The sequence below is a fragment of the Nocardia anocheti genome, assembly GCF_029675105.1.
Classification (GTDB): domain Bacteria; phylum Actinomycetota; class Actinomycetes; order Mycobacteriales; family Mycobacteriaceae; genus Nocardia.
In genome coordinates this window covers 57,672-112,398 of record NZ_JAQQFV010000004.1, presented here as the reverse complement: position 1 = coordinate 112,398, position 54,727 = coordinate 57,672, and the positions used below count along the sequence as shown (strand labels likewise).

Sequence of the window (54,727 nt, the reverse complement as noted above, 5' to 3'; positions counted from 1 at the left end):
GTTTCTCGGCGACGCGATGGCGCACGGCATGCTGCCCGGCGTCGCGGTCGCCGCGCTGCTCGGCGGGAACCTGATCCTCGGCGCCGCGGTCAGTTGCGCGGCCATGGCCTTCGGTGTCTCCGCGCTCGGCCGCAGTCCCCGCTTCGGCGCCGATACCGCGATCGGGCTGCTCTTCGTCGGCATGCTCGCGGCCGGGGTGATCATCGTGTCGCGCTCGCAATCCTTCGCGGTGGACCTCACCGGGTTCCTGTTCGGCGATGTGCTCGCGGTGCGGACACAGGACCTCGGATTCCTGGCGGCGGCCGTGGTGATCGCGCTGCTCGTGGCGGTGCTGGGCCACCGGTCCTTCGTCGCGCTGACCTTCGATCCGCGCAAGGCCCACACGCTGGGCCTGCGCCCGAAGCTCGCCAATGCCGCGCTGATCGGCCTGGTGACGCTGGCGATCGTCGCCTCGTTCCACGTCGTCGGGACGCTGCTGGTCTTCGGCCTGCTCATCGCGCCGCCCGCCGCCGCGCTGTACTGGTCGGACCGCATCCCGGTGGTGATGCTGCTCGCCGCCTGTATCGGCGGCCTGTCCACCGTGGTGGGCCTGCTCATCTCCTGGCACGCGCAGACGGCGGCCGGGGCGACCATCGCCGCGGTGGCGGTCGCGACGTTCTTCCTCTCGGCCATCGCCGCGTCGCTGCGCGCCCGGTTCGGCCGGGCGGGCGCGGCCTCGGTCGCGGCGCTGGCCGCGCTGCCGCTGGTCGGATGTGGCACCGCCGAACCGCCGGTGGCGCCGGAGGAGACCCCGCACGGTTTCGTCGCGGGCGCCGAGGAGATGAGCGAAGTGCAGACCCGCCTGATCCTGGCCGACACCTCCGGCGCGACCCGGGTGCTCGATCTCCTGACCGAGCAGGTCACCGAGGTGAAAAGCGCCACCGCGCAAGCCCTTCCCGCCGCCACCTCGATCGCCACGGACGGCCGCTTCGCCTACCTCGCCTCCCTCGATCGAACCTCCGTCGTCGACAGCGGCGCCTGGACCGTCGACCACGGCGATCACCGGCACTACTACAGCGCGCCGGTCCGCACGGTCGGCACCGTGGGGGAGACGCGAGTCGAGGGTGACGTGGTGGTCGGCGCCTATGCGGACGCGGCGGTCGTGACCCTCGTGTCGGCGAGCGGACGGTCGACAGTGCTCGACCGTGCGGCGCTCGACGCGGGGACGATTCCCGAGGCGCGGGCGGTGGCGGGTATCGCGGTGCCCTATGGCGAGCGGATCGTCGTGGTGGACGGTGACGGGCGCGTCGAGGTGCGTGGGCGCGACGAGTCCACCGGGCAGGCGCGGGACGAGCGATGCGCCCAGCCGCAGGGGCAGGCGGTGACGCGACGCGGTGTCGTGTTCGGTTGTGCGGACGGGGCACTCGTGGTCGCCCAGCGTGACGGTGAGTTCGTCGCGGAGAAGATCCCATACCCGGCGCAGCCCGCCGACCGGGCCACGGCCTTCACCCACCGGCCCGGCAGCACCACCCTGACCGCGCTCGCCGGACGCGACGGCGTGTGGACCCTCGACATCCGCGCGAAGACCTGGACCCGGACCCCGATCGCCGACGCCGTGGCGGTGAACACCGCGGGCGAGGGCGCGCCGCTACTGGTCCTCACCGGCGACGGCGTCCTGCACGGCATCGACCCCGAAACCGGAACGCGCACAGCGCGGGTTCCGCTGATGGACGGCCCGGTGACGGGCACCCCGGTCATCCGCGTCGACCCGGAACGCGCCTACGTCAACGACATTCGCGGCCGCGAGGTCCACGAGATCGCCTACAACGACAACCTGCGCGTGGCCCGCGCCTTCCCGCTCGATATCGAGCCCGCGCTGATGGTGGAGACCGGACTGTGAGCACGAAACCCCGCGTCGTCGCGGCACTGCTGGCGCTGGCGCTGGTCGCGCTGCTGGGCGCCTGCGGCACCGAGCCCGAGCGCACCGGCATCGTGGTGACCACCAATATCCTCGGTGACCTCACCCGCACCATCGTCGGCGATGCCGCCCCGGTCACCGTCCTCATGCAGACCGGGGCCGACCCGCACTCCTTCGCCATCTCGGCCCGGCAGGCCGCCGATATCGAGCGCTCCGCGCTGGTCGTGCACAACGGGCTCGGTCTCGAGGAGGGCATCGCCAAGCACGTCGACGCCGCCGCGGCCGCGGGCGTGCCGACGCTGGCCGTCGCCGAACACGTCGACCCGATCGACTACACCGCCGACGAGTCCGCGGGCACCCCCGACCCGCACTTCTGGACCGACCCGCGCCGCGTCCGCACGGCCGTGGAGACCATCAGCGCCGAAGTGCTCGCCCGCGTCGAGGGCATCGACGGCGCGGCCGTGCGCGCCAATACCGAGCGCTACCTCGCCGAACTCGACCAGCTCGACCAGTGGATGACCGAGCGCTTCGCCACCCTCGCCCCCGAACGCAAACAGTTGGTCACCGACCATCACGTCTTCGGTTATCTGGCCCAGCGCTTCGGTTTCCGGGTGATCGGCGCGGTGATCCCCAGCGGCACCACCCTGGCCTCGCCCAGCGCCGCCGACCTCGACGGCCTCGCCACCGCGATCAGAACCGCGGGGGTGTCGGCGATCTTCGCCGATTCCGCCCAGCCCGACCGCCTCGCGCGGGTGCTCGCCGAACACACCGGCCTGCACGTCCAGGTGATCGCGCTGCACACCGAATCGCTGTCCGCCCCCGGCGGTGGCGCCGCGACCTATCTCGAGATGGCGCGCACCAACACCGAGGCGATCGTGCGCGGGCTGACGACCTAGTTTCACGCAGGAGAAATGGAGCAAGACATGCACACTCGGACCCGGACCACCACGCTGGTGGCCATGTCGGGGGTCCTCGCCTCGGTGGTGGCGCTGGCCGGTTGCGGCAGCGACGACACCGAGCCCGGCCACGCGCACACCCCGGGCGCCGAACCGATCGCGCTCACCTACGATGGCGGCATCTACGTCCTCGACGGCGCCACCCTCGCCCAGCGCGGCCAGGTGGACCTGCCCGGCTTCAACCGGCTCAACCCGGCGGGCGACGACGAGCACCTGATGGTCTCGACCAAGGACGGCTTCCGCGTCTTCGACGCCTACGACGCCGCCTTCACCGGCGCGGAGTTCCCCGCGAACAAGCCCGGCCACGTCGTGCGGCACGCGGGCAAGACCGTGCTGTTCGCCGACGGCTCCGGCGAGGTCACCGTCATCGACTCCGACCAGCTCGGCGACGACAAGCCCGCCACCGAGGTCTACCGGGCCGCCACCCCGCACCACGGCGTCGCCATCGAGCTGAGCAACGGCGAGCTCGTGCTCACCCTCGGCACCGAGGACAAGCGGGTCGGCCTGGTCGCCCTCGACGGCGACCGCAAGGAGATCACCCGCAACGAGGACTGCCCCGGCGTGCACGGCGAGGCCACCGCACAGGGCGAGGCAGTGGTGGTCGGCTGCCAGACCGGCGCGGTCGTCTACCGCGACGGCAAGATCACCAAGGTCGCCAGCCCGACTCCGTACGGCCGGATCGGCAATATGGCGGGCAGCGACGTCTCGCCGATCGTGCTCGGTGACTACAAGCAGGACAAGGACGCCGAACTCGAACGCCCGCAGCGGGTTTCGCTGGTGAACACCACCGACGGCACCCTGCGCCTGGTGGACATCGGCACCAGCTACACCTTCCGCTCGCTGGGCCGCGGCCCGCAGGGTGAGGCGCTGGTGCTCGGCACCGACGGCAAGATCCACGTCATCGACCCGGTCGCCGGGACCGTCACGCGGACCATCCCCGTGCTCGGCACCTGGACCGAACCGCTGGACTGGCAGGCCGCGCGGCCCGCGCTGTTCGTGCGCGGCGGCATCGTCTACGTGAGTGATCCGTCGTCCAAGCAGGTGCACCGCGTCGACCTGGCCGAGGGCAAGGTCACCGCGACCGCCACGCTGCCCCAGGCGCCCAACGAGATCAGCGGCGTCAGCGGACACTGATCGCCCAGGCGGCACCGTGTGCCGGTGGCCGCGCTCACCGGCCCGAACGACCGCTCGTCGGACGCCCGCGTACCCCGAATCACCAGGGGGACGCGGGCATTCGTCGTCCTAGCGGGTGGCGCACCGGATGACGGCCTCGCGCAGATTACGGCTGCGCACGTCGTCGAGGATCGCCATGCCGAGCCGGTTCATGCTGTATCCGAAGCCCAATCCCGTTGCCGGATCGGCGAAGCCGAAGGACCCGCCCAATCCGGTGGTGCCGTAGGCGCGCTTGTCGGAGCCGAACCGGAAACTGCCGCGCGACTTGCGGAAACCGAGGTGGTAGCGGCTCTTGGTGTGCAGCACCAGGTCGTCGTCGGGGATCTCGGCGGTCTCGGCCGCGGCGAGCAGGTCGAGGACCTCGTCGCCGAGGGGCAACGCGCCGGTGCGTCCGGCCGCCGCGCCGTACACCCGGGCCAACGCCCTGGCATTGCCGACCCCGTTCATCCCCGGCCACTCGATCTCGAGGAACTCGCGCCGGGTGGCCCTGGCCGGGGCGCCGGGGCGCGGATTGGTCAGCGCGGCATAGGAATACCCGCGCTTGGCGTAGACCTCGGCGCCGATGCGCAGCGGCACGTCCGCGAGTTCGTAGCGCAGGATGTCGAGTCCTTTGGTGGCCGAGAGCACCGCGATGCGCTCCATCGGCTCGCTCGCGGGCAGCCCGATGAACAGGTCCGCCTCGACCGGACGCGCGATCTCCTCGGCGAAGAACCGGCCCAGACTGCGGCCGTCCGGATCGACCCGGCGCAGCAGCTCGGCCTGATACAGCCCCAGGGTGAGGGCGTGGTAGCCGTGCCGGGTGCCCGGCGTCCACGCAGGCTTCTGGGCGGCCAGGATCCGCGCGAGTGCGTCGCGGTCGGCCAGCTCGCGCAGCTTCACCACGCGGTCCAGCCCGGACAGCCCGGCCTGGTGGTCGATGAGCTGGCGCACGGTGATCCGGTCCTTGCCGTGCGCGCCGAACTCCGGCCAGTACGTCGACACCGGCGCCTCGTAGTCGAGCAGACCACGCGAGACCGCCACGGCCAGCGTGAACGCCGACATCCCCTTGGACGAGGAGAACACCGGCACGATGGTGTCGCGCTCCCAGGCCACCGTGCGCGCGCGGTCGCGGTGTCCGGCCCACAGGTCGACCAGCGGCTGGTCACCGGCGTAGACGGCGACGGCGGCGCCGATCTCGCCGTGGGCGGTGAAGTTGCGGCGGAAGGCGTCGGCGACAGGGCCGAAACCGGCCGCCACGTCACCGTGGATCGAGGGTGCGGGACTCATGATGACCCGATCGTAACCGCGTCTCGTACGCTGCCGGTATGCGTTCCTTCGAGCAGCTAGCGCACTGGCCCGTGCGCCACGCCGCCGCCGCGGTGCTCACCGCGGACGGCCTCTCCACCACCGGTGACATCGACCGGGTCTACCGGCTCGCCTCGGTGACCAAACCGCTGGTCGCCTACGCCGCGCTCGTCGCCGTCGAGGAGGGCGCGATCGAACTCGACCAGCCCGCGGGCCCGCCCGGGTCCACCGTGCGGCATCTGCTCGCGCACACCTCCGGCGTCGCCTTCGCCACCCCCGACGTGATCGCCGCCCCCGGTGCCCGGCGCATCTACTCCAGCGCGGGTTTCGAATTGCTCGCCGATTTCCTCACCGAACAGACCGGTATCGCCTTTCCGGAGTATCTGCGCGACGCGGTGTTCACTCCGTTGGAAATGACCACCGCGGAGCTCGACGGGTCGGCCGGACACGGTGCCCGCGCATCGGTTCGTGACCTGACACGGTTCGCCCAGGAGTTGCTGACACCCGAATTGATATCTCGGCAAACATTCGACGACGCGACCTCCGTGCAATTCCCCGGCCGCGACGGGGTGCTCCCCGGATTCGGCTCCCAGCGCCCCAACGACTGGGGACTCGGCGTCGAAATCCGCGACGGAAAAGCCCCGCATTGGACCGGATCCCGCAATTCCGCGCGGACCTACGGACACTTCGGACAGTCCGGCACGTTCCTGTGGGTCGACCCCGAGATAGGGGTGGCGACGATCGCGTTGAGCGACGAGAATTTCGGCGACTGGGCGCGAACGGCGTGGCCGAAATTCAGCGATTCCGTTATCGCAGAGACATCCAACACGCAGTGAAGTAACACCCGCAACACCGAACACTTCAGTACACTCGGGCCACGCCAGTCCGCGACGGGTCGTTGGGGAAGACGCTCCTTGTCGAGGCTGGAGGTGTTGGTAGTGCGCGCATCGAGTCAGTTCGCTGACGCGACGGCGGGTGTGGTCTACATCCACTCGTCGCCCGCCGCGTTGTGCCCGCACGTGGAATGGGCACTGTCGACGGCGCTCTCGTCACCGGCGAAATTGCGCTGGAACGCGCAACCCGCCGACGGGCAACTGCGCGCGAGCAGCGATTGGATCGGTCCGGTGGGCACCGCCGCCCGGATTGCCCAATCATTGCGCGCCTGGCCGGTGCTGCGCTTCGAGGTCACCGAGGACCCCAGCGACGGTGTCGACGGCGAGCGCTACAGCTTCGTGCCCGCGCTGGGCCTGTGGCACGGTTCCACCGGCGCCAACGGGGACGTGATGCTGGGCGAGATGCGATTACGCGCCTTACTGCAGGCCGCGAGCGAACTCGGCACCCACGGCGCCTACGACCTGTCCGCGGAGATCGACCGCGCCCTGGGCACCGCCTGGGACGACGACCTCGAGGCCTACCGCCAGGGCACCGACTGTGTCGGCGCCGAGGTCACCTGGCTGCGTCGCGACGTGGGCTGACACCACATCCCTCGCCGGTGTCGGTGCGCGCTGCTAGCGTGAGCGACATGAACTGTGGGGGTGGGAATGTCGTCGCCGTACGCTGAGCATCCGGGGGTGCGCGAGGCGACCCGGCGCGCGGGCGGGGCGGGTCTCGCGCTCGCCGCCGTCTTGCTGATCTGTTCGCTGGGACTGGTCGTGTCCGGGCTGAACACCTCGTACCTGATCGTCGTCTGCGTGGTGGCGTTGCTGCCGGGCATCCTCGGGCTGGGTCTGCTGTCCGGTTCCCGGCGCATCCTGCGCGGCGAGATCCAGGGCGCGGTCTATGTGACCGGACTGCTGGCGACCATGGCCGGGCTGGCCGCGCTCGGCACGGTCGGTGCCCTGATCGAAGGACCGTGGGGCGCCAAGATCGTCATGGTCACCCTGCTGGCGGCGACGATCGGGACCGCGGTCCTGGTCAACCGGGCCGAGCGGGCGCTCAAGGGTCAGTGACGTCGCCGTCGCCACTGGGCACTCGTCACCGCGACGGTGAACAGGACAACGGTGACGACGACGAAATAGATCAGTGCGCCGTCGCGGCCGAAGCGGGGCAGGAACGCCAGCTCCTGCCCGGTGGCGGCGACCGCGTTGAGGAACGGCGCGTAGGACTGCAGGGTGTAGCCGTCGGGGAACAGGCTGATCGAGTCCTCCGCCACGTACACCCAGAACAGCAGGACCGCGATCGCGGCCGGTGGGGTCCGGATGACCGAACCGATGGCGATGCCGATCCCGCACGCGGTGAACGCGTAGATCGGCACCGTCCACAGGAAGCGCCGCCCGGCGGAGTCACCGAGGGCGACCTCGCCGTAGACCAGCGGGAACAGCGCGGGCAGCGCGGTGAGTACGACGACGAGCAGCGCCAGCGACGCGACCGCCGCGAGGGTGCCGTAGAAGATCCAGCGGGCCAGCGACGCGACCCAGATCCGGGGGAACAGGAAGGCGTCGAGGTCGCCCAGGCTTCCGCGCGACCGGGTGGCGTGCGCGTAGGCGGCGGTCACCGTCATGATGCCGGTGGCGAAGGTGATCACCCAGTACACGGCATTGGTGGTACCGACCGAGGTCACCTGGAGCTGACCGGGAATGGCGGCGAATCGTTCGGCGACGCCCGCGATCCCGAAGGTGACGAGCAGCGGCAGACCGATCGTGAGCGGCACCGCGATCGACCACAGGAACCCGCGCCCGCCGGTGCGGGTCCACTCGGCGGCGATGCCCCGGCCGAGAGCGGTGACCGGACTGCTCATGCCGCCGCTCCGGTGATGCGCAGGTAGGCGTCTTCGAGTCGGTCGCCGTCGCGCACGAGCTCGGGCAGCGGAGCATCGGCCAGGACCCGGCCCGCGCCGAGCACGACCACCCGGTCGGCATTGCGTTCGGCCTCGTCGAGCAGATGCGAGGTGACCAGCACGCAGGTGCCCGCGTCGGCCAACTCGCGCAGTAGCGCGCGGATCCAGTGGATGCCCGCGATGTCGAGACCGTTGAGCGGCTCGTCGAGCAGCAGTGTGCGCGGGCGCGTCAGCAGGGCCGCGGCGATGCCGACGCGCTGGAGCATGCCCAGCGAGCACTGGGCCAGACGGCGATCGGCGATCTCGTCGAGACCGGTCCGCGCCAGCACCTCCGCGACGCGCGCCACGGACAGCCCCCGGGATCGGGCGATCCAGCGCAGATGACGACGGGCGGTGTGGCGGGGATCGAATGCCCGGTAGTCCAGGTGCATCCCGAGCCCGGCCGGGGTGATGTGCCCGGCCCTGACTCGGACGCCATCGACCTCGACGATGCCGGTGTCCGGGGCGATGATGCCGCACACGCAGCGCAGCAGCGTGGACTTGCCGGTGCCGTTGAGGCCGAGCAGGTAGGTCACCGCGGCGTCGGGGACGGTCAGCGCGGGGATGTCGAGCACCGTGGTCTTCGCGTAGCGCACGGTGAGCTCGCGCAGGTCGATCACGGGTCAGAAGTCGCAGGGGATCGGCAGACCGACGGTCTTCACTCCGGCGCACAGTGATTCGTTGGCCAGCTTCCAGCTGCCGTCGATGCGCTTCCAGGTGACACGCATGGTGATGCTCGGGCGCCCGGCCGAGCCGCTGTGCAGGATCGCGGTGTGCCGGTCGCCCTCGTGGGTCTCGGGACCGGTCACCTCGTTCCAGCCGCGCGGTGCGCGGAACAGGCCGAGGTTGTAGACGGTGCGCGGCACGATCACCGCGTTCGCCCCGCCCTCCAGATTCGCGGCCTTGGCCTCGTCGGAGGCTCCGGTCTCGACCAGGAAGCGCACCTGCTCGTTGAGCTCGGCCAGGGTGGGGACCTCGCTGGTGATGCGGAAGGTGCCCGGCTCGGCGATCGCGCCCGGGCTGCTCATCAGCACCGCCGCCGCGGGCACGGCCAGGGCGAGAACGGACCGGAGAACTCGGCTGCTCATCATTTTTTCAACCCTTCGGGTGAGCGGAGTTACACTCCGGATTCCTGGTAAAACACCAGATGATGGCAGTAAGTTAGCCTAGCCTCATAACTTCGGTCAAGAGTCATTTAAATAAGATCGAACCCAGGCCGGGCAGTGCCCCGGTCGGGTGACACGAGACAGGAAGGCGGCGGTGAGGTGGAGGTGCCGAGCTCAGCCCGCGATCGGCGCGCCGTGCGTCGATCGGGTGGTCAGACGCAGCGTGACGCCGCAGTCGCCCCCGGCGTCCGGCCGCACGTCGACGTCGAATTGTGTTGCGAGCGTGGGCGAATGACGTTCCAGAATCCGCTCGATCATGCCCTGCTGGATGCCGATGACGATCTCCGGCGCGCTCGCGATGCGGCGCAGCGGGCAGTTGCACAGCTGGATCTCGTGCGTGCCGAAACTCGACACCGTCGCGGACACCTGGAAGCCGAGGCGGGTCAGTGTGGTGGTGACCACCGTCACCGGATCGGGCAGATCGGCCTGCGGCTCGCCGAGATCGGTCAGGCTGTCGGCCCACATCCGCCCCGCTGCGGCGGCTTTGGCGCGTCGGGCGGCGGGCGTGTCACCGAGCTGGGCCAGCAGGGCGGCCAGCACCGGCGCGGCGGGGTCGGCGCCGACCGCCACGTAGCCCTTGCGCGGGCGGCCCACCGTCTCCGAGGGCAGCCAGGTGCCCTCCACCTGGCCCGCGTCGATGAGCGCGTTGAGATGGAAGCGCGCGGTGGTGATGTGGATGCCCAGGGTCTGCGCGATCACCGGCGCGTCCAGGGGTTCCAGGGAATCGCGCACCAGCGCGAACACCCTGTCCCGCTGCCGGGGTGTGCTGACCATCGGCGCTCCTCTCACGCCGTGACCGGCGACTTCCCCCTCGATTGTAGGACCGCCGCACCCCGCGGCCGCACCGACAGGAGCACACCATGACCACACCATTGCCCTTCGACCACCGCGATTCCGCGCACATCCCCGGCCACTGGCTGCTCGCCCGCCTCGGCAAACGCGTCCTGCGACCGGGCGGCATCGAACTCACCGAACGCATGCTCGACGCCGCCGCCCTGCCCGGCGCCGACGTGGTGGAACTCGCGCCCGGCCTCGGTCACACCGCCGAGGCCATCCTGCGCCGTCGGCCCGCCGGATATCGGGGTGTGGAGGCCGATGACGCCGCCGCCGCGCGCAGCGCCGAGGTCGTCGGTGGCCGGGGCGTCGTCACCACCGGCGACGCCGCCGACACCGGTCTGCCCGCCGCCAGCGCCGACGTGGTGGTCGGCGAGGCCATGCTCACCATGCAGACCGACCCGCACAAGGCCGCCATCATCGCCGAGGCGTTCCGGGTGCTGCGCCCCGGCGGCCGCTACGCCATCCACGAACTCGCGCTACAGCCCGATGAGCTCGACGACGCCGTCAAGACCGAGATCCGCAAGGCACTGGCCCGCTCGATCAAGGTCAACGCCCGACCGCTGACCCGCGCGGAGTGGACCGAGCTGCTCACCGCGGGCGGATTCGTCGTCGAGACCGTCGATTTCGCGCCCATGGCCCTGCTGCGGCCGCGTCGCGTCCTCGCCGACGAAGGACTGCTCGGCACCGCCCGCATCATCAAGAACGTGCTGCGCGACCGGGCCGCGCGACAGCGCGTCCTGGCCATGCGCGCCACTTTCACCGCCCACAAGCAGGCGCTCACCGCCATCGCCGTCATCGCCAGGAAGCCGAATGCATGAGCACTCTCGTCACCGACACGACCACCTGGCAGCCCAAGGACGGCGACCTGCCCAACATCCAGCGCCTGCTCGCCGGACCCGGAATCACCCTGGTACGCCTCAGTTTCCGGGCGGGTCAGGTGCTCGACGAGCACCGCGCACCCGGCCCGATCCTGATCAGTTGCGTCTCCGGGGTGATCGACCTGGACGTCACCGCGGGTGGGGCGACCGAGGCGCACCGGCTCGAACCCGGCGCCACGATCTACCTCGCCGCCGGTGATCCGCATCGTCTCGAAGCGCGCGCGGACGCCGTCGTCCACCTCACCCTTCAGCGCGATATCACTCCGGGCTGAAGGCGGCGGTGTTGGCGGCCGCCCACGCGGCGAAGGTGGTCGGTGGGCGGCCGGTGATGTCGGTGACGCTGGTCAGCGGCAGGGTGGCGGGGTCGGGGGAGTAGCCGGTGAGGACACTGTCGACGTACCAGTTCGCCCGCTCGCCCATGCTGGGTGTCAGCGCGGCGACGGTCTCGTCGCGGGTGGCCTTCTCGAAGGTGAGGTCGCGGCCGAGGGCGGTGGCCAGGTGGGCGAGAAGTTCCGCGCGGGTGAGGACTTCGGGGCCCGACAGGGTGTAGGCGCGGTTGTCGGTGCTGTCGGCCAGCAGGGCGGTGGCGGCGACCGCGGCGATGTCGTCCATGGCGATGGGCGCGGTGGCGGCGTCCGGATACGGTTCGCGGACGGTGCCGGTCGTGCGGATCTGGTGCGCCCACATGATCGAGTTCTCCATGAAGTCCGCGGGCCACAGATGCGTCCAGGACAGTCCGCTGTCCTCGACCGCCGTGCACACCGTGCCCCACCAGCTGTCCGGTTCCCCCGACAGGTCCACCACGTGCCGCACCCCGGCCGCGCGGGCCAGCGCGAGCACCTCGGTGACGGTGCCGGGAGAGGGTGCCAGATACAGCCGATCGACGCCGTCGAAGGCCGCCCCCAGACTGTCGGGACGCCGGATATAGCCCTCCACCACCTCCACTTCCGGGGGCAGCGCGGCGCGTCGGGGGTCGGTGGTGAGCGCGCGGACGTCGGTGTAGCCAGCGGCCAGCACATGGTCGACGACCTTGCGGCCGATATTGGCGGTGGCTCCGGTCACCAGGATGGTCATGGGTTTCCTTCCGGTCGGGCTCGGTGAACCACCGATTGTGCCGACGGAATCGGATCCCGGCACATGGCCTCAGCAGCCACCCGGCAATCGGTGATGTTTTTCCGATATCACCGCAGGTGGTTCCGCTCGGGCGCGACCGATGCGAAAATGTTCGCGGACCGAGATCCGGTCCAGCAGAGGATGTTCCGTCGTTATCGGCGGGCAGACTGGAGGGGCACGATGACATTTTCGTCTCGAACTAGTTCCAGTGCACGGCGTATCGGAGCGGTCGCGGTCCTCGCGGCCGGAGCGCTCGGTCTCGCGGCCACCACCGCGCACGCCGGACCCGCGGCCGCCGTTCCGATCGTCCAGGGTTCCGAAGGGGGAGTGGCGTTCACGGCGAGTCCGCTCACCGACGGTTCCGGGGTCACCGCGTCCGTCGCCGACGGCACGTTCCGCCTCGCCGGTGGGGTGGTCACCCTCACCGACCGCAGTGGCCGAGTGGTCGCGTCGGTGCCGACCAGGATCGTCACCGGCGCGGGCGATTTCGATCTCACCGCGGGTGTGGCGGCCGACGGACAGTCGGTCACCCTGCGTCCGGTCGCGGCTCCCGCGGTCGTCACCGACAACCTGGCGTCCTTCGTCGACGAGGCGAGCGACACCCAGGCCCGCAAGCAGTACAACGCGGGCATCGGCGCCCTGGTCGGCGCCGGGATCGGCGCGGTGCTCGGCTTCTTCCTCGGTGGGGTCGGCGCGCTGATCACCATCCCGATCGGTGCGGGCATCGGCGCCCTCATCGGTTATTCGACGCCGTAGTGAATCGGTGTGGTGGCCGGTCTCGACCGGCCACCACCTCCGCGTAGGTTGTCCCCAGGGGACAGCACACGGAGGCGGCGATGACGTTGTTCGACTACGACGCGGAACTGCGGCGATACAACTCCCGGCTCCGTGCCGCCGCCGACGTCCGCGCCGGTGACCGGGTGCTCGACATCGGCTGCGGCACCGGGCAGACCAGCAGGGAAGCGGCCCTTGTCGCCGTCGAGGTGCTCGGCGTCGACATCACGGCGCGGATGCTCGACGAGGCCGAGCGGGTCGGTGCCGGAGAAGGGTTGTCCCACCTGACCTTCGCGCTCGCCGACGCCCAGAGCTACCCCTTCCCGCCCGCGCGTTTCGACCTGTGTATCAGTCGCTTCGGCACCATGTTCTTCGCCGATCCGGTGGCCGCGTTCACCAATATCGCTCGCGCGCTGCATCGCTCGGCGCGGCTGGTGATGCTGGTCTGGCAGGGGTACGAGCGCAATGCCTGGGCCACCGAGATCCTGCCCGTTCTCGGTGCATCTCCTTTTCTCGGCAGCCCAGGGCCGTTCTCCCTCGCCGAACCCGATGTCACCGAAAACATTCTCGTCGCAGCGGGTTTCACCGACGTCCGCTTCATCGATGTCGCCGAGCCCGTCTACTACGGCCCCGATGTGGCCGCCGCTTTCGACAACCTGCTCCGCCTGTCGTACTTCCAGACCAACCTCGCGGCCCTCGACGATGCCGCCGCCGACCGTGCTCGCGGTCGTCTGCGTGCCGTCCTCGCCGCCCACGAGACCGACGACGGTGTCTGGTTCGACTCACGCTCCTGGATCGTCACGGCCCGTCGGTGAATCCTTTCGCCGGGCGGAGGTCTCTTATCTGTGTTCGGGCAGGGTGCCCGGACGGAGATGGAGGTTGTCGTGGTCATCGGTATCGGCGTCGTGGTCGGCGTGGTGTCGGTCTGTAGCTGCCTGGTGATCGTGCGGCGTCGACGTGGCTGAGCCGCGCTGGCCCGACGACGCCCTGATCCGCGCCGCCCAGGACGGTGACGTGGATTCGCTCGCCGCGCTGGTCTCGGGCGCGCACCCCACTGTCCGGCGCTTCGCCCTTTCGCTGTGCGCCACCCCGGAGGACGCCGAGGACGCGGCACAGGAAGCCATGATCATCCTGTACCGCAAGATCGGCATGCTCCGCGCGTCCGGCGCGCTGGCATCGTGGATGTTCCGCATCGTCCGCAACGAATGCCTGCGGCGTGTGCGCCCGGCCGCCGTGCGCCTGACACTGCCGGAGGCGGGCACCGCCGAGTCGGCCGAGAACGAAGTGCTGCGCCGCGCGGAAGCGGGCAGGGTGGCTGCCGCGGTCGCCGCCCTGCCCGCCGACCAGCGACACGTGTTGGTCATGCGCGATATCCAGGGCTACAGCGGCCGCATCGTCGCCGACGCACTCGGCCTGAGCACCTCGGCGATGAAATCACGCCTGCACCGCGCCCGCGCGACGGTCCGCGAAACCCTCCGCCCGACCGCCGATCTCGTCCCAGGAGCAGACGATGCCGACCACTGACGCCCCCGGCTTCGCCAGCACATCCCTCCCCGCCCATCTCGTCCGAGGAGCGGTGGGCTTCGGCGCCCTCATCGGCACGATCGCCCTCTACCCGATCCTCGGCCTCCTCAGCGCGGCACTGCTACCACTCGGCCTGCTCGCCCTCCGCGGCTGCCCGACCTGCTGGCTGATCGGCCTGGCCCAGACCGTGTCCCGCGGCCGGGTCCGCCGCGACTGCCAGGACGGACAGTGCTCCCTGACGGTCGCCCACTCCGAGAGACCGATCGGTCAGCCGGTGTGGCGGAGTTGGTCTCGGTAGCGTTCGCCCCAGGCTTCCATCAGGGCGATGATCGGGATGAGGTCGCGGCCGAAAGCCGTGAGTTCGTATTCGACGCGGGGTGGGACCTCGGGGAACACGGTGCGGGTGAGGACGCCGTCGCGTTCGAGTTCGCGCAGTTGGGCGGTGAGCATGCGCTGGGTCACCTGCGGCATGGCGCGGCGCATCTCGTTGAAGCGCGCGGTGCCCTCGCTCAGCAGGTAGACGATCATGCCCTTCCATTTGCCACCGATCACGTCGAGGGTGACCTCGACCGGGCAGTCGAAATCGAGATCCTGCTTACGTGTGGCCATGCGCGTCCTCGTCTCACCGGCAAAGGTAGGGAAAAGGGTACCGGGTAACAGAAATGTGCGTTCTTACGCGGACATTCCCCGTCGGGCAGTCTCGGCCGCACACGCCGATCCCGACCTGACAGGAGTTCCGAGATGGCCCAGCTACTGCGGCTCGACGCCAGCCCGCGCCAGTCGCGCTCACACACCCGCACCCTCGTCGGGGAATTCGTCGACCGGTGGCGCGACGCCAGGCCCGACGACACGGTCATCCGCCGCGACCTCGGCCACCAGCCGCCCGCGCACCTCACCGAGGAGTGGATCGCCGCCGCCTTCACCGACCCCGACGAGCGCACCTGCGCCATGCGCGCCGCCCTGGCTGACAGCGACGAACTGGTGGACGAGTTGCTCGCCACCGACGTGCTGGTGCTGGGCGTGCCCATGTACAACTTCGGCATCCCCGCCATGCTCAAGGCCTACATCGACAATATCGTCCGGGTCGGCCGGACCTTCGCCTTCGATCCCGCCGCCGAGGCGCCGTACACCCCGCTCACGGCGGGCAAGCGCGCGTTCGTCATCGTCGGGACCGGCGACGCGGGCTACGAGACGGGTGGACCGCTGGCGCACATGAACCACGTCGAACCGTACCTGCGCACCGCGCTGGGGTTCATCGGCATCGACGACCTCGAGTTCGTCTACACGGGTAATGACGAGTTCGGCGGTGAACGCCTGCGCCGGTCACTCGAATCCGCGCGGGAACGGGTCGCTGACCTCACCGCCGACCGGGAGGCGGTGATGGCGAGCTGAGCCGGGGCAGCTCAGTGGGACGGGCTGAGGATCGCGACGCCCGTCCGGACGGCGGGCCAGTCCGTGAGGTCCTGGCTCGCCAGCGCTCGCGGCAGCCAGGTTCGGCGCTGGGCTTGTTCCTCGATCAGCGCCGGGATGTCGAGTTCGATCCCCTCGGCGACACCGGTTTCGGTCAGTTGGTCGATGCGTTCTCGCATGGCGTCGAGCAGTCGCCGGTCGAAATCGGTGACGGCGGCGAGGAATTCGGTGGTGGGGATCGTCCGGCGGCCCGACGGTGGGGCCGAGAACTCGATCTCGCCGTCGGGGTCGAGGGGGTGGTGCCAGGCGACGGTGATCGTGTCCTCGGGGGCGAGGGTGCGCCACCAGCGGAACGAGGGCCCGTAGCGCAGGTGGGCGGTGTCGGTCCAGCGCAGCCCGTAGGCGTCGGTGGCGGCATCGGTTCTCGGGTCGTCGGTGTCGACCCAGTGCGCGGAGTTCGCGGCAAAGAAGTGCGCGAGGTCCTCGGGAACCGGTTCCAGCGCCGACGGGAGGACGGCGAGCAGGTCCTCCCATAGCCGCACGACGTAGTAGTCCACCCAGGAACGTGCGTCGCGTGTCGAATGATCTTGCGTGTATTTCAGCAGTCCGACTCCGCCGATGTCCATGCAGTAGTGCCCTTGGGTGAGGCCGAACCAGTGCAGACGACGTTGCTCGCCCCAGGGCACGACTTCCTCGACAGGGTCCAACTCGAACCGGAAACGCATCGCGCCCGGATTCGGCTCGTGCGGAGTGAGGGCGGCGTCGGACACCGTCCCATGGTGCCGTAGCCGAGAGAGCGCGCCGGACGGGGGACGCGACGGCCGCCGCACACGAAACGACGCTACGGTGGTGGCCGAACCCAGGAGGAGACTCGCCTTGATGGACCTCGCCATCGAACTCGCCGGATATCGCCTGCACCGCATGGGATTCGGTGCGATGCGCCTGCCGACAGAACCCGACGACGATCGCGCGGCCTCGATCGCGCTGCTGCGGAAAGCCGTCGAACTCGGGGTGACGCTGATCGACACCGCGCACCTGTACGGCTGGGGCGCCAACGAGGAGCTGGTGGCCGAGGCCCTGTATCCGTACCCCGAAGGGCTGCTCGTGGCCACCAAACTCGGCGTCGAGCAGCGGCCCGACCATCCCGACGGCGCCGTCTACAACGGGAGCGAACGGTTCCTGCGTGCCCAGGTCGAGGACGCGCTGCGGCGGCTGCGGGTCGAGCGCATCGATCTCATGCAACTGCACCGCATCGACCGGGAGATCCCGGTGGCCGACCAGGTCGGCACCCTGCGCGAGCTGCGTGACGAAGGCAAGATCGCCCACATCGGTCTGTCCGAGGTGGATACCGCGCAGCTCGCCGAGGCGCGGGCGGTCGTGGAGATCGCGAGCGTGCAGAACCGCTACAACATCCTCGACCGCGAGCACGAGGCCGTCGTCGACGCGTGCGCCGCGGCCGGAATCGCCTTCCTCCCATGGCGTCCCGCCGCCGCGGGTACCTCCGGCGAGGCCGCCGTCATCGCCGCGATCGCGGCGGACCTCGACGCGACCCCCACCCAGGTCGCCCTCGCCTGGCTGCTGCACCGCTCACCCGTCATCGCCCCGATCCCCGGTACCGCCTCACCCACCCACCTCACCGAAAACCTCGCCGCGGCCCACCTGCACCTCACCGCCGAGCACTACCAACGCCTCGACGGCCTGGCCACAGCCGGGCGGAAATGATCTCGGACAGCGCACCCGAACGACGATTCCTCGTCTCCCACGACTACGGGATGGGCGGAGCGTGGTGGTGGATATCGGCCCACTCGGCCCGCGAGATCGAGGCCACCTTCGCCGAGGTCCAGGTCGTCGAAGACCCGGACCGCCTGGCCACCGCCGCCACCTGGAACGTGCCGGAAGTCGACATCGACGCCGTCACCGACGAGGTGCTGCTCGCGCTGCGCGCCGACCGCGACGAACAGCGACGTCACCCCGGTTTCGGCGCTTTCGCCGACCGCGACCGCGTGTACCTGAACCAACGATGGGACGGCGCGGACGACGTCCCCGCCGCCGACTACCTCACCGAGGTCATCGACGGCTACCGCATTCGCCAGGTCGAAGTCCGCGATGACGGTCCCGCCTTCCGCAGCGGCCTCGACGACTTCGTCTTCAACCCACCGATCGACCTGTGGGACCCGGAACTGGTCGACCAAGAGATCACCGCCGCAGAGTTCGAAAAGGCCTGGGCCGCAGCGGAGCCCATGCCCGAGTGATCGTTCGTCGACCCTCGTGTGGTGACGGGACCGCCGTTCACTGTGTGGTGGTGAGCATTTCGATCAGGTCGGCCGTCGGGCGGACGTCACCGAACGAACGGTAGATCGTGTGCAGCGTGGCATTGTGCTCCCGATCGGTCCGGGTGGCATTGCCATCGGCGACCATGATCGTCCGGAAGCCCAGGGTCGCGGCGTCGCGCGCGGAGGACTCGCAGCAGACATTCGTGACGGTGCCGGTGATCAACACCGTGTCGACGCCACGCCGTTCGAGCAGCCCAGGCAGCGGGCAGCGACCCGGAAAGAACGCACTGGGCGCGGACTTCTCCACATAGAGGTCGTCGGCGTCGGTGGCCAGCCCGGAATAGACGCGATCACGCAACTCCCCGGAACCACCCGTCCTGCTGTAACTTTCGGCCACCCGCGCCCCGAAGAACTCGATCGCCGCCGCGGTCGGTTCCCCACCACCGGGCAGCACCCACGCCACCGCCCCACCTACCGCCCGCACCACCTCCGCGAGCCGGTTCACCCTGGGCACGATCACCCGACAGTAGGCATTCGCCTCGACGAAGAACGGCACCATATCGACAACAACCAACGCCGTCCTCGCCCCGACGATCCACGGATACGCGAACCGCCGCCCCCGCCGCCCTTCATGCCGCGCGTACTCACGCTCATCGATCCGCCAGTCATGCGACGCGACCACATCCTCCACCACGACCCCCATCGTGCCGCAGTCCGCGATCACCGCAACTCGTGATCACGACGTGGTCGAAAAGTGGGCGCAGAGGGGATCGAACCCCCGACCGCTGGTGTGTAAAACCAGTGCTCTACCGCTGAGCTATACGCCCGGGCACCGCCGGGGGACCGGCGGTGACGGTTTATGAATCTAGCGCGGCGAGCGCTTTCTCCCAAGCCGCCTGGTCACGGGCCTCTCCGGGGCCGTTCATCTCGGCGAAAGTGATGTGGCCGGACTTGTCGACGACGAAGGTGCCGCGGTTGGGGTAGCCGGACTTCTCGTTGAAGACGTCGTAGGCCTGGGTGACCGCGCCGTGCGGCCAGAAGTCGGACAGCAGGGGGAACAGGTAGCCCTGTTCGGCCGCCCAGATCTTGTGGGTGGGCGGCGGGCCGACCGAGATCGCGAGGATCTCGGCGTCGTCGTTCTGGAATTTGGGCAGCTCGTCGCGGACCTTGCACAACTCGCCCTGACAGATGCCGGTGAAGGCGAGCGGATAGAACACCAGCAGGACGTTCTTCTTGCCGCGGTAATCCGACAGGGTGACAGGCTGGTTGTTCTGGTCCTTGAGCGTGAAGTCCGGCGCGAGCGTGCCAACCTCTAGCGGCATACGGGGATCCTGTCGTCGTGTCGGGTCTCAGCCGAGCGTTCTCGTCCGGCTGAGACCTTAGCGAACGCCGGGATCAGCGCTGCTTGGACGGTGCCTTCGGCTGGACCAGGCGCGAGCCCGTCCAGCTGCCGAGGCTGATGGTGGATGTCTGGGTCAGGCCGGCCGTGGGCGCGGCTTCGGCGATCTCGCTCGGATCGACATGGCCCGGGTGCCCGGTCTTGGGGGTGAGAACCCAGATGAAGCCTTCGTCGGACAACGGGCTGATGGCATCCATCAACTCGTCGGCCAGATCGCCGTCTCCCTCTCGCCACCACAGCAGGACGGCGTCGACGACCTCATCGGAGTCTTCGTCGACCATCTCCGCGCCGCTGACCTCCTCGATCTCGGCGCGCAAGTCGTCGTCGGTGTCCTCGTCCCAGCCCAATTCCTGAACAACCAAGCCGTGAGAAATGCCAAGCTTCTGAGCGTAGTTCTGCGCGTCCGCCGCGGCGACCACGGTGGTGTCCTCCCTAAACTGCCGACAATAAGATAGGTGCAAGCGAACATGGTTATCGGCCGCAGCGCAAGCCGATCGGGTGAATCGGTACCGTATGCCGCGTGTCGGCGGGGTGGATTCAGCGGCTCTGGCAGGCATCGTGCACGGCGGTCCGTGCCTGGTTGATCGCCCTGCTGGCCGCGTTGAGCTTGTCCACCTGGGAGCTGTAGGTCATTTTCCTGGTTTCGGCGGCCAGCGAGCGCGCGGCGATCACGTAGTCGGTGAATTTCGCCGCCAGATCGCCGGGCAGGGCGGCGCCCGCGGCGGTCACGCCGGTCTCGACCTCGGTCGCCGCGGTGTCGAGGGTGCTGGCCGCGGCCTCGCGCTTGGCGGCGTAGTCGGCGGCGTTGTTGTCGTGGGCGGTGACGAACTCGTTGAAGGCGGTCACCGCGGCCCCGGTGGTGGTGGGGAAGCGGGTGCAGTTCTCCTCGATCGCGCGTTCCTGGGCGGCCGCCGCCTTGGACGAGGCCGCCGCCGAGGACGAGGCCGCGGCGCTGGTCTTGTAGGCGGCCACCTCGGCGGCGTCGGTCGTGGGGGTACCCGGGATCTGCTCGGCGCATCCCGCCACCACCGTGCCCGCGATCACCGCGGCGGCGGCGCAGGCCAGTCCCACCCGGCGCGCGTCCAGCAGCCTCATCGTCGTGCCGATCCCTCTCACTCGCTCCATCGTGCTCGGTGTTTCCTCCCGCAGAACTTAGTTGATCACCGTGGCGCGGTCGTCGGCGGAATACCCGGCAGTACGTGGTCGGAGAGGATGACCCGCGCCACCTTTTCGGTAAGGATGGGGGTGCGCCCGGATCTTTCGTGACGGGTGGCCCGCACACCAAGCGGGCAGGCCCGGGGATAGCGACGCCAACAAGCAGTTCAGCCCCCTGTACGAGGAGCAGATTTGACCGACCTGATCCACCCTGTTTCAGCGAATTCCGGCCAGGAACCACCCCCGGCGGATGCCGAACCCGCCACCAGAACCACCGGCGAGCGCGTTCGGGTGATCCGTGAGGGCGTGGCGTCGTATCTTCCCGATATCGACCCGGAGGAGACCAGCGAATGGCTCGAATCCTTCGACGACATGCTCGACCGGGAGGGCCCGGGCCGTGCCCGCTATCTGATGCTGCGGTTGCTCGAGCGCGCCGGGGAGCGGCGTGTCTCGATTCCGGCGCTCACCTCCACCGACTACGTCAACACCATCCCCACCGAGAACGAACCCTGGTTCCCCGGTGACGAGGAGGTCGAGCGCCGCTACCGCGCCTGGATCCGGTGGAACGCCGCGATCATGGTGCACCGCGCGCAGCGCCCCGGCATCGGTGTGGGCGGACACATTTCGACCTACGCGTCCTCGGCGGCGCTCTACGAGGTGGGCTTCAACCACTTCTTCCGCGGCAAGGACCATCCCGGTGGCGGCGACAGCGTCTTCATCCAGGGCCACGCCTCGCCCGGCATCTACGCGCGCGCGTTCCTGGAGGGCAGACTCAGCGCCGACCGGCTCGACGGCTTCCGTCAGGAGTACAGCCACGGCGGCCTCGGCAAGGGCCTGCCGTCGTATCCGCATCCGCGCCTGATGACCGACTTCTGGGAATTCCCGACGGTGTCGATGGGCCTGGGCCCGATGAACGCCATCTACCAGGCCCGGTTCAACCACTACCTGCACGATCGCGGCATCAAGGACACCTCCGACCAGCACGTGTGGGCCTTCCTGGGCGACGGCGAGATGGACGAGCCGGAATCGCGCGGCCTGATCCAGGTGGCCGCCAACGAGGCGCTCGACAACCTGACCTTCGTCATCAACTGCAACCTGCAGCGCCTGGACGGGCCGGTGCGTGGCAACGGCAAGATCATCCAGGAGCTGGAGTCGTTCTTCCGGGGCGCGGGCTGGAACGTCATCAAGGTGGTCTGGGGCCGCGAGTGGGACGCGCTGCTGGGCGCCGACCGCGACGGCGCGCTGGTGAACCTGATGAACACCACCCCCGACGGGGACTACCAGACCTACAAGGCCAATGACGGCGCCTACGTGCGCGATCACTTCTTCGGCCGCGACCCGCGCACCAAGGCACTGGTGCAGCACATGTCCGACAGCGAGATCTGGAACCTCAAGCGCGGCGGCCACGACTACCGCAAGGTCTACGCGGCCTACGCGGCGGCCATGGCGCACAAGGGCCAGCCGACGGTGATCCTGGCCAAGACGATCAAGGGCTACACCCTCGGCAAGCACTTCGAGGGCCGCAACGCCACCCACCAGATGAAGAAACTGGCGCTGCAGGACCTCAAGGACTTCCGCGATCTGCAGCGCATCCCGATCAGCGACGCCGAGCTGGAGAAGGACCCGTACCTGCCGCCGTACTACCACCCCGGCATGGACAACCCGGCCATCCAGTACCTGCTGGCCCGCCGTCAGGCACTGGGCGGTTTCGTGCCGGAGCGGCGCTCCCCGGCCAAGCCGCTGACGCTGCCCGGCGACGAGGCCTACCGCTCGGTGCGCAAGGGCTCGGGCAAACAGAAGGTCGCCACCACGATGGCGCTGGTGCGGCTGATGAAGGAACTGCTGCGCGACAAGGAGATCGGCAAGCGGATCGTGCCGATCATCCCCGACGAGGCCCGCACCTTCGGTATGGACTCGTGGTTCCCGACGCTGAAGATCTACAACCGCAACGGCCAGCTCTACACCTCGGTCGACGCGGAACTGATGCTCGCCTACAAGGAGAGCACCGTCGGCCAGATCATGCACGAGGGCATCAACGAGGCCGGGTCCACCGCGTCGTTCACCGCGGCGGCCACCTCCTACGCCACTCACGGCGAGCCGATGATCCCGCTCTACATCTTCTATTCGATGTTCGGCTTCCAGCGCACCGGTGACAGCTTCTGGGCCGCGGCCGACCAGCTGGCGCGCGGGTTCGTCCTCGGGGCAACCGCGGGGCGCACCACGCTCACCGGTGAGGGTCTGCAGCACAACGACGGGCAGTCGCTGCTGCTGGCCTCGACCAATCCGGCGGTGGTCACCTACGACCCGGCGTTCTCCTTCGAGATCGCCCACATCGTGCGCGACGGCCTGCGCCGGATGTACGGGGGCGGGACGGCGGCGCCGAGCAAGCTGCCGGGCGCGCATCCGCAGCCCACCGGCACCTTCGGCGGCGAGGACATCTTCTACTACATCACCCTGTACAACGAGCCCTACCAGCAGCCCGCGGAGCCCGAGGGCCTGGATGTGGCCGGGCTGCTCAAGGGTCTGTACCTGTACCGGCCCGGTGGCGAGGGCGAGGTGCGCGCGCAGATCCTGGTCTCGGGCGTGACCGTGCCCGACGGGCTGCGGGCCCAGGAGATCCTGGCCGAGCAGTGGGGCGTGGCCGCGGACGTGTGGTCGGTGACCTCCTTCGGCGAGCTGCGTCGCGAGGCGCTGGACAAGGAGATCGCGGCGCTGGAGCAGCCGGAGAAGGAGGCGGAGGTCCCGTACGTCACCGAGGCGCTCGCCTCGGCGCGGGGCCCGGTGGTGGCCGCGACCGACTGGATGCGCGCGGTCGCCGACCAGATCCGCCAGTGGGTGCCCGGCGACTACACCACCCTGGGCACCGACGGGTTCGGCTTCTCCGACACCCGGCCCGCCGCACGGCGCGTGTTCAAGGTCGACGCCGAGTCGATCGTGGTCGCGGTGCTGGAGGGCCTGGTGAAGGACGGCACGTTCGACAAGGCGAGGGCGGTGGAGGCGGCCGAGAAATACCGCATCCACGACGTGGCCGCCGCGCCGAAGCCGAGTGCGGACGCGGGCGAGGAACTCGCGTAGCGGACTATTGGACTGTGGAGCGTAAACCGCCGCGGCCCCGCCGGATCACCGAGGGAACCAGCGAGCACGAGGTCTATCTGCCGACCGGGGCACTGTCCCCGAATCGGCAGACCCGTGATCCGCTGCCCGACACGCTGCTCAAGCGCGTCAAACAGTTCTCGGGACGGCTGTCCACCGAGGCGGTGGGGTCGATGCAGGACCGGCTGCCGTTCTTCGCCGATCTCGACGCCGCGCAGCGTGCGGGCGTGCAGATGCTGGTGCAGACGGCGGTCGTGAACTTCCTGGAGTGGTTGCAGGATCCCGACTCCGATATCCGCTTCAGCCTGGACGCGTTCCAGGTGATCCCGCAGGATCTGGCGCGGCGGCTGACGCTGCGCCAGACCGTGGACATGGTGCGGGTGGCCATGGACTTCTTCGAGCAGTGGCTGCCCGCCCTGGCCCGCAACGACCGGCAACTGGTGGCGCTCACCGAGGCGGTGCTGCGGTACGGGCGTGAGCTCGGCTTCGCGGCCGCCTCGGTGTACGCCAGCGCCGCGGAATCACGCGGCGCGTGGGACACCCGCCTGGAGGCCCTGGTGGTCGACGCGGTGGTTCGCGGGGACACCGGCCCGGACATGCTCTCCCGGGCCGCCACGCTCAACTGGGACGCCACCGCGCCCGCCACCGTGTTGGTCGGCACGCCCCCGCCGGATCAGGGGGTGTCCACGGTGGGCGCGGTGCACACCATCGCGAGCAGGCACGGCCGGGCCGCGCTGGCGGTGGTGCAGGGCGCGCGGTTGGTGATGGTGGTCAGTGGGCATCTCGGCGACGCCGGGATCGCCTCGGGCTTCCTCACCGACCTGCTCGCCGAGGTGTTCTCCGACGGGCCGGTGGTGATCGGGCCGACCATGCGCACCCTGGGCGCCGCGCACGCCAGCGCGATCGAGGCACTGGCCGGGATGGAGGCCGTGGTGGGCTGGCGCGGCGCGCCAAGGCCCGTTCACGCCTCGGAATTGCTGCCCGAACGCGCCCTGCTGGGCGATAGAGCTGCGGTGGAGGCGTTGAACGAGTATCTTGTCCTCCCGTTGGCCTCGGCCGGATCTTCGTTGTCCGACACACTCGACGCCTACCTGGATTGTGGTGGAGCAGTAGAAACGTGCGCGCGTCAGCTGTACGTCCATCCAAATACCGTTCGGTACCGACTCAAACGAATCGGCGAAATCACCGGACGTGATCCGATGAATCCGCGTGACGCTTATGTGCTCCGAATCGCGGCCACAGTGGGCCGTTTGACTCGAACGCATAACGAATCGTCACCCCCCGTCACAGAAACCCCGCCCGCCCCAGTGGGTCAGGAGCCCCTGTAACGCGATCGGGGAATCGGTCGATCAGGACAGCCCACCTCGGATTTTGTGGAACCCCTACAAAACCCATCCGAAACCTTCATTCGCGCCGACATCTCGTGCGGCGGGGGTCACAGTGTTTTCTTAGGGGGTGATCGCGTTGTTCACCCCTGGACAGGGGTCCCAGACTCCCGGCATGCTCGCGCCCTGGCTCGCCCTCCCCGGCGCCACGGACCGCCTCGAGCTGTGGTCGAAGGCCGCCGGCCTCGACCTGGTTCGTCTAGGCACCACCGCGACCGCGGAGGAGATCGTCGACACGGCGGTCACCCAGCCGCTCGTGGTCGCGGCCGCGCTGCTCGCGTTCGCCGAAATCGCCCCGGAAACGCTGTCGGCGGATACCATCGTCGCCGGACACTCGGTCGGCGAATTCGCCGCAGCCGCTGTCGCCGGCGTCATCACCGCCGACGAGGCGGTCTCTCTCGCCGCTATCCGCGGTCGGGAGATGGCCAAGGCGTGTGCGCTGGAACCGACCGGCATGTCCGCGGTGCTCGGTGGCGACGAAGCCGCCGTGCTCGCCCGGCTCGCCGAGCTCGATCTCGTCCCGGCCAACCGCAACGCGGTCGGCCAGATCGTCGCAGCGGGCCGGATGGACGCTCTGGCGGAGCTCGCCGCGAACCCGCCGGAGAAGGCACGGGTCCGCGCATTGCCCGTCGCCGGTGCGTTCCACACCGCCTTCATGGCCCCGGCGCGCGATGCCGTCGCCGAGGCCATCGCCCAGATCACGCCGCACGACCCGGCGCGCACGCTGCTGTCGAACTTCGACGGCCAGCCCGTCACCTCGGGCGCCGACGCGATCGACAAGCTCGCCGCGCAGGTCACCCGCCCCGTGCGCTGGGACCTGTGCACCGAGACCGTCCGCGCCGCCGGTGTCTCGGCCGTGGCCGAACTGCCCCCGGCGGGCACCCTCGTCGGTATCGCGAAACGGGAGCTGAAGGGCACACCCAATCTGGCCCTGAAGACTCCGGAAGACCTCCCCGCGTTGGTCGCACTGACCACCTCCGGCTAGCTTTCCCCCCGGCGGTCGCGCACGACGAGGTGCCGACCGTCCAAGACCCCTATCAATGAGAACAAGAAGGGAGCCACCAAAGTGGCCGCTCTGACCCAGGAACAGATCGTCGAAGAGCTCGGCAAGATCATCGAAGAGGTGACGGGTATCGAACCCTCCGAGGTGACCATCGAGAAGTCCTTCGTCGACGACCTGGACATCGACTCGCTGTCCATGGTCGAGATCGCTGTGCAGACCGAGGACAAGTACGGCGTCAAGATCCCCGACGAGGATCTGGCCAGCCTGAAGACCGTGGGCGACGCCGTTGCCTACATCCAGAAGCTCGAGGCGGAGAACTCCGACGCCGCCGCGGAGCTCAAGGCCAAGTTCGACGCCGAGTAGGGCCGACACTGTGACCACTCCTTCCACCTTGAACGGGAATTTCCCCAACGTCGTCGTCACCAGCATGGCGGCGACCACGTCGATCGCGGGTGATGTCGATGCGACGTGGAAGGGACTCCTCAACGGTGAGAGCGGAATCGACGTTCTCGAGGATTCCTTCATCGAGGAATACGACCTGCCGGTGCGCATCGGCGGTCACCTGAAAGTCAGCCCCGACACCCTGCTGAGCCGGGTCGAGATCCGCCGCATGGCGTATGTCGAGCGCCTGGCGACCGTCCTCGGTCGCGAGGTGTGGAAGAACGCGGGCAGCCCGGAGGTCGACCACGACCGCCTGGGCGTCGCGATCGGCACCGGCCTCGGTGGCGGCGACGCGCTGATCGACTCGGTCGACAAGCTGAAGAACGGTGGCTACCGCAAGATCTCGCCGCTGGCTGTTCAGATGGTCATGCCGAACGGTCCGTCGGCCGTCGTCGGTCTCGAGCTGAAGGCCAGGGCGGGAGTGGTCACTCCGGTCTCGGCGTGCTCGTCGGGCTCGGAGGCCATCGCCAACGCGTGGCGGATGATCGTGATGGGTGACGCCGACATGGTCGTCACCGGTGGCGTCGAGGGTTTCATCGACTCCGTGCCGATCGCGGCGTTCTCCATGATGCGGGCGATGAGCACGCGCAACGACGATCCCAAGGGTGCTTCGCGTCCGTTCGACAAGGATCGCGACGGCTTCGTCTTCGGCGAAGCGGGCGCGCTCATGACGATCGAGACCGAGGAGCACGCGAAGGCTCGCGGTGCCACCATCCACGCGCGTCTGCTGGGTGCCGGTATCACTTCCGACGGCTTCCACCTGGTCGCTCCCGATCCCGAGGGCACCGGTGCGGCCAGGGCGATGACCCGCGCGATCCAGACCGCCGGTCTGACCAAGCAGGACATCACCCACATCAACGCCCACGCGACCGCGACCCCCATCGGCGACACCGCCGAGGCCAACGCGATCACCAAGGCCGTGGGTAACCACGCTTCGGTCTACGCGCCGAAGTCGGCACTGGGCCACTCGATCGGCGCCGTCGGCGCGCTCGAGTCGGTGCTCACCGTGCTCGCGATCCGGGACGGCATCGTCCCGCCGACGCTGAACCTGGACAACCAGGATCCGGAGATCGATCTCGATGTGGTGCACGGGCAGGCCCGTCACCAGGAGATCGAGTACGCGATCAACAATTCCTTCGGCTTCGGTGGGCACAACGTCGCGCTCGCCTTCGGTCGGGCCTAGCCGCGCCGATCGACTGCATCACGATCCCCGGTGGGGGTCGCGCCAACTGAATGGTTCGACCTCCACCGGTGGTTCGCCATACGCAGCCGCCGCAGCGGCGAGAATCTCACACGAAGGTAGGAGTAAACGCGATGACCATCATTGCTCCCGCGTTTCAAGACACGACGACCGATCCGCGTGACCCGCTCGGTCGGCTCCAGCGATTCTTCGACCCCGGCACCGTCCTACCGCTACACCCGCGGGACAAGTCCGGTGTCCTGGCCGCGATCGGCGAGGTCGACGGTGTGCGCACCGTGGCCTACTGCTCCGACGCCACCGTCATGGGTGGCGCGATGGGCGTCGACGGCTGCAAGCACATCGTCGACGCGATCGACACCGCCATCGATTCCGGCATCCCGGTCGTGGGCCTGTGGCACTCCGGTGGCGCGCGCCTGGCCGAGGGTGTCGAGGCCCTGCACGCGGTCGGCTTGGTCTTCGAGGCCATGGTCCGCGCGTCCGGTCTCGTCCCGCAGATCTCGGTGGTGCTCGGCTTCGCCGCCGGTGGCGCCGCCTACGGGCCCGCGCTGACCGACGTCGTCATCATGGCGCCCGAGGGCCGCGTCTTCGTCACCGGTCCGGACGTAGTGCGTTCGGTGACCGGCGAGAACGTCGACATGGAGACCCTCGGCGGGCCCACCACGCATTTCAAGAAGTCCGGCGTGTGCCACATCGCCGCCGACGACGAGGCCGATGCCATGCACCGCGCCCGTCGCCTGGTGTCGATGTTCGCCGAGCAGGGCGAGTTCGACCTGGTCGCGGCCGAGCACGGCGACGTCGACCTCAAGGCGATGTTGCCGGAGTCGGCCAAGCGCGCCTACGACGTGAAGCCGATCATCCACGAGCTGCTCGACAACGTCGACGGTGAGTCCTCGTTCGAGGAGCTGCAGGGCGGTTACGCGCGCAGCATGGTCGTCGGTCTGGGCCGTCTCGGTGGCCGCACCGTCGGCGTGCTGGCCAACAACCCGCTGCGCCTGGGCGGCTGCCTCAACTCCGAGAGCGCCGAGAAGGCCTCGCGCTTCGTGCGCCTGTGCGACGCGTTCGGCATCCCGCTGATCGTCGTCACCGATGTGCCCGGGTACCTGCCGGGTGTCGGTCAGGAGCTCGAGGGCGTGGTCCGTCGCGGTGCCAAGCTGCTGCACGCCTTCGCCGAGGCCCGCGTCCCGCGCGTCACCCTGGTGACCCGCAAGATCTACGGCGGTGCCTACATCGCGATGAACGCCCGCTCGCTGGGCGCGACCGCGGTGTACGCCTGGCCCGGTTCCGAGGTGGCCGTCATGGGCGCCAAGGCCGCGGTCGGCATCCTGCACAAGAAGGCGCTCGCCGCCGCGCCCGAAGCAGAGCGCGAGGCCCTGCACGAACGCCTCACCGCCGAGCACGAGAAGATCGCGGGCGGCGTCGAGCGCGCCGTCGCGATCGGCGTGGTCGATCAGGTCATCGACCCGGCCAAGACCCGCAGCATCATCGCCGCGGCCCTGGCCTCGGCCCCGGCCCGCAAGAGCCACCACAAGAACATCCCGCTGTGACCTGACAGCACCGCACCACCTTCGGGCCCCGGACAACCTCCGGGGCCCGAACCCGTTCCGGGTGCCGATCAGTCGGAGCCTCAACGGAAGTACTGGACCAGGCAGAACTCGTGATCCTCGGGATCGCTCATGACCATGACGACGCCTTCGTCGTAGTCGTGCCGCTCGCCGGACCAGCGGCCGCCCAAGCTCTCGACCTCACGGCGACCGGCTTCGATGTCGCCGACCTCGATGTCTAGGTGGATGCGAACCTTTCCGATCTTGGGCTCGGTCAGTGCAGTCGATCGTGATCCCGACCCATCGATTCGCCATGCCCATCAGCATGAACGAGTCGGGTTGTCCGTGTTCCGCGTCAAGCAGGAATCGATGCGGATGTCGCAGCGTCGTCGGGCCAGGCAGATGAGCGCGGCGTTGTGTTTGTTCCCCTCGGCTCTGTTCTGGTCGTAGTAGGCACGGCTGGTCGGATCGTGCGGGGCGGCGAACGCCGACGGGAACAACGCCCGTTTGAGCGAACACCGCTCGGAGGCGGGATTCGTCGCGGTGACCATGGGACTCGGTCTCAGGCCCATGAATCCGGTAACGGGGCTTATTCGTGTGCGATCGGGTGGTGTGATCCGTACGCTGGCTCCGACGTCGAAGGGGGGCGAATGAGTCGCAGGAGAAGTCCGCAGGAGAAGAAGGCGCTCAGTTACGCCAAGGATCGCCGCAATGTCTACGGGGAGAACGACAAGAGTTCGCGGAAGAACATCCCTCGCGGCAAACGCATCCCCAATCGGGTGGACCGCCACCGGGAGAACCTCTTCGTCGCCGCGCTCGGACCGTTGGACCTCGACGCCGCCGAGGACTGCGAGGTCACGCTGCGGTCGACCCGGTCGAAATGGCACACCTCGCGCTGGCGTAAACGCGCGGACGCGCCGCTCGGCCCGGTCGTCGCCTACCGCCTCGCGCGACGGCGCGAGCGGGCGGGCGGACCGCCGCGGCCCGACGACGCGCACGCATAATCGAGGGGTGCGCTACGAGGAGTTGGCGGAGTTTCCGTGTTCGATCACGCGGCCGTTGGTGATCTTCGGGGATCGGTGGACGTTGCTGATCTTGAAGTATTGCTTTTCCGGGGTGCGGCGGTTCAACGCGTTCCAGCAGGCGTTGGGGATTTCTCGGAGCAGGCTGGGGGATCGGCTGGAACGGTTGATCGAGCACGGGATTCTGGAGAAGCGGCCTGCCGAGGACGGGGCGTACGAGGAGTATCGGCTCACCGACAAGGGGCACGCCATCTATCCGATTCTGATGGCTATCCGCGACTGGGGTGACACGTATATGGCGCCTGACGGGCCCCCGGTCGAATACCGCCACCGTGACTGCACCGGTGAAGCGCACGTCCACCTCACCTGCGATGCCTGCGATTCCGAACTCACCGCCCGCGACATCACCCCCGAACCGGGCCCGGGCCTCGCCACCTTCTCGGACAGCTGATCACCGCGCTGTGGTGGCGGCATCGGCCGCCACCGTGGCGTGCTCAGGCGGTGTGCCAGGTGACCTGGTCGTCGAGGGGTGCGCGGGCGGTGCGGAAGCTGTTGACGGAGTGGTCGAGGTCGGGGTGGCCGAAGGAGACGCCGAAGACGACCTTGCGGTGCTCGGGGAGGCCGAAGTACTCGTGCAAGAAGGGCGCGTAGGAGGCCAGCGCCGCCTGGGGTGCGGCGCCGAGGCCGAGCGCTTGGGCGCCGAGCAGGAAGTTCTCCAGCCACAGGCCGCAGTCGATCGCACCGTAGACCCCGAGATCGGCCTCGGAGGTGACGATCGCGACGTGCGGTGCGTCGAAGAACTCGAAGTTGCGCACCATCTGGCGCATCGTCTTCTCGTGGTCGCCCTTGACGATGCCGAGCGAGTCGTAGAGCTGGAAACCGCAGGTCCGTCTGCGTTCCTTGTAGACCCCCGCGTACTCGGCGGGAAACTCGAAATCGGGTGCGGTGCCGTGACTCTGGATATAGGTGAGCAGTTCCTTGCGGAACCGTTCGGTGCCCTCACCCTCGGTCACCACGACCTGCCACGGCTGGGTGTTGCACCACGACGGGGTGCGCTGGGCGAGGCCGAGCAGGCGCTCGATGGTGGCGCGCTCGACCGGCTCGGGCCGGAACTGACGACAGGTCCAGCGGTCCTCGGCCAGCCGTCGCAGGGTGGCGAAATCGGAATCGGTCGGCGCCATCGTGCGGCCCCCTCGGTTCGGTGCGGAGAGAACTGGTCTCTTTTCGAGACCAACCTAGCAGGCGGGTCGGGCGCGCGGAACCCGTCGACACCGCGAATTCCGGTGTCGACGGGGGAGACTCGCCGAACTCAGGCGCGTCGGCGCAGGACCACGACCGCGATCCCGATCCCGGCCAGCACCGCAACACCCGCCGCCCCGAGGGCATAGGCCGTCCATGGCCGGGCGGTGGTCGGGGTGCCGCTCACAGAGGCGGGCGGGGTCTGCTCACCGAGGACGTCCGCGCTCCCGGCCACATAGACCGGTCCCGGCTCCGGCGTGCCCGCCACGGTCAGGTCCAGTCGCACCGGCGTGGGAGGCAGAGCTTCGGCGCCCATCGGCAGCCCGACCTTGACGGCGAGGTAGTACCAGCCCGCCACCGACTGCCGCCGCACCGCCGAGTCGTTCGCCTCGCGGTTGGCGTAGCGGATCGGCACCGACGCCACCTCCAGGTCGGTGGACGAGCGACCGGTGTAAGCGGTGGTGTCGGAATCGATCTCGCGCCCCAGCGGCGAGAACAGCGTGGTCTCCACATTGGTGGCCGAGGTGCGGTTCGCGCCGCCGGTCTCGGCGAAGTGCACCCGGTAGGCCAGGCCCTGACCCCAGTCCAGGCGCACCTTGTAGAAGACGTACTCGCCCGACCGCACGGTGTCGGTGTAGCCGCCGCTGCCGTCGAGTTCGCCCGCCACGGTGAACGCGCCGCCACCGCTGACCGGGCGCGGCGCACCGGTGGGGGCGGTGAACGGGGTGGTGCGGGTGTCGGCGGGCGGGCCCGCGTCGGTGACGCCCGGTTCGATGCCGACCAGCAGCTCCACCGGAAGCCGGGCGGGTGCGCCCGTCGGCGCGACGTCCCAGTTCAATTCGTAGTAGTAGCGGCCGCCGCCCGCGCAATCGCCCGAGCCGTCGGCGGTCGCGCCCTCGAAGGTGTTGGCGATGGTGAGCGCCGCGCCGTCACCGGCCCTGGTCTCCAGTTCGCGTTCGCGCACGTTGCAGGAGGTGCCATCGCGGCCGTAGACGCGCAGCTCCAGGGCGGCGAGGTCCTCGGTGACGGAGACGTCGGGCGCGCGCGGGAAGGAGACGATGCCGGTGAAGTAGGCGGTCGCGCCCGCGGGTACGTCGACGGCGTAGAAGCGCTTCTCCCGCTGGCCGATGGTGTCCAGATACTGGCCGGGTTCGGCGACCGGGGCGGTGTCGTAGCGGTCGGTGCCGGTGATCGGGGTGCCGGTGGCCTGGTAGTCGCGCAGGGCGGCTGCGCTCACCCGGGGCAGGACGCGTTCGAGCGCGGCGCCGTCGGCGGCGTCGGTGTAGGTGCCGCCGGTGGCCTGGGCCATGCAGGTGAGTTGGGCGCGGGCCTTGTCGTCGACGGCGAATCCGATCGAGTGCACGACCAGATCGACTCCCTGCCGCTTCAACTCCGCGGCGACCTCGCACGGGTCCGGTGGCGCGCAGGTGTCGTCGCCGTCGGAGACGAGCACGATCGAGCGCGGGCCGGAGTCGGGCAGCGCGTCGGCGGCCTGGCGCAGCGCGGTGCCCATCGGGGTCCAGCCGCGAGCCTGGATACCGTCGACGGCACTGGTCAGGCCGGGCCTGTCGAGGGTGGTCGGCGGGTGCAGGACCCGCACGTCACGGCATCCTGCGACCTTGTCCGCCTCGGCGTTGGAGGTGCCGGTGCCGTAGGTGGTGAGGCCGACCGCCGCCTCGGCCGGGGCCGTCTCGACGAAGCCGCGCACCGCCCGCTTCGCCGAATCCATCATGGTGCCGCCCTGATCGGGACGTTCCATCGACCCGGAGGCGTCGAGGATGATCATGGTCGGTGCGTACTGTCCGGGGTCGGCGTGTGCGGGGACCGCGGTGGGCAGGACGGCGACCGCGGCGGCGAGCGCGATGAGCAGTGGACGGAATCTCGGCATTGTCCTCGACTTCGACGAACCAGCGGTGAAACCGGACAGACGTTACCCATCGGGCACGGCGGGCTCCAGCCCCAGAAGTGGTGGCACATCCCACCGTTTGCCGAGCGAAATGCCGTCGCGGCTGGTGACGCGGGCCTTTTGCGCCGCGGTCGCGCACAATCGAACCCATGGCTTCGCAGGCCCGTGCCGCCCAGGAGCGCAAACGGCACGGCAGGCACTACACGCCGCCGGACCTCGCGCGGTTCCTGGTCCGCCGTGCCCTGCGGCACTGCCCACCCGCCCCGGAACTGCGGGTACTCGACCCGGCCTGCGGAGACGGGGAACTGCTGCTGGCCGTGCGGCGCGAACTGGCGCTGCGCGCACCGGCGGCCCAGGTGCACCTGACCGGCTACGACCTGGACCGCACCGCGACGGAGCAGACCGCGCGCCGGGCCGCCGCCGAGAACATCGAGATCGATTGCCACTGCGGTGACTTCCTCGCCGCCGCGCCCCGCCTGCCCGCCGCGTCGTTCGATCTCGTCATCAGCAATCCGCCCTATGTGCGCACCCAGCAGCTCGGCGGCGCGACCGCGCGCCTGCTGAGCAAACAGTTCGGGCTGCGCGGCCGTATCGACCTGACCCACCCCTTCGTGGCGCTCGCGCCCCGGCTGCTCACTCCCGACGGCGTGCTCGGATTGCTCTGCGCCAACCGGTTCCTCACCACCAGGGCGGGTGCGAACCTGCGCCGGATACTCACCGGCGAACTGCACCCCGCCGAGCTCTACGACCTCGGTGACACCAAACTCTTCACCGCCGCGGTACTACCCGCGATCACCGTCGCCACCCGCCGCGTCCAGGCGGGACCGTGCCGGTACGTGTCGGTCTACGAGCAGGCGGGCGCCGTGGCCGGGGGCGACACCGCGTTGTTCGACGCGCTGTCCGGGGACGAGGACTGCCTGGTCGGCACGGGCGGCCGGGTGTTCGCCGTGGAGGTCGGCGTCCTCGCGACCGGGTCACCGCCGCGTGCCGGAGTCACCGAGACGTGGGGGGATTCGGTGGCGGACGTGGTGATCCGGCAACCGGTCCGCGGCAGGGGCGCCGGTGCGCGGCCGGACGGGGACGCGGTGATCCGGCACGCGGGGCAGCGCGGCGCGCGAGGACAGAAGTCCGGGCGCGCCCGCACCACGGACCCGCTCCCCGCGACCAGCACGGACGAGCGTGGCGTCCGGAGCGAGGAGGCCTGGCGGATGTCGCGTCCGGATCTCGACCGCTGGCTGGCCCGCATCGCCGAGCGCACCTGGCGCTGCTTCGGCGACACCGCGCGGATCCGGGTGGGCATCAAGACCACGGCCGACCGGGTGTTCATCTCCGATCGCTGGGACCAGAAGGACCCGACACCCGAGCCGGAGTTGTTGCGGCAGTTGATCACTCATCACGACCTGGAACCGTGGCGGATCGGGCGGGCGCGCGGCACCCGGGTGCTCTATCCCTACGATCTGGCCCAGCCGCGCCGCACACCGGTCGACCTCGCCGAATTCCCCGACGCCGCACGGTATCTGCGCGCCCACGAGCAGGTGCTGGCCGGGCGACGGTATGTGCTCGACGGGGGCCGCCAGTGGTTCGAGATCTGGGTACCGCAGCGCCCGCACCTGTGGGGCGCGCCGAAACTGGTGTTCCCCGATATCAGCGAGCGGCCCCGCTTCGCGCTCGACCGGTCCGGCGCCGTGGTCAACGGCGACTGCTACTGGATCTCGCTGACCGACCTCGGTGACGGCGACCGGGCCACCGACCTGGCGTATCTGCTGATGGGCGTGGCGAATTCGTCCCTGGGTCTGCGCTTCTACGACGCGGTGTGCGGCAACCGGTTGTACTCGGGCAGGCGGCGCTGGATCACCCAGTACGTCGCCCGGCTGCCGCTGCCCGACCCGGCCGCGCCCGCCGCGGGCGAGATCGTGCGGCAGGTGCGCGCGGTGCTCGACGAGGGGGTCACCGCCGCCGGGATCGACGAGGCGGTGGCCGCCGCGTTCGGGGTTCAGTGAGCGGTGCGGATGCCGACCATGGGGAGCAGGGTGCGCCGGGCGAACTCGCGGCCCGCCTCGGCGTCGTCGAGGGGGATGAGCCCGTCGGGGGTGAGCGCGAGCGAGAGCGCCAGCCGGGCGAGGACCTCGGCGACCAGGTCGGGGTCGAAGGTCAGCTCCGGCATGTCGGCCTGGAGCTCGCGCAGTTTCTCGGCGAGATAGGCGCGACCGACCGCGAGGATCGGCCCGGCGTCGGTGGTGAGCCGGGGCAGGATCATCTCCGGTTCGGTGCCGAGCAGTCGCCGCAGCAGCTCGTTGCCCGCGATGGTGGTGACGAACGCGACGAAGATCTCCACCAGCTGATCGCCGGGTTCGGTGACCGCCCGCACGCGCTCATCGATCTCGGCCACATACCGCTGCGCCTCGCGCACGCCGACCGCCTCGACCAGGTCGTTCTTGGATTCGAAGCGCCGGTACAGGGTGGCCGGGCTGATCCCGGCCCGCCGCGCGATCTCGCCCATGCTCGTGCGTTTGATCCCGAAATCCAGGAACGCCGACAGCGCGCTGTCGAGCAGCTTCTCACCATCGGATCCGGGCTTTTCCAGTATCCGCGCGAGGATGGACGAAACGGTAGGCATCGCCCCATTATCCCCGGGGGGACAGATCCAGGGCGACCATCTCCTGTTCGATCGCGTTGGCGGCGAAGTGCACGCCGCGGGAACGTAGTTCGTGGACGCGGCACCGCAGTGCCTCGATTCCCCCGGGTTGGGCCGCGATATCGGCCACGCTGAGCGGTCCCCCCGCTCGGTGCACACCGGACTGCCTGTATGCCACCGTGATACCTCCTGCCTCGCGTCTCCGGCACCGGCCGTCGGACTCGTGGCCAAGCGGGATACGCAGGGAAAATGCTAGCAGGAATCCCTACTGGTCGCTTGATCAGTGTGGTGTGTCACAAGACCTCGGCGTCGCGATGGGTCGCGAGATTGTGCAGATACACCGCCGCGTTGAGCTTGATCCCGTCCTGCTGCGCCTGGTTCAGCTCCCGGCGCACCTTGCCCGGCACCCCGGCCACCAGCGAACCGGGCGGGATCTGGGCGCCCTCCGGGATCAGGGCGTTGGCCGCGATGAGCGTGCCCGCGCCGATCACCGCGCCGTTGAGCACGGTGGCACCCATGCCGACGAGCACGTCGTCACCGATGGTGCAGCCGTGCAGAATCGCGTTGTGCCCCACCGAGACTCCGGTGCCGACGGTGAGCGGGAAGCCGGGGTCGGCGTGCAGCACACAGCCGTCCTGGATATTGGTGCGCGCGCCGATACTGATCTGCTCGAGGTCGCCACGCAGCACCGCCGAGTACCAGACGCCCACCTCGGCGGCCAGACTCACCCGGCCGATCACGGTCGCGTTCGGCGCGATCCAGGCAGTGTCGTCGATTTCCGGCGTGAATCCGCTCACCTTGATGATCATCGGTGAAGCTCCGAGGAAGCCCCCGGCGTTAGCCGTGGGGAGGAATCGGTGTGCAGGTCAAACGTTCTTTTGGTTCTCGACATAGCGTTTGACAACCTCCAGTGTTGCGGCGCCGACCGTGGCGACGAAGTGAATTGGTACATAATGTAGGTGGTCTCGAGGTGAGGGTGGGGAAACTCCTGCCGGAGCAGGCGTGAGGACCGGCCCTTGATCTCGAGGCGACCCTCGATGCGTCCGCCGATGTGTATTCGAACGTATGGGCGAGACCGTGCGCTACACCTACCGATTGCGCCCCGGCGCAACGGCGGCTCCGACTGCCGAACAAGGTGGTGATCCCGGTCGTATGGTCGCGGGGACTGCCATCTGAACCGACCTCGGTACGGGTGTACCGCGACAGCCTCGGACACTGGTACGCGAGTTTCGTTGTCCGCCGCGAAGCCACTGCCGAACCCGACACCGGCGGGGAGATCGGCATCGACTGGGGCGTGAAGGGCACCGCGACCGCCACTGACCCCGACTACGACCTGCCCTACGGTGGTCACCGCAAACGCTGTGCCGCCGAACTCGCTCGCGCGCAACGCAAGATGGCGCGCAGGTGACGGCCGCGAGGCCAAGCGCCCAGCAACGGCTACCAGCAGGCGCGTCGTGCAGCCGCGCGGCTGCACAAGAAGGCCGCTCGTCAGAACACCCACGCCGCGCGCGTATGGGCGGCGCGGGTGGTGGCAGACCATCAGGTGATCGCGGTCGAAGACTTCAAACCGAAATTCCTCACCCGTTCGACCATGGCAGGTAAAGCCGCTGACGCGGCGATCGGTGCGGCCAAACGAGAATTGATCGAACGGGCGTCGCGGGCGGGCCGGAAGGTGGTGTTGGTGCCGCCTGCTTACACGACCATGACGTGTGCGAGCTGCGGAGCGAGAGCCTGCGGACACACCGCAGACCGCGACCGCAACGCCGCCCGAGTGATCTTGGCGGCCACGGTAGAACTCGACCGTGTCAGCGTTGACGGCGTAAGACATTGTTGGCCTCCCTCCGGGGCGGTCGATGGTGCGGTCCGAGCTGGAAATCCCCCGGCTTCAGCCGTGGGGAAGGGTTAAGAGGACAGTATGACGCCCCGGAATTGCGCCCGATGGGCGGCCGGGCTGGTGCCGAGGGTGCGGTGGAAGTGGTGGCGCAGGCTCACCGCGCTGCCGAATCCGGTGTCGGTGGCGATCCGGTCGACGGTGTCGTCGGTGGATTCCAGCAGCAGCCGCGCGTGATCGATGCGCTGTCGCAGCAGCCACTGCTGCGGGCTGGTGCCGGTGCGTTCGCGGAAGCGGCGGGTGAAGGTGCGTCGGGACATGTGCGCCCGGCGCGCCCAGGTGTCCAGGTCGACGGCGGTGTCGAGATGTCCACGCGCCCAGACCATCGCGAATTCGATCGGATCGTCGGTGGCCGCGTCGGGCACCGCGACCGGGATGAACTGGGCCTGCGAGCCGCTGCGGTGCGGCGCGGTGACCAGCGCGCGGGCCAACTCGGTGGCGGCGCGGGCGCCGAGATCGCCGCGCACGATGTGCAGGCAGCAGTCGAGCGCGGCCGCCACGCCCGCCGAGGTGATCAGGTCGCCGAGGTCGGTCCAGAGGGTGTCGGCGCGCACGCGTACGGCCGGGAAGGCCGCGGCCATGGCCTCGGCGGTGGCCCAGTGGGTGCTCAGTTCGCGGCCGTCGGCCAGGCCGGTGGCCGCGATGGCCCACGAGCCCAGGCACAGTCCGACCAGGCGGGCGCCCCCGGCGTGGGCGGTGCGCACGGCCTCGATGAGCGCCGGGGACGGGTCGAGGTCGCGCTGCCAGCCGGGGAAGACCACGGTGTCGGCGGTGGCGACGGTGTCCAGGCCGTCGCGCACGGTGATGTCGAATCCGGCGGCGGTGGTGAGGGTTCCGGGGCGTTCGGCGCAGACACGCACGTCGTAGGGCCAGTCCGGGCGATCGATCCCGGTGCCGGTGCGGCCCAGGACGAGGGTGGGCACCGCGAGGTGGAACGGGCTGATCCCGTCGAAGGCGACGACCGCGACCTTGTGCATGGCCCGATCTTAGCGATAGATGGCCTGTAGGCCACTGTCCAGCGGGGTTGCCATCGGCCAGAGTTGATCGCATGACCGAGATGCTCACCCGCCCCGCCCTCGCAGCCGCGCTGCACATCGGCGGCCCGACCCTGCGCTTCCGCTACGCGGGCCTGACCTGGCTCACCGATCCCACCTTCGATGAGCCGGGCGAGTATCCCGGGCCGATCACCCTGCACAAGCTCAGCGGACCGGCCGTTCCGCTCGAGGATCTCGGTGCCGTCGACGTCGTCCTGCTCTCCCACGACCAGCACGCCGACAATCTCGACGCCGCGGGCCGGGAGTTGCTCCCGCGCGTCGAGACCGTGCTGTCCACGCCGGAGGCGGCGAGCCGGATCGACGGGGTGCGCGGTCTGGCGCCCTGGGAGACGGTGACGCTCGGGGCCGCGACGGTCACCGCGGTGCCCGCGCTGCACGGGCCGCCGGGATGCGAGCCGGTCACCGGCGCGGTGACCGGGTTCGTGCTGCGGGCGGCGGGGGAGCCGACGGTTTATGTCTCCGGCGACAACGCGTCGGTGGAACTGGTGGCGCGGATCGCCGAGCGGGTCGGCCGCATCGACGCGGCGGTGCTGAATATCGGCGCCGCCAATGTCGGCCGGTTCGGCGACAGCGATGTGACGCTCAACGCGCGCACCGCCGTCGCGGCCGCCGCCCTGCTCGGTGACGCCATGATCGTGGCGGTACACGCCGAGGGCTGGGGGCATTTCAGCGAGTCACTGGACTACCTCGAGCGCACCTTCGCCTACGCCGATCGTGCCCATCAGCTCTACATCCCGGTCCGGGGCGAACTGTTCTCGGTCTGAGGTTTCGATCCGCTCCCGCGTCGGATCGGCGCGGGATTTCCGTTGTGTGAGAAGAGGTTCGCAGTGCTGAACAGGGAACAGGGCGCGCTGCGTCGCGGGACGGCCCGGCTGGTGCTGGCCGTGCTCGCGCCGGTGTTGATGCTGGTGGCGTGCTCGTCGGGCGGGGACGGGGATGGTGGGTCGGTGTCGAGCACGGTGTCGGCGAGCTCCGCCGCGCGGACGACGGCCCCGGCGAGTTCCACTCCCGCGCCGAATGATTCGGGTGGCTCGCAGCCCGAGTCGTCGTACTACCGGTCGCCCGCCCCGAGCACCCCGGACGGGGGGACACCCGCCGAGATCCCGCCCGGCTACAACTGTGTCCCCGGCCCGGACTGCGGTACCGACAGCTGCGGCCACAACGAGTGCGGTGTCCCGGAGATCCCGCCCGGCCACAATTGCGTTCCTGGCCCGGACTGCGGCACGGATACCTGCGGCCACAACGAATGCGGCGTGACCACCCCTCCGTCCACCACTCCGCCCGCGACGAGCACCCCCACGCCGCCGCCGACCACCACGCCGGTGACCACCTCGTCTCCGGCACCGTCGACCACGGTCCCCGCGGCGGACACCACAGCCCCGACCAGCCCACCGATCCCCGCCTGACCGGTCGACCCCTTCCGATCCGCGCGGCCGACCTGTCCCGGACTCGCCCGCCGGTCCCGGCCGGGCCGCGCACCGGATTCGACACGCGACGGCGGGCGGGTGGTTCGGGCCGGATGCCGTCCTAGGCTGGGCGGATGACACGAACTGGCGGGATCGTGGGGGTGCCGAAGGAGGTCAAGCCGCAGGAGTTCCGGGTGGCGTTGACCCCCGCCGGGGCGGCGGAGTTGCGCGCGCACGGGCACGAGGTGCTCGTGCAGGCCGGTGCGGGAGCGGGTTCCGGGTTCGCCGACGCGGACTACGTGGCCGCCGGTGCGCGCATCGTGGACGAGGCCGCGCGGGTCTGGGGTGAGGCCGATCTGGTGTTGAAGGTGAAAGAGCCCATCACGCAGGAGTATTCGCTGCTGCGGCGCGAGCAGGTGTTGTTCACCTACCTGCATCTGGCGGCGTCGAAGGAGTGCACCGACGCGATCCTCGCCGCGGGCATCACCGCCATCGCCTACGAGACCGTGCGCGCTGCGGACGGTTCGCTGCCACTGCTCGCGCCGATGAGCGAGGTGGCGGGCAAACTCGCCACCCAGGTCGGCGCGTATCACCTGATGGCGCCGCTGGGTGGTGAGGGCGTGTTGCTCGGGGGCGTGCCCGGTGTCCGCCCGGCCGACGTGGTGGTGCTCGGTGGCGGGGTGGCTGGCACGAACGCGGCGACCATCGCGGTCGGCATGGGAGCGAAGGTGACCGTGCTCGACACCGATCTGGCCCGCCTGCGCACACTCGACGCCCGCTTCGCCGGTCGCGTCGGCACCCTCGCCTCGCACGCGCTCGAGATCGACAGGGCCGTGGTGGGCGCGGATCTGGTGATCGGCTCGGTGCTGGTGCCGGGGGCGAAGGCGCCGAAACTGGTCTCCGACGAACTCGTGGCGCGGATGCGGCCCGGCGCGGTCCTCGTCGACATCGCCGTCGACCAGGGCGGCTGCTTCGCCGCCACCCGTCCCACGACCCACGCCGAGCCCACCTTCCCGGTGGCCGACACCCTGTTCTACTGCGTGGCGAACATGCCCGGCGCGGTCCCGCACACCGCCACCATCGCCCTCACCAACGCCACGCTGCCCTACGCCCGCCAGATCGCCGACCGGGGCTGGCGCGCCGCCTGCACCGCCGACCCCGGCCTGGCCGCCGGTCTCACCGCCGACGCGGGCAAACTCCTCTCCGCCCAGGTCGCCGCCGCGCACGGCTACTCGCTGGGCGCGTGAGTCCTCAGCGGCCGCCGCCCAGGTACCAGTCGGGGGCGCCGTCGACGGGGAGGTCGCGGAGTTTGTCGGGATTGCGGACGACATTGATGGCGACGATGCGGCCGCAGTCGACGACGAAGGAGAACACGCCGATATTGCTGCCGTCGAACACGACCAGACCAGGCAGGCCGTTGACCAGGACGGCACGGCCCCAGCCGTCGGTCGCCGAGGGGGCGTGGTACCAGCCGAGCAGCAGCTTGGCGATGAGTTCCGCGCCGCGCACCGGCTGTCGGATGGCAGGCACCTTGCCGCCGCCGTCGGCGGTGAGCACGACCTTGTCGTCGAGTACGCCGAGCAGCGCGCTCAGATCGCCCGAGCGCCAGGCCAGCGCGAAGGCCGAGACGACCTGTTCCTGCTCGGCCGGGGAGGCCGGGAAGCGCGGGGTGCCGGTCTCGACGTGTTTGCGGGCCCGCGAGGCGAGCTGCCGGACCGCGGCGGGGGTGCGGCCGACGACCTCGGCCACCTCGGGACCGCTCATCCCGAACACGTCCTGGAGCACGAACGCGGTGCGCTCGGCGGGCGAGAGCGATTCGAGCACCACGAGCAGCGCGGTGGTGACACGCTCGTCCTGGGAGAGGCGATCGGCCGGGTCGTCCCAGGTGGTGACCTCGGGTTCGGGCAGCCACTCGCCGACGTACTGCTCGCGGCGGGCACGCGCCGACCCGAGGTGGTCGAGCGCGAGCCTGCCGGTGACGGTGCTGAGCCAGGCGCGCAGATTCTCGATCTCCCCGGCCCGGCCCGCCTCGTGATGGCGTTGCAGGCGCAGCCACGCGTCCTGCACCACGTCCTCGGCGTCACTGAGACTGCCCAGGGTGCTGTAGGCCAGGCGCCGCAGGTAGGGGCGGTGCTCCTCGAAGCGGCGGGCCAGTTCGGCCTGGTCGAGGGGGTGCGGTGCGTCGGTCATCGTGGTCGCCGTTCGGTGGTCCGGCCCGGTGCGGGCGAGGGGGGAAATGCCGTCACAGTGAGGACGAACCATCGCGGGCGGGTGTGACATTCCCGCGTTCGGGCTACTCTCGCCCGGTGCAGAAGGGGACATCGACGGCGGCCGGGTTGCTGCTGGGATTCGCGCTCGACCGGGTCTTCGCCGATCCACGCCGCTGGCATCCGGTGGCCGGATTCGGCACGGCGGCAGCGGCCTTGGAAGAGCGTACCTACCTCGACGCGCGCTGGGCCGGGATCGCGCACGAGGCCGTGGCGGTGGGGTCGGTGGTCGGGATCGGGGTGCTGGCCGCGCGCGGCGGCACGATCGCGACGGCGCTGGCGACCTGGACCGCGCTCGGCGGCCGGAGCCTGGCCCGCGCCGGGCGCGAGATGGCCGACCGGCTCGACGCCGATGACCTGACCGCCGCCCGCGCCCTGCTCCCATCGCTGTGCGGCCGTGACCCGTCGGTGCTCGACGCCGACGGACTGGCCCGCGCCGCCCTGGAATCCATCGCCGAGAACACCTCCGACGCGACGGTCGCGCCGCTGCTGTGGGGTGGCGTCGCCGGGGTGCCCGGCCTGCTCGGGTACCGGGCGGTGAACACCCTCGACGCCATGATCGGCTACCGCAACGAGCGCTACCGCAAGTTCGGCTGGGCCGCCGCCCGCGTCGACGACCTCGCCAATCTGGCGCCCGCCCGCGTCACCGGCGCGCTCACCGCCCTGCTCGCCCCGCTGGTCGGTGGTACTCCGGCCGCGGCGTGGCGGGCCTGGCGGCGGGACGCGTCGAAACACCCGAGCCCGAACGCGGGTGTGGTCGAGGCGTCGATGGCCGGTGCGCTCGGTGTCCGGCTGGGTGGTCGCACGCAGTACCGGCACGGCGCGGAACTGCGTCCGACGCTCGGCGACGGACCCGTCCCGACCACCGCCGATCTGCGTCGCGCGGTGCGGATGTCGGAGGCGGTGCAGGTGGGGGCGCTGGTGGTGTCGATGGTGGTGGCGCTGACCCGATAGGGCGCCGACGAGTCCGCGTTTGTCGTCGCGGGTCAGCGCGATCGGCCGTAGCGGTCGGCCAGGCGGGCTTCGGTGGTCGTGGCCGCGGGTTCGGGCTTCGTGGTGGTCTCGTCGGGGCGCGGGACCGTCGGGGTCTGTGCGCGTTCGCGGCGGCGGGCGCGGAGTTCGGCGAAGACGAAATAGCCGAGGCCGAGCGGGGCCATGATGCCGAAGGCCAGCCATTGCAGGCCGTAGGAGAGGTAGGGGCCCGCGTCGAGTTGGGGGAGTGGCGACGGGGTGAAGGCGCCCGGCTGCCCCTCGGCGAGTTGGAGGTAGCCACCCTTGTCGGTGCCGGTCGGGACGGGGGTCAGGGCGAGGTCGAGGACGGTCGATTCCTGGGTGGTGTCGACCGTGTAGACCTGGCGATAACCGTCCTGGGTGCTCGGCGCCTTGTCGGGGACCACACCCTCCGACGCGCGCACCCGGGCCTCGAGCCGCTGCGTGCCGGTCGGCGGCTCGGCGATCGTGGGCGGGCGGGTGCCGTCCACGGCGGCGACCAGGCCGCGATCGATCAGGACGGTGCGTCCGTCGTCGAGCCGGAACGCCGACAGCACCGCGTAACCGGGCGCGCCGTCGAGGTGGCGCAGCCGGACCAGCACCGTCGAATCGGGCACATAGCTGCCGGTCGCGGTCACCTTCCGCCACTCGGTGTGGGCGGTCGGGTCACCGGCGAGCACCTCGGTGACGGCGACCGGATCGGCCTGGACGGAGTCGGCGATCAGCTGATTGCGGTGCTCGGTGCTGGTGTTCTTGCCCAGCTGCCAGGGCGCCAGCACCGTGAAGCACAGGTAGGCGAACGCGGCCACGATCACCGCGAGGATCAGCCAGCTGGGGCGCAGCAGGAAGGTGAGGCGGCGCATCAGTGCGGCGCGTCCGCGGGAGAACGGGTGTCGAGCGCGGCGCGCACCCACTCGAGCAGGCCGGGCACGGCGGCCTCGATCTGGTCGCGGACCAGGTCGAATCCGGCCTGGTCGCCGTAGTAGGGGTCGGGCACGTCGACGCCGTCGGCGGCGGGATCGAAGCTGCGCAGCAGCCTGCGTCGTTCGGTGGGGACGCCACGGTGGGCCAGTTCGCGGTCGTGGCCGGTGTCGAGGACCACGATCAGGTCGGCGTCGCGGTGCTCGTCGCCGAAGGTGGCCGCGACGTGCTCGGTGGCGTATCCGGCCCGGCGCAGGGTCGCCTCGGTCCTCGGGTCGGCCGGATCGCCGACATGCCACGAGCCGGTGCCCGCGCTGGTGACCCGTACCCGGTTCGCCAGACCGGCCCGGTACAGATGCGCCGCGAACATGTTCGCGGCCATCGGCGAGCGACAGATGTTCCCGGTACAGACAAACGTCACGTGAATCGCTCCCACGCGACCCATTGTCGCCCGAGCCGCCGAAACGGCGCCACGTAGGGTGTTCAGTTGTGTTCGAGGACTCGGTCGACCCCGCGATGCTGCGCCACCACGGCGACGTCGACGCGCGCTCGGGCATGCTCGACTTCGCCGTGAACGTCCAGGGCCTGGCCCCGCCGCCCTGGCTGCGTGAGCGCCTGGCCGCGCGCCTGGCCGACCTCGGCCGCTACCCCGGCGCCGCCGACGACCTCGCCGCCCGCACCGCCGTCGCCACCCGCCACGGCCGCGCCCCCGACGAGGTCCTGCTGCTGGCGGGCGCCGCCGAGGGCTTCGCCCTGCTGCCCCGCCTGCGCCCGCGCCTGGCCGCCGTCGTCCACCCGTCCTTCACCGAGCCCGAACTGGCCCTGCGCGACGCCGACGTCCCGGTCACCCGCGTGATCCTGCCCCGCCCCTACACCCTGGACCCGGCCCTGATCCCCGAGGAAGCCGACCTCGTCGTCCTCGGCAACCCCACCAACCCCACCTCGGTCCTGCACCCGTCGCACACCCTGCACGCCCTGCGCCGCCCCGGCCGCCTCCTCGTCGTCGACGAGGCCTTCGCCGACGCGGTACTCCCGACCGGTCCGGCCCCTTCGTCCCTCGGATCGTCGGGTGGCCCGGTGCGCGCCGGTTCCAGCCCTTCGGGCGCTGCGCCGCGACCCTGCGGTGGCCCGACGCGTGGCGCGGCCGAGGCAGGCCGCCCAGCGCGGTCGCCGGGCGATCCGGGTGGCGAGCCGAGCGAAGACGCAGTCCCGGGTGGCGAGCCGAGCAACGATGCGGCCGCGGGTGACCCGGAGTCGTTGGCTGGTCTGCGGGCGCCGGATGTGCTGGTGTTGCGGAGCCTCACCAAGACGTGGGCATTGGCGGGGTTGCGCTGCGGGTATGCCCTCGGGGCGCCCGAGGTGCTGGCCCGGCTGACGCACGGTCGCCCGCACTGGCCGCTGGGCACCCTCCAACTCGAGGCCATCACCGCCACCGCCGAACCCGCCGCGGTCGCCGAGTCCCGCCGCTACGCCCAGCGCATCGCCGCCGACCGGGCCGCCATGATCGCGCGCCTCACCAGCCTCGGCCTCGACGTCCACACCCCGGCGACCGGTCCGTTCCTGCTGCTGCGCGTCCCGGACGGCGCCCTGCTGCGCAAACGTCTCGCCGATCGCGGCATCGCCGTGCGCCGCGCCGACACCTTCCCCGGCCTCGGCCCGGATCACCTGCGACTGGCGGTCCGCGGACCGGCCGAGGTCGACCAACTCATCGACGCCCTCCGCACGGCGCTGTGGTGACCCCACCGCGCGCTCGGCGCCACCCGCTGAACGGGACCGTCAGGATTCCGTACACCGGTGCGCACCTCGGGGTGATCGACCATGCTTGTGCCGCACCGGGTTCGGTGCGCGGATGATGACGGCGATCCGGGTGGAACGAAGGAGACAGCGGTGACCGACCTGGCCGAACTGATCGGGGTGCTCGACGCGGCGTATCCGCCGAAGCTGGCCGAGTCGTGGGATTCGGTGGGACTGGTCTGCGGTGACCCCACCCAGCGGGTCGACAAGGTGGTCTTCGCCGTCGACGCCACCGCCGCCGTGGTCGACGAGGCGATCACCTGGGGCGCGCAGGCGCTGGTCGTGCACCACCCGCTGCTGCTGCGCGGGGTCGACACCGTCGCCGCCGACACCCCGAAGGGCGCGCTGCTGCACCGCCTGATCCGCTCCGGCTGCGCCCTGTTCTCCGCGCACACCAACGCCGACTCCGCCGACCCCGGTGTCTCCGACGCGCTCGCGGCCGCCGTCGGCCTCACCGTCACCGGCCCGCTCGACCCCAAACCGATGGTCCCCGTGGACAAGTGGGTCATCCAGGTCCCGCGCACCCACACCGCCTCGCTGATGTCGGCACTGTTCACCGCGGGCGCCGGTGCCATCGGCGACTACCGCGAGGCCGCCTGGTACACCACCGGCACCGGCCAGTTCCGGCCCGTGACGGGCGCGAACCCGGCGATCGGCACGATCGGCACCGTCGAGACCGTCAGCGAGGACGCGGTCGAGGTGGTGGCCCCGCCGACTTCGCGCCTGGCCGTGCTGGCCGCCCTGCGCGCCGCGCATCCCTACGAGGAACCGGCCTATCACGTCACCGAACGCGCGCCGCTGCCGTCCTCGCTCGGCATCGGCCGCATCGGCGAACTGCCCGAACCCGAGACCCTGCGCGCCTTCACCGAACGCGTCGGCGCCGGGCTGCCTCGCACGGTCTGGGGCGTACGCGCCGCCGGTGATCCCGACCGTCTCGTCCAACGCGTGGCCGTCTGCGGCGGCGCGGGCGACTCGTACCTCGGCGCCGCGATCCGCGCGGGCGTCGACGCCTACCTCACCTCCGACCTGCGCCACCACCCCGTCGACGAACACCTGCGCCGCGGCGGCCCCGCCATCATCGACGCCGCCCACTGGGCCACCGAGTTCCCCTGGTGCGCCCAAGCCGAACAGTTCGTCCGCACTGCCCTCCCCACCCTCACCACCCGCGTCTCCACCCTGCGCACCGACCCCTGGACCGTCACCGGCTGACCGCCTCATCGGTACGGTTGTCGCGGACCGGACCAGGCATGGGCGAAATCGGGGTGGACGCGCAGCGTGACGGACCCCGCGTCGGGCGCGATCGTGGCCACGAGGTAGCGGTCCATGCGGGCGAAGAACACCGGGCCCAGACCCACCGCGAAGATCAGGACCAGGATCCCCGCGGCCCCGCAGAGGACCGCGAACGAGGAGGGCGCGGCCAGATACAGGCCCCCGCCCAGCACCAGCGGGAACAGACTGCAGACGTAGTAGGCGATCAGTGTCTTGACACGTGTGTCGCTGCGGGCGGCACACCGCTCGCATTCCGGCCAGGTGGCCTTGACCACGGCGGTGGGCTCGTTGCAGTCGATGACGAGGCGGCCGAGGACGAGTTTCTTGATCGTCTCGTAGAACAACCGGCCGAATCCCTCCTGACGATAGGAGCCCGGCTTGCCCCAGAAGCGGAGGTTCTCGTCCCTGGGCCCGGTCGCCGGTCGTCCGTGCACGAGGCATACCGGGGGCAGCGCGGTGGCCAGGGTCAGCTGGAGCTGCCGCTGCTCGCCCAGGGGATCGAACACGTGCGGGCGCAAGGGCAGGACCACGTCAGTGGCGGGCGTCGAGGAGGTCACACGGACTTGGACGCACCAGCGAGCCGATCGGTTCCCTCCCACCCCCGACTCCTTCGGGTCCCGGCATGACCACCCCCCTCGGCGCGGTACGGTTGACCAACCCATCCGTCCACCGTGTTCAGGAGTTCGTGCGCGTTGAATGTCGAACCGTCGGTCCAGTCCAAGCTGTTGCAGCTCGCCGCCGTCGATGCCGAGCTGACGCGGATCGCCCACCGGCGCACCGCGCTGCCCGAACAGCGGGAAGTGGCCCGGCTGGCCGCCGAGCGCACCGGTTACAAGGACGCCGCGGTCGCGGTGGAGATCGGTATCGACGACCTGGATCGTGACATCCGCAAGCTCGAGGGCGAGGTCGACGCGGTCCGCAAGCGCGAGGACCGCGACCGCGCGATGCTCACCTCCGGCACCGTCGCGGCCAAGCAGCTCTCCGAGATCCAGCACGAGCTGGGCAGCCTGGAGCGGCGCCGCTCGGTGCTCGAGGACGAGCTGCTGACCGTGATGGAACAGCGCGAGGCGATGGCCGCCGACCACGATCACGCCGGTGCCCGGCTCAGCAAGGCCGAGCAGGACCTGGCCGACGCCGAACGCCTGCGCGACGAGGCGATGGCCGACCTGGCCGTGGCCCAGCAGCGCTGCGAGACCGACCGCGACGGGCTGATCGGGCTGTTCCCCGACGACCTGCTCGCCGTCTACGACAAGCAGCGCGCGGCCCACGGCGTCGGCGCGGCCCTGCTGCAGGCCCGCCGCTGCGGCGCCTGCCGGATCGAGATCGACCGCGGCGAGATGCAGCGCATCGCCAAGGCCGCCCCCGAGGCGGTGCTGCGCTGCCCCGAGTGCGGCGCGATCATGGTGCGCACCAAGGAATCCGGGCTCTGAGGTGTCACCGACGGAGGTGATCGTCGAGGCCGACGGCGGTTCGCGCGGCAATCCCGGCCCGGCCGGGTACGGCGCGGTCGTCTTCGACGCCGACCACGCGCGGGTGCTGGCCGAGCGCAGGGAATACGTGGGCGTGGCCACCAACAATGTGGCCGAATACCGCGGTCTGCTGGCCGGTTTGGCGGCCGCGGCCGAACTCGGCGCCCGGGTGGTCCGGGTGCGGATGGACTCCAAGCTCGTCGTCGAACAGATGTCGGGACGCTGGAAGGTCAAGCACGCGTCGATGATCCCGCTCGCCGAACAGGCTCGCGCGCTCGTCGCCGGATTCGATCGGGTCGACTTCACCTGGATCCCGCGCGCGCAGAACTCCCACGCCGACCGGCTGGCCAACGAGGCGATGGACGACGGCGCGCTCGTCGGCACGGTCCGTGAGGCCGTGGCGGCGGGCCACACGCCGAGCGACCAGGCGCCCGCGCCCCGGTCGACCGAGGTAGCGAAAACCGCCGCCGCCCACCCCATCTCGTCACCTGGCTGGACCGGCGCCGTGGGCAGGCCCACCCGCCTGCTGCTGCTGCGCCACGGCCAGACCGCGCTCTCGGTGGAGCGCCGCTACTCCGGTCGCGGCAACCCGCCGCTGACCGATCTGGGCCGCGAACAGGCCGAGCGCGCGGCGAAGATGTTGGCCGCCAAGGGCGACATCGCGGCCGTCGTGAGCTCGCCGCTACAGCGTGCCCGCTCCACCGCCGAGGCCGCGGCGACCGCGCTCGGTGTCGGCGTGCGCGTCCTCGACGGACTCACCGAGACCGATTTCGGCAACTGGGAAGGACTCACCTTCACCGAAGCGGCCCAGCGTGATCCGGACCTGCACGCCGCCTGGCTGGGTGACCCGTCGCTGCCCGCCCCCGGCGGGGAGAGCTTCGATCAGGTGCGTGAGCGCATCGAGGGCGTGCGGCGCGATCTGGTCGCGCTGTATCCGGGGCAGAACGTGGTGGTGGTCAGTCACGTCACCCCGATCAAGACCCTGCTCCAGCTGGCGCTGGGCGTCGGCCCGTCACTGCTGTACCGCCTGCACCTCGACCTCGCCTCGCTGTGCGTGGCCGAGTTCTACCCCGACGGCGGCGCCTCGGTGCGGCTGGTCAACGACACCTCGTACCTGGTCGGTTAGCCGCGACCACCCCCACGGGGTACGGTCGGCGCTGGCCTGCGGCCGCGTAACGATCACGCCCGCGCCCCCGAAAGGTTCACGGGCGCGCGGAATGCCGCGGCCATCGAGAAAGGTACTTGATGAGGTTTCTACGGATGGCGGCGTTCGCGGCGGCCATCGCGGGGGCGCTCACCGCATCCGCGGGCGCGGGTGGTGTGTCGGCCGATCCGAGCGTGGTGCTCGGCGCGGCCTCGGGCATCGTCTTCGACAACAACTCCGGCTGCTCGCTGACCACCATCGGGCACGACAACGCGGGCAGGCTCGTCGGCATCACCGCCGGACACTGCGCCCCGACCGGTGCCAGGGTCGGCGCCGAGCAGGCGCTGCACGCCGGGGTGATCGGCACCGTCGCCTTCTCCGACGACGGCGAATACCTGGACTTCGCGGTCCTGCAACTGGACGCGGCCAAGGTGCTGCCCGTGCGCACCGTCGGCCAGACCACCGTCGCCGGGATCGGCGCGGCGCCCGGACCCGGCACCACGGTGTGCTCGGACGGCCGCACCAGCGGTCGCAGCTGCGGCGTGGTGTGGGGTGAGCTCGAGGGCACCTCGATCAACCAGTACTGCTCGCAGCCCGGCGATTCCGGCGGCCCGGTCGTGGTCGGCGATCGCCTGGTCGGCATGAACCAGGGTCGGCTCACCGGCCTGGGCCCGATCGACTTCGACGTCCCGTGCACGGGCGGCGCGAACCCGATCCACTCGCCCGCCTACTTCCAGCCCATCCAGGTCATCCTCGATGTGCTGAATCGCGCGGGTGGCGTCGGCGCGGGCTTCCAGCCCATCTGAGCGACGAACCCGGCGGGGGCGCGGCGGCCGAACCTGGCTGCCGCGCCCCCGTTGTCGTTCAGGGGCGCAGGATCGAGACCAGGAAATCGGTCTGGTCGCGCACGACCTGTTCGAAGACGTCGTCGAAGTAGACGTCGAAATGGCCCACCGGATACTGCTTGACCACCGCGTGCTTGGTGCGCTCGGCCGCCTTACGGGTGGGCGCGGCCGGGGCGATCGAATCGTGTTCGGCGATCGCGTAGAACACCGGGACCTTCACCGCTTTCGCCCGGCGACCCGGCGCGTCGAACAGCGTCGAGAACGCCACCCGCGCCGAGACTTTCGGCTCGTAGGTCGCGCTCTCCTCGGCCAGTCTGCCGTAGCCCTCCGGCACGTCCGAGGCGCTCATCAGCGCGGCCGAGCGCTTGCGCCCGGCCAGCCGGATGCCGATCGGCTTGCGCCGGATCGGGCCGACCAGCAGGTCGGTGGCGGCGATGGTGGCCACCTTGGTCAGGCTGATCGGGCCCTTGGCCATCGACGAGGCCCAGCCGCTGGTGAACGGCACCTGCGCGACCACCGCGGCGATGTAGTCGTCGTCGGGGGCCACCGCGAGCACGTGCCCGCCGCCGAAGGAGGTGCCCCACAGCGCGATCCGGGTGGCGTCGAAGCCACGGATGCTGCGCGCGTAGGCGATCGCGGCCTTCCAGTCCTCCCGCTGCCGGGCGATGTGCAGCAGCTGGCGCGGTGCGCCCTCACTGCCCCCGAAATGCCGGTAGTCGAACGCCAGCACCCCCATCCCCGCCGCGACGAACCGCCGCGCATACCGATCCAACCCCATTTCGCGGGTTGCCCCCAGCCCGTGTCCCATGATCACCAACGGTCGCGGCCGGGGCGCACCGTCGGGCAGGTAGAGCCAGGCAGCGCACTGCTGGTCACCCGAGGGGAAACTGACGTCGACACGTTCCATGAGAGCTAACCGTACCGAGTAGGCTGTAGCGGCGGACGAGTCGGCCGGGCGACCGCGGCAACGGGAACGGGCACACAGTGTCGCTGCCCGTGGCCGAGGAAAGTCCGGACTCCACAGAGCAGGGCGGTTGTCAACGGCAACCCGGGGCGACCCGCGGGACAGTGCCACAGAAAACAAACCGCCGCGCGCGAGCGCGGTAAGGGTGAAACGGTGCGGTAAGAGCGCACCAGCGCCCCGGGTGACCGGGGCGGCTAGGTAAACCCCGCCCGGAGCAAGGTCGAAGGTCGCACCTCGCGGTGCGGCTGCGCAGGTGTTCGAGGGCTGCTCGCCCGAGCCTGCGGGTGGACCGCTCGAGGCACCCGGCGACGGTGTGTCCAGATGGATGGTCGCCACCCGGTGTGAACCGGGGACAGGATCCGGCTTACAGGCCGACTCGTCCGCCCTCGAACGACGAAGCGGCGCTCCCCACTCGGGGAGCGCCGCCTCGCGTGTGCCGGAACCGGCCTCAGCACATCAGCTTGGACATCTCGTAGATCGCCTGCGCCTCTTCGGTGGTCGCGGCGGTGGCGCCGTTCTTCGCGTTCTTCTCGATCCCGGCGACCACATCGTCCTTGGACTTGCCCGCGGTGATGTCGGCACAGGTCTTCGAGAGCAGTCCGCTCAGCGCGGCGTCGTCGCGGCCCTCGGCCAGTTTGGGGAAGGCGTTGCGGTAACTCACCACGAACATGCCCGCCTTGCTCGCGTCGAGCTGGGCGGTGGGGGCGGCGGTGGTGGATGCGGGCTCGGTGGCCGCGGAATCGTCGCCACAGCCCGCCAGCAGCAGGGCGAAGACGGTGGCACTGGCCGCGAGGGCGGCGGTTGTTCTACTCACGCAGCGGGATGCTAATGCCCCGGAAAACGCGCCGCCTCCCGTCGGATGAACGGGAGGCGACAGGTTGAAGATCTGTTCGGCGTCAGCTATGCGGGGTTGATCACCAGCAGCTGGGCCCAGTACGCAGCCTGGTCCGGGCCGAGGATCGGCAACAGGTAATCGAAAAGCAGCGACGACATACGCTCGGAACTCCCCTTTATCGAAGTGGGTGCTGCACGGCCCCGGCGTCTGCCGGGGGTGCCGCCGACACAGTAACAACTGCCGCCGAACGTGTGTCGGGTCGGTGAAAATGCGCAGGAACTCGCCGGGAACGTGAGGGAGGTCATAGAGTGTTCGCCGTCGGTCCGGCTCGCCGCCGATCGTGGCGAGTCCAACACATTCGATCGTGGAAGCAGGTCACATTCACATGCGGGTAGTTCGTTCCATTGTCGCCGGTGCACTGATCGCCGGAGCCGCTGCGGTGCTCACTTCGCTGGGCGCGGGCTCGGCGAGCGCGGTCGCGGTGACCCCGCTGGCGGGCGGGGTCCAGGTCGACCTCAGCCCCTCCGATACCGCCTGGGTCCACCAGACCCGGTTCGGCCTGACCGTCGCGGGTCTGCCGCACCCCTCGGCGGCCTCCTTCGGCCAGGCGCTCGACGCCGCGGCCGCGGTGTCCTCGACCGTGCCCAACGGCCGGGTCACCTTCACCGTGTACGGCCCGTTCGACCAGCTCAACGGGACCATGCTGGCACTGCAGTAATACGCTGCACGGATGGAACTCCATCCGCGGATCGTCTCGGCGCCGGTCGACTTCGGCGCCATCCGTTCCGAATTCGGGCTGGCCTCGGACTATCCGGCCGAGGCCGTCTCGGAGGCCCGCGACGCGGTCGACGCGTTCGCGGGCACCCGGGTCGACCGGACCGACATCGAGTTCGTGACCATCGACCCACCCGGCGCGCTGGATCTGGACCAGGCGCTGTGCCTGATCCGCACCGACACCGGCTTCACCCTGCACTACGCCATCGCCGATCTGGGCGCGGTGATCGTGCCGGACAGTGCGCTCGACCGCGAATCCCTGGCCCGCGGCCAAACCTTCTACCTGCCCGACGGCACCGTGCCGCTGCATCCGCCGGTACTGTCCGAGGACACCGCCAGTCTGCTGCCCGAACGCGACCGCCCCGCCGCCCTGTGGACGATCGAGCTCGACGCCGCCGCCGTGCCCCGCTCGGCCACCGTGACCCGCGCGCTGGTGCGCTCGCGCGCCCGGCTCGACTACGCCGGAGTGCAGGCCGACGCCGACGCGGGCACCCTCCATCCCTCGATCGCCGCGCTGCCCGAATTCGGCAAGCTGCGCATCGAGGACGGCTTCGACCGCGGCGCCATCTCGCTGCGCCTGCCCGCCCAGGACGTGGTGCGCGACGGCGAGAACTGGCGGCTGGAACTGGAACCACGCACCGAGGCCGACGACTGGAACGAACAGGTCTCCCTGCTCACCGGCATGTGCGCGGCCCGGATCATGCTCGCGCACCAGGGAACTCCGCTCGGCCTGCTGCGCACCATGCCACCGCCCCCGCCGGGCGCCGTCGAGTCCATGCGCCGCACCGCCGCCGCGCTCGGCCTCACCTGGCCCGACGCGATTCCGGTCGGCCGGTTCCTGGCCGGGCTCGACGCCAACTCGGCGGAGTCGCTGGTGCTGATGTCGGAGGCCACCACGCTGCTGCGCGGTGCCGGTTACACGCTGCTGGAAGGGCTCGACGACCTCGGTCCGGATCGGCTGACCCACAGCGCCATCGGCGCCC

At 70.3% G+C, this 54,727-nt stretch carries 62 protein-coding genes, 1 tRNA gene, 1 other RNA gene and 1 pseudogene (2 of these 65 only partly in view); 38 read left to right on the top strand and 27 right to left on the bottom strand.

Translation table 11 applies throughout. The features are described from left to right. The 3 genes in view from aztB to aztD are tightly spaced (at most 27 nt apart) and all read left to right on the top strand, a layout consistent with a single transcriptional unit that may run on beyond the window. Positions 1 to 1,879, top strand: the 3' portion of a protein-coding gene (gene aztB, locus QC180_RS11540) for a zinc ABC transporter permease AztB (RefSeq protein ID WP_278262684.1). It extends 119 nt beyond the left edge of the window; only the last 1,879 of its 1,998 coding nucleotides appear in the window; the start codon falls outside the window, past its left edge; the stop codon is at positions 1,877 to 1,879. Then, positions 1,876 to 2,793 carry a zinc ABC transporter substrate-binding protein AztC gene (gene aztC / locus QC180_RS11535; protein ID WP_278262683.1) on the top strand — a complete coding sequence of 306 codons (918 nt, stop codon included), beginning with the start codon at positions 1,876 to 1,878 and terminating at the stop codon, positions 2,791 to 2,793. Before aztB ends, aztC begins: the two co-directional genes overlap by 4 nt. 27 nt (positions 2,794 to 2,820) lie before the next feature. Continuing rightward, on the top strand, positions 2,821 to 3,987 hold the full coding sequence (aztD, locus tag QC180_RS11530; RefSeq protein WP_278262682.1) for a zinc metallochaperone AztD: 1,167 nt from the start codon (positions 2,821 to 2,823) through the stop codon (positions 3,985 to 3,987). Positions 3,988 to 4,095: 108 nt separating this feature from the next. On the opposite strand, the gene QC180_RS11525 is transcribed toward aztD, so the two are convergent. After that, complete coding sequence (locus QC180_RS11525; RefSeq protein WP_278262681.1) at positions 4,096 to 5,292, bottom strand: serine hydrolase domain-containing protein; 1,197 nt, start codon at positions 5,290 to 5,292, stop codon at positions 4,096 to 4,098. A 38-nt stretch (positions 5,293 to 5,330) separates the two neighbouring features. Between QC180_RS11525 and QC180_RS11520 the strand changes: the two genes are divergently transcribed. The 3 genes from QC180_RS11520 (at position 5,331) to QC180_RS11510 (ending at position 7,259) form a co-directional block, all read left to right on the top strand. Next, positions 5,331 to 6,146 (top strand): serine hydrolase domain-containing protein, encoded by an 816-nt coding sequence (locus tag QC180_RS11520; protein WP_278262680.1) that lies wholly within the window; start codon positions 5,331 to 5,333, stop codon positions 6,144 to 6,146. Positions 6,147 to 6,248: 102 nt separating this feature from the next. Next, on the top strand, positions 6,249 to 6,785 hold the full coding sequence (locus tag QC180_RS11515; protein WP_278262679.1) for a DUF3145 domain-containing protein: 537 nt from the start codon (positions 6,249 to 6,251) through the stop codon (positions 6,783 to 6,785). Between the two features lie 96 nt (positions 6,786 to 6,881). Beyond that, on the top strand, positions 6,882 to 7,259 hold the full coding sequence (locus tag QC180_RS11510; protein WP_278262678.1) for a hypothetical protein: 378 nt from the start codon (positions 6,882 to 6,884) through the stop codon (positions 7,257 to 7,259). On the opposite strand, the gene QC180_RS11505 is transcribed toward QC180_RS11510, so the two are convergent. From QC180_RS11505 to QC180_RS11490, 4 genes are all read right to left on the bottom strand, one after another. Further along, complete coding sequence (locus QC180_RS11505; RefSeq protein ID WP_278262677.1) at positions 7,253 to 8,047, bottom strand: ABC transporter permease; 795 nt, start codon at positions 8,045 to 8,047, stop codon at positions 7,253 to 7,255. The genes QC180_RS11510 and QC180_RS11505 overlap by 7 nt on opposite strands. Next, positions 8,044 to 8,745 carry an ABC transporter ATP-binding protein gene (locus tag QC180_RS11500; RefSeq protein WP_278262676.1) on the bottom strand — a complete coding sequence of 234 codons (702 nt, stop codon included), beginning with the start codon at positions 8,743 to 8,745 and terminating at the stop codon, positions 8,044 to 8,046. The genes QC180_RS11505 and QC180_RS11500 overlap by 4 nt, the downstream gene beginning before the upstream one ends. A 3-nt stretch (positions 8,746 to 8,748) precedes the next feature. After that, a complete protein-coding gene (locus tag QC180_RS11495) occupies positions 8,749 to 9,216 on the bottom strand; it encodes an MTB12 C-terminal domain-containing protein (protein WP_474646418.1) in 468 nt (155 codons plus the stop codon). Positions 9,217 to 9,405: 189 nt separating this feature from the next. Beyond that, entirely contained in the window at positions 9,406 to 10,065 is a 660-nt protein-coding gene (locus QC180_RS11490) for a helix-turn-helix domain-containing protein (protein WP_278262675.1), read from the bottom strand. Between the two features lie 86 nt (positions 10,066 to 10,151). Between QC180_RS11490 and QC180_RS11485 the strand changes: the two genes are divergently transcribed. After that, on the top strand, positions 10,152 to 10,946 hold the full coding sequence (locus QC180_RS11485) for a class I SAM-dependent methyltransferase (protein WP_278262674.1): 795 nt from the start codon (positions 10,152 to 10,154) through the stop codon (positions 10,944 to 10,946). Then, the gene (locus QC180_RS11480; protein ID WP_278262673.1) at positions 10,943 to 11,278 is read left to right on the top strand and encodes a cupin domain-containing protein; all 336 of its coding nucleotides are present in this window, start codon (positions 10,943 to 10,945) and stop codon (positions 11,276 to 11,278) included. Before QC180_RS11485 ends, QC180_RS11480 begins: the two co-directional genes overlap by 4 nt. Here QC180_RS11480 and QC180_RS11475 read toward each other — a convergent pair. After that, complete coding sequence (locus QC180_RS11475) at positions 11,265 to 12,080, bottom strand: SDR family oxidoreductase (RefSeq protein ID WP_278262672.1); 816 nt, start codon at positions 12,078 to 12,080, stop codon at positions 11,265 to 11,267. The two genes, QC180_RS11480 and QC180_RS11475, sit on opposite strands and share 14 nt — an antisense overlap. A 219-nt stretch (positions 12,081 to 12,299) precedes the next feature. On the opposite strand from QC180_RS11475, the gene QC180_RS11470 reads away from it, so the two are divergent. From QC180_RS11470 to QC180_RS11455, 4 genes are all read left to right on the top strand, one after another. Further along, positions 12,300 to 12,875 carry a DUF8020 domain-containing protein gene (locus QC180_RS11470; RefSeq protein WP_278262671.1) on the top strand — a complete coding sequence of 192 codons (576 nt, stop codon included), beginning with the start codon at positions 12,300 to 12,302 and terminating at the stop codon, positions 12,873 to 12,875. An 80-nt stretch (positions 12,876 to 12,955) separates the two neighbouring features. Beyond that, the gene (locus QC180_RS11465) at positions 12,956 to 13,708 is read left to right on the top strand and encodes a class I SAM-dependent methyltransferase (RefSeq protein ID WP_278262670.1); all 753 of its coding nucleotides are present in this window, start codon (positions 12,956 to 12,958) and stop codon (positions 13,706 to 13,708) included. A 142-nt stretch (positions 13,709 to 13,850) separates the two neighbouring features. Further along, positions 13,851 to 14,417 (top strand): RNA polymerase sigma factor, encoded by a 567-nt coding sequence (locus tag QC180_RS11460; RefSeq protein ID WP_278262669.1) that lies wholly within the window; start codon positions 13,851 to 13,853, stop codon positions 14,415 to 14,417. Beyond that, entirely contained in the window at positions 14,404 to 14,715 is a 312-nt protein-coding gene (locus QC180_RS11455) for a hypothetical protein (RefSeq protein WP_278262668.1), read from the top strand. The genes QC180_RS11460 and QC180_RS11455 overlap by 14 nt, the downstream gene beginning before the upstream one ends. Here QC180_RS11455 and QC180_RS11450 read toward each other — a convergent pair. Next, positions 14,685 to 15,026, bottom strand: a complete 342-nt coding sequence (locus QC180_RS11450) for a winged helix-turn-helix transcriptional regulator (RefSeq protein ID WP_278262667.1) — start codon at positions 15,024 to 15,026, stop codon at positions 14,685 to 14,687. The two genes, QC180_RS11455 and QC180_RS11450, sit on opposite strands and share 31 nt — an antisense overlap. 132 nt (positions 15,027 to 15,158) lie before the next feature. Between QC180_RS11450 and QC180_RS11445 the strand changes: the two genes are divergently transcribed. Further along, a complete protein-coding gene (locus QC180_RS11445) occupies positions 15,159 to 15,809 on the top strand; it encodes an FMN-dependent NADH-azoreductase (protein WP_278262666.1) in 651 nt (216 codons plus the stop codon). Positions 15,810 to 15,820: 11 nt separating this feature from the next. On the opposite strand, the gene QC180_RS11440 is transcribed toward QC180_RS11445, so the two are convergent. After that, positions 15,821 to 16,597, bottom strand: a complete 777-nt coding sequence (locus QC180_RS11440; RefSeq protein WP_278262665.1) for a DUF5984 family protein — start codon at positions 16,595 to 16,597, stop codon at positions 15,821 to 15,823. A 109-nt stretch (positions 16,598 to 16,706) separates the two neighbouring features. On the opposite strand from QC180_RS11440, the gene QC180_RS11435 reads away from it, so the two are divergent. After that, on the top strand, positions 16,707 to 17,549 hold the full coding sequence (locus QC180_RS11435; protein WP_278262664.1) for an aldo/keto reductase: 843 nt from the start codon (positions 16,707 to 16,709) through the stop codon (positions 17,547 to 17,549). Next, complete coding sequence (locus QC180_RS11430; protein ID WP_278262663.1) at positions 17,546 to 18,079, top strand: hypothetical protein; 534 nt, start codon at positions 17,546 to 17,548, stop codon at positions 18,077 to 18,079. The genes QC180_RS11435 and QC180_RS11430 overlap by 4 nt, the downstream gene beginning before the upstream one ends. A gap of 37 nt (positions 18,080 to 18,116) precedes the next feature. On the opposite strand, the gene QC180_RS11425 is transcribed toward QC180_RS11430, so the two are convergent. From QC180_RS11425 to QC180_RS11405, 5 genes are all read right to left on the bottom strand, one after another. Then, positions 18,117 to 18,794 (bottom strand): cysteine hydrolase family protein, encoded by a 678-nt coding sequence (locus QC180_RS11425; RefSeq protein ID WP_278262662.1) that lies wholly within the window; start codon positions 18,792 to 18,794, stop codon positions 18,117 to 18,119. A gap of 61 nt (positions 18,795 to 18,855) precedes the next feature. Next, a tRNA-Val gene (locus tag QC180_RS11420) sits at positions 18,856 to 18,927 on the bottom strand. Between the two features lie 30 nt (positions 18,928 to 18,957). Beyond that, positions 18,958 to 19,422: a peroxiredoxin gene (locus QC180_RS11415; RefSeq protein WP_278262661.1), complete on the bottom strand. Its 465-nt coding sequence runs from the start codon at positions 19,420 to 19,422 to the stop codon at positions 18,958 to 18,960. Between the two features lie 73 nt (positions 19,423 to 19,495). Then, entirely contained in the window at positions 19,496 to 19,918 is a 423-nt protein-coding gene (locus tag QC180_RS11410) for a DUF3052 domain-containing protein (RefSeq protein ID WP_278262660.1), read from the bottom strand. 118 nt (positions 19,919 to 20,036) lie between these two features. Beyond that, positions 20,037 to 20,594 carry a hypothetical protein gene (locus QC180_RS11405; protein WP_278262659.1) on the bottom strand — a complete coding sequence of 186 codons (558 nt, stop codon included), beginning with the start codon at positions 20,592 to 20,594 and terminating at the stop codon, positions 20,037 to 20,039. Between the two features lie 252 nt (positions 20,595 to 20,846). Here QC180_RS11405 and aceE point away from each other — a divergent pair, with 252 nt between their 5' ends. From aceE to QC180_RS11375, 6 genes are all read left to right on the top strand, one after another. Then, positions 20,847 to 23,729, top strand: a complete 2,883-nt coding sequence (gene aceE, locus QC180_RS11400; RefSeq protein WP_474646417.1) for a pyruvate dehydrogenase (acetyl-transferring), homodimeric type — start codon at positions 20,847 to 20,849, stop codon at positions 23,727 to 23,729. A gap of 44 nt (positions 23,730 to 23,773) precedes the next feature. Continuing rightward, the gene (locus tag QC180_RS11395) at positions 23,774 to 25,075 is read left to right on the top strand and encodes a PucR family transcriptional regulator (protein ID WP_278263125.1); all 1,302 of its coding nucleotides are present in this window, start codon (positions 23,774 to 23,776) and stop codon (positions 25,073 to 25,075) included. Between the two features lie 127 nt (positions 25,076 to 25,202). After that, positions 25,203 to 26,117, top strand: a complete 915-nt coding sequence (locus tag QC180_RS11390; RefSeq protein WP_278262658.1) for an ACP S-malonyltransferase — start codon at positions 25,203 to 25,205, stop codon at positions 26,115 to 26,117. A gap of 81 nt (positions 26,118 to 26,198) precedes the next feature. Next, on the top strand, positions 26,199 to 26,498 hold the full coding sequence (gene acpM / locus QC180_RS11385) for a meromycolate extension acyl carrier protein AcpM (RefSeq protein WP_043649469.1): 300 nt from the start codon (positions 26,199 to 26,201) through the stop codon (positions 26,496 to 26,498). 10 nt (positions 26,499 to 26,508) lie between these two features. Next, on the top strand, positions 26,509 to 27,759 hold the full coding sequence (locus QC180_RS11380; protein WP_278262657.1) for a KasA/KasB family beta-ketoacyl-ACP synthase: 1,251 nt from the start codon (positions 26,509 to 26,511) through the stop codon (positions 27,757 to 27,759). A gap of 131 nt (positions 27,760 to 27,890) precedes the next feature. Next, positions 27,891 to 29,321 carry an acyl-CoA carboxylase subunit beta gene (locus tag QC180_RS11375; RefSeq protein ID WP_278262656.1) on the top strand — a complete coding sequence of 477 codons (1,431 nt, stop codon included), beginning with the start codon at positions 27,891 to 27,893 and terminating at the stop codon, positions 29,319 to 29,321. 80 nt (positions 29,322 to 29,401) lie between these two features. Here the strand turns inward: QC180_RS11375 and QC180_RS11370 are convergent, their stop codons facing one another. Continuing rightward, complete coding sequence (locus QC180_RS11370; RefSeq protein ID WP_278263124.1) at positions 29,402 to 29,581, bottom strand: VOC family protein; 180 nt, start codon at positions 29,579 to 29,581, stop codon at positions 29,402 to 29,404. Between the two features lie 57 nt (positions 29,582 to 29,638). Beyond that, positions 29,639 to 29,911, bottom strand: a pseudogene (locus QC180_RS11365) (hypothetical protein); the annotation flags it as partial. 57 nt (positions 29,912 to 29,968) lie between these two features. Between QC180_RS11365 and QC180_RS11360 the strand changes: the two are divergent. After that, on the top strand, positions 29,969 to 30,322 hold the full coding sequence (locus QC180_RS11360; protein ID WP_278262655.1) for a hypothetical protein: 354 nt from the start codon (positions 29,969 to 29,971) through the stop codon (positions 30,320 to 30,322). A 7-nt stretch (positions 30,323 to 30,329) separates the two neighbouring features. Then, positions 30,330 to 30,791, top strand: coding sequence for a winged helix-turn-helix transcriptional regulator (locus tag QC180_RS11355; protein ID WP_278262654.1), 462 nt, complete (start codon positions 30,330 to 30,332; stop codon positions 30,789 to 30,791). A gap of 43 nt (positions 30,792 to 30,834) precedes the next feature. On the opposite strand, the gene QC180_RS11350 is transcribed toward QC180_RS11355, so the two are convergent. Together QC180_RS11350 and QC180_RS11345 are read right to left on the bottom strand one after the other, a co-directional pair. After that, positions 30,835 to 31,521, bottom strand: coding sequence for a nitroreductase (locus QC180_RS11350; protein ID WP_278262653.1), 687 nt, complete (start codon positions 31,519 to 31,521; stop codon positions 30,835 to 30,837). Positions 31,522 to 31,649: 128 nt separating this feature from the next. After that, positions 31,650 to 33,467, bottom strand: coding sequence for a vWA domain-containing protein (locus tag QC180_RS11345; protein WP_278262652.1), 1,818 nt, complete (start codon positions 33,465 to 33,467; stop codon positions 31,650 to 31,652). 167 nt (positions 33,468 to 33,634) lie between these two features. On the opposite strand from QC180_RS11345, the gene QC180_RS11340 reads away from it, so the two are divergent. Next, a complete protein-coding gene (locus tag QC180_RS11340; RefSeq protein ID WP_278262651.1) occupies positions 33,635 to 35,485 on the top strand; it encodes an Eco57I restriction-modification methylase domain-containing protein in 1,851 nt (616 codons plus the stop codon). Here QC180_RS11340 and QC180_RS11335 read toward each other — a convergent pair. The 3 genes from QC180_RS11335 to QC180_RS11325 form a co-directional block, all read right to left on the bottom strand. Further along, positions 35,479 to 36,102, bottom strand: coding sequence for a TetR/AcrR family transcriptional regulator (locus QC180_RS11335; protein WP_278262650.1), 624 nt, complete (start codon positions 36,100 to 36,102; stop codon positions 35,479 to 35,481). The two genes, QC180_RS11340 and QC180_RS11335, sit on opposite strands and share 7 nt — an antisense overlap. 7 nt (positions 36,103 to 36,109) lie before the next feature. Beyond that, the gene (locus QC180_RS11330) at positions 36,110 to 36,298 is read right to left on the bottom strand and encodes a hypothetical protein (protein ID WP_278262649.1); all 189 of its coding nucleotides are present in this window, start codon (positions 36,296 to 36,298) and stop codon (positions 36,110 to 36,112) included. 115 nt (positions 36,299 to 36,413) lie between these two features. Beyond that, on the bottom strand, positions 36,414 to 36,929 hold the full coding sequence (locus QC180_RS11325; protein WP_278262648.1) for a gamma carbonic anhydrase family protein: 516 nt from the start codon (positions 36,927 to 36,929) through the stop codon (positions 36,414 to 36,416). Between the two features lie 383 nt (positions 36,930 to 37,312). Here QC180_RS11325 and QC180_RS30225 point away from each other — a divergent pair, with 383 nt between their 5' ends. Next, on the top strand, positions 37,313 to 37,528 hold the full coding sequence (locus tag QC180_RS30225) for a hypothetical protein (RefSeq protein WP_347567319.1): 216 nt from the start codon (positions 37,313 to 37,315) through the stop codon (positions 37,526 to 37,528). A gap of 183 nt (positions 37,529 to 37,711) precedes the next feature. Further along, on the top strand, positions 37,712 to 38,026 hold the full coding sequence (locus QC180_RS30330) for a zinc ribbon domain-containing protein (RefSeq protein WP_474646437.1): 315 nt from the start codon (positions 37,712 to 37,714) through the stop codon (positions 38,024 to 38,026). On the opposite strand, the gene QC180_RS11315 is transcribed toward QC180_RS30330, so the two are convergent. Continuing rightward, a complete protein-coding gene (locus QC180_RS11315; protein WP_278262647.1) occupies positions 38,023 to 38,988 on the bottom strand; it encodes a GlxA family transcriptional regulator in 966 nt (321 codons plus the stop codon). The two genes, QC180_RS30330 and QC180_RS11315, sit on opposite strands and share 4 nt — an antisense overlap. 71 nt (positions 38,989 to 39,059) lie before the next feature. Here QC180_RS11315 and QC180_RS11310 point away from each other — a divergent pair, with 71 nt between their 5' ends. The 3 genes from QC180_RS11310 to ald all read left to right on the top strand — a co-directional run bounded on the left by QC180_RS11310 (position 39,060) and on the right by ald (position 41,719). Next, complete coding sequence (locus QC180_RS11310; protein ID WP_278262646.1) at positions 39,060 to 39,830, top strand: MBL fold metallo-hydrolase; 771 nt, start codon at positions 39,060 to 39,062, stop codon at positions 39,828 to 39,830. 63 nt (positions 39,831 to 39,893) lie between these two features. Then, complete coding sequence (locus QC180_RS11305; RefSeq protein WP_278262645.1) at positions 39,894 to 40,472, top strand: hypothetical protein; 579 nt, start codon at positions 39,894 to 39,896, stop codon at positions 40,470 to 40,472. Between the two features lie 134 nt (positions 40,473 to 40,606). Continuing rightward, the gene (ald, locus tag QC180_RS11300; protein ID WP_278262644.1) at positions 40,607 to 41,719 is read left to right on the top strand and encodes an alanine dehydrogenase; all 1,113 of its coding nucleotides are present in this window, start codon (positions 40,607 to 40,609) and stop codon (positions 41,717 to 41,719) included. 4 nt (positions 41,720 to 41,723) lie between these two features. Here ald and sigJ read toward each other — a convergent pair whose 3' ends face one another. Further along, entirely contained in the window at positions 41,724 to 42,662 is a 939-nt protein-coding gene (gene sigJ, locus QC180_RS11295; protein WP_278262643.1) for an RNA polymerase sigma factor SigJ, read from the bottom strand. Between the two features lie 116 nt (positions 42,663 to 42,778). On the opposite strand from sigJ, the gene QC180_RS11290 reads away from it, so the two are divergent. After that, positions 42,779 to 43,693, top strand: coding sequence for a cobalamin biosynthesis protein (locus tag QC180_RS11290; protein ID WP_278262642.1), 915 nt, complete (start codon positions 42,779 to 42,781; stop codon positions 43,691 to 43,693). A gap of 32 nt (positions 43,694 to 43,725) precedes the next feature. Here QC180_RS11290 and QC180_RS11285 read toward each other — a convergent pair whose 3' ends face one another. Continuing rightward, positions 43,726 to 44,592, bottom strand: coding sequence for an SURF1 family cytochrome oxidase biogenesis protein (locus tag QC180_RS11285; protein WP_278262641.1), 867 nt, complete (start codon positions 44,590 to 44,592; stop codon positions 43,726 to 43,728). Then, a complete protein-coding gene (locus QC180_RS11280) occupies positions 44,592 to 45,095 on the bottom strand; it encodes a low molecular weight protein-tyrosine-phosphatase (RefSeq protein WP_278262640.1) in 504 nt (167 codons plus the stop codon). Before QC180_RS11280 ends, QC180_RS11285 begins: the two co-directional genes overlap by 1 nt. Positions 45,096 to 45,139: 44 nt before the next feature. Here QC180_RS11280 and QC180_RS11275 point away from each other — a divergent pair, with 44 nt between their 5' ends. Continuing rightward, a complete protein-coding gene (locus tag QC180_RS11275; protein WP_278262639.1) occupies positions 45,140 to 46,387 on the top strand; it encodes a pyridoxal phosphate-dependent aminotransferase in 1,248 nt (415 codons plus the stop codon). A gap of 150 nt (positions 46,388 to 46,537) precedes the next feature. Beyond that, positions 46,538 to 47,653 carry a Nif3-like dinuclear metal center hexameric protein gene (locus QC180_RS11270; RefSeq protein ID WP_278262638.1) on the top strand — a complete coding sequence of 372 codons (1,116 nt, stop codon included), beginning with the start codon at positions 46,538 to 46,540 and terminating at the stop codon, positions 47,651 to 47,653. 5 nt (positions 47,654 to 47,658) lie between these two features. Here the strand turns inward: QC180_RS11270 and QC180_RS11265 are convergent, their stop codons facing one another. Then, positions 47,659 to 48,270 (bottom strand): hypothetical protein, encoded by a 612-nt coding sequence (locus QC180_RS11265; protein ID WP_278262637.1) that lies wholly within the window; start codon positions 48,268 to 48,270, stop codon positions 47,659 to 47,661. A gap of 135 nt (positions 48,271 to 48,405) precedes the next feature. Here QC180_RS11265 and QC180_RS11260 point away from each other — a divergent pair, with 135 nt between their 5' ends. From QC180_RS11260 to QC180_RS11250, 3 genes are all read left to right on the top strand, one after another. Then, positions 48,406 to 49,143: a zinc ribbon domain-containing protein gene (locus QC180_RS11260; protein ID WP_278262636.1), complete on the top strand. Its 738-nt coding sequence runs from the start codon at positions 48,406 to 48,408 to the stop codon at positions 49,141 to 49,143. Position 49,144: 1 nt separating this feature from the next. Beyond that, positions 49,145 to 50,308 carry a bifunctional RNase H/acid phosphatase gene (locus QC180_RS11255; protein WP_278262635.1) on the top strand — a complete coding sequence of 388 codons (1,164 nt, stop codon included), beginning with the start codon at positions 49,145 to 49,147 and terminating at the stop codon, positions 50,306 to 50,308. Positions 50,309 to 50,442: 134 nt separating this feature from the next. Next, positions 50,443 to 51,132, top strand: coding sequence for a S1 family peptidase (locus QC180_RS11250; RefSeq protein ID WP_278262634.1), 690 nt, complete (start codon positions 50,443 to 50,445; stop codon positions 51,130 to 51,132). A gap of 58 nt (positions 51,133 to 51,190) precedes the next feature. Here the strand turns inward: QC180_RS11250 and QC180_RS11245 are convergent, their stop codons facing one another. Continuing rightward, positions 51,191 to 52,078: an alpha/beta hydrolase gene (locus QC180_RS11245; RefSeq protein WP_278262633.1), complete on the bottom strand. Its 888-nt coding sequence runs from the start codon at positions 52,076 to 52,078 to the stop codon at positions 51,191 to 51,193. 36 nt (positions 52,079 to 52,114) lie between these two features. Here QC180_RS11245 and rnpB point away from each other — a divergent pair. Then, positions 52,115 to 52,518: RNase P RNA component class A (rnpB, locus tag QC180_RS11240), an RNA gene on the top strand. 65 nt (positions 52,519 to 52,583) lie between these two features. Here the strand turns inward: rnpB and QC180_RS11235 are convergent. Then, positions 52,584 to 52,949 (bottom strand): hypothetical protein, encoded by a 366-nt coding sequence (locus QC180_RS11235; RefSeq protein WP_278262632.1) that lies wholly within the window; start codon positions 52,947 to 52,949, stop codon positions 52,584 to 52,586. A gap of 460 nt (positions 52,950 to 53,409) precedes the next feature. Here QC180_RS11235 and QC180_RS11230 point away from each other — a divergent pair, with 460 nt between their 5' ends. Next, positions 53,410 to 53,688: a hypothetical protein gene (locus tag QC180_RS11230; protein ID WP_278262631.1), complete on the top strand. Its 279-nt coding sequence runs from the start codon at positions 53,410 to 53,412 to the stop codon at positions 53,686 to 53,688. Between the two features lie 12 nt (positions 53,689 to 53,700). Further along, positions 53,701 to 54,727: the 5' portion of an RNB domain-containing ribonuclease gene (locus QC180_RS11225; protein ID WP_278262630.1), read on the top strand. The gene runs 401 nt beyond the window's last position; only the first 1,027 of its 1,428 coding nucleotides appear in the window; the start codon lies at positions 53,701 to 53,703; its stop codon lies off the right edge, out of view.

Coding starts and splice junctions, on each gene's coding strand:
- QC180_RS11485 (WP_278262674.1), top strand. CDS start 10,152: ATGACCACACCATTGCCCTTCGACCACCGCGATTCCGCGCACATCCCC.
- QC180_RS11430 (WP_278262663.1), top strand. CDS start 17,546: ATGATCTCGGACAGCGCACCCGAACGACGATTCCTCGTCTCCCACGAC.
- QC180_RS11360 (WP_278262655.1), top strand. CDS start 29,969: ATGAGTCGCAGGAGAAGTCCGCAGGAGAAGAAGGCGCTCAGTTACGCC.
- QC180_RS11490 (WP_278262675.1), bottom strand. CDS start 10,065: ATGGTCAGCACACCCCGGCAGCGGGACAGGGTGTTCGCGCTGGTGCGC.
- QC180_RS11470 (WP_278262671.1), top strand. CDS start 12,300: ATGACATTTTCGTCTCGAACTAGTTCCAGTGCACGGCGTATCGGAGCG.
- QC180_RS11475 (WP_278262672.1), bottom strand. CDS start 12,080: ATGACCATCCTGGTGACCGGAGCCACCGCCAATATCGGCCGCAAGGTC.
- QC180_RS11315 (WP_278262647.1), bottom strand. CDS start 38,988: ATGCACAAGGTCGCGGTCGTCGCCTTCGACGGGATCAGCCCGTTCCAC.
- QC180_RS11285 (WP_278262641.1), bottom strand. CDS start 44,592: ATGCGCCGCCTCACCTTCCTGCTGCGCCCCAGCTGGCTGATCCTCGCG.
- aztD (WP_278262682.1), top strand. CDS start 2,821: ATGCACACTCGGACCCGGACCACCACGCTGGTGGCCATGTCGGGGGTC.
- QC180_RS11340 (WP_278262651.1), top strand. CDS start 33,635: ATGGCTTCGCAGGCCCGTGCCGCCCAGGAGCGCAAACGGCACGGCAGG.
- QC180_RS11435 (WP_278262664.1), top strand. CDS start 16,707: ATGGACCTCGCCATCGAACTCGCCGGATATCGCCTGCACCGCATGGGA.
- QC180_RS11505 (WP_278262677.1), bottom strand. CDS start 8,047: ATGAGCAGTCCGGTCACCGCTCTCGGCCGGGGCATCGCCGCCGAGTGG.
- QC180_RS11345 (WP_278262652.1), bottom strand. CDS start 33,467: ATGCCGAGATTCCGTCCACTGCTCATCGCGCTCGCCGCCGCGGTCGCC.
- QC180_RS11325 (WP_278262648.1), bottom strand. CDS start 36,929: ATGATCATCAAGGTGAGCGGATTCACGCCGGAAATCGACGACACTGCC.
- QC180_RS11415 (WP_278262661.1), bottom strand. CDS start 19,422: ATGCCGCTAGAGGTTGGCACGCTCGCGCCGGACTTCACGCTCAAGGAC.
- QC180_RS11375 (WP_278262656.1), top strand. CDS start 27,891: ATGACCATCATTGCTCCCGCGTTTCAAGACACGACGACCGATCCGCGT.
- QC180_RS11310 (WP_278262646.1), top strand. CDS start 39,060: ATGACCGAGATGCTCACCCGCCCCGCCCTCGCAGCCGCGCTGCACATC.
- QC180_RS11405 (WP_278262659.1), bottom strand. CDS start 20,594: ATGAGGCTGCTGGACGCGCGCCGGGTGGGACTGGCCTGCGCCGCCGCC.
- QC180_RS11445 (WP_278262666.1), top strand. CDS start 15,159: ATGGCCCAGCTACTGCGGCTCGACGCCAGCCCGCGCCAGTCGCGCTCA.
- QC180_RS11280 (WP_278262640.1), bottom strand. CDS start 45,095: ATGGGTCGCGTGGGAGCGATTCACGTGACGTTTGTCTGTACCGGGAAC.
- QC180_RS11480 (WP_278262673.1), top strand. CDS start 10,943: ATGAGCACTCTCGTCACCGACACGACCACCTGGCAGCCCAAGGACGGC.
- QC180_RS11450 (WP_278262667.1), bottom strand. CDS start 15,026: ATGGCCACACGTAAGCAGGATCTCGATTTCGACTGCCCGGTCGAGGTC.
- QC180_RS11335 (WP_278262650.1), bottom strand. CDS start 36,102: ATGCCTACCGTTTCGTCCATCCTCGCGCGGATACTGGAAAAGCCCGGA.
- QC180_RS11245 (WP_278262633.1), bottom strand. CDS start 52,078: ATGGAACGTGTCGACGTCAGTTTCCCCTCGGGTGACCAGCAGTGCGCT.
- sigJ (WP_278262643.1), bottom strand. CDS start 42,662: ATGACCGACGCACCGCACCCCCTCGACCAGGCCGAACTGGCCCGCCGC.
- QC180_RS11465 (WP_278262670.1), top strand. CDS start 12,956: ATGACGTTGTTCGACTACGACGCGGAACTGCGGCGATACAACTCCCGG.
- QC180_RS11250 (WP_278262634.1), top strand. CDS start 50,443: ATGGCGGCGTTCGCGGCGGCCATCGCGGGGGCGCTCACCGCATCCGCG.
- QC180_RS30330 (WP_474646437.1), top strand. CDS start 37,712: ATGGCAGGTAAAGCCGCTGACGCGGCGATCGGTGCGGCCAAACGAGAA.
- QC180_RS11455 (WP_278262668.1), top strand. CDS start 14,404: ATGCCGACCACTGACGCCCCCGGCTTCGCCAGCACATCCCTCCCCGCC.
- QC180_RS11520 (WP_278262680.1), top strand. CDS start 5,331: ATGCGTTCCTTCGAGCAGCTAGCGCACTGGCCCGTGCGCCACGCCGCC.
- QC180_RS11495 (WP_474646418.1), bottom strand. CDS start 9,216: ATGATGAGCAGCCGAGTTCTCCGGTCCGTTCTCGCCCTGGCCGTGCCC.
- QC180_RS11350 (WP_278262653.1), bottom strand. CDS start 31,521: ATGGCGCCGACCGATTCCGATTTCGCCACCCTGCGACGGCTGGCCGAG.
- ald (WP_278262644.1), top strand. CDS start 40,607: ATGACACGAACTGGCGGGATCGTGGGGGTGCCGAAGGAGGTCAAGCCG.
- QC180_RS11525 (WP_278262681.1), bottom strand. CDS start 5,292: ATGAGTCCCGCACCCTCGATCCACGGTGACGTGGCGGCCGGTTTCGGC.